The following is a 57,671-nucleotide window of genomic DNA, read 5'->3' on the forward strand; positions in this document are numbered from 1 at the left end:
TCCGGCCCGGCCCAGATCGTTGGGGCCGTGCTCCCCGTGCTGGCGGCCGGAGTGTGGCCCGTGATCGTGGTTCTGGAAGAGGACGCAGACCGGCGCACGGCACTGACAGCTCTGGAGCTGAGCGGGGTGGAGACGGTCTGTATCCTGCCCGGGACCGAGATGCAAGCCTCTGTTCAGGCCTGGCTGGGGCTTGCGGGTCCGGGTCCGGGGCTTGTTGTGCAGATCGAAGGGGGCATTCCGGCCTGTCAAGAGTGCAGCTGCGGGGAAGGGCACATGTTGCTCACTCTGCCCCGGCCCCGGCGGGCCGGAGTCTGGCGCTCCGGGCAGGAAATCGATCTGCAGGCCTTGGCCTTCGCCCATCCAGGGCTGGAGTTTTCCCTGTGGTCCGGGCAGACCTTGGATCTCCCCCCGGGGTGGGAGCAGGACAATGGTTCGTGGACCGAGTTTCTGGGCCGGTCATGGGATGCGGTCTGGGTCCCGAAAGCCCGGGTGCAGGAGGCCCTGGCCGAGTCCCGGCTGGCTTTCGGTCCAGGGCAGGAATCGCTGTGGATCTGGCCGTGGTTTCATTCCGGCCTGGCCGGATACACCAGGCTGGGGATGCGCGGTCCCTGCTGAGGAAGAACCAGCGGCGGAACAGCGTCCATCCCGGTCAACGGGCCGGAACGTGCGGGGACCGGTTCAAACATGCGAGGGATCTGTGAGCGGCAAGGACACCTACCTGAAGGCTATCCGCAATATAGGGATAATCGCCCATATCGACGCCGGCAAAACCACCTTGACCGAACGGATCCTCTATTACACCAAGAAGATCCACCGGCTGGGAGAGGTCCATGAGGGGACCGCCACCATGGATTACATGCCCGAGGAGCAGGAGCGGGGGATCACCATCACCTCAGCCAGCACCTCGTGCGAATGGAACAAGCATCAGGTCAACATCATCGACACCCCCGGCCATGTCGACTTTACCATTGAGGTGGAGCGATCCCTGCGGGTTCTGGATGGAGCGGTTGGGGTGTTTTGTGCTGTGGGCGGTGTGGAGCCCCAGAGCGAGACGGTCTGGCGGCAGTCGGAGCACTACAGGGTTCCCAAGATAGCCTTTGTGAACAAGCTGGACCGGGTCGGGGCAGATTTCGAGGCCGTGTTGCAGGACATGGAGGAGAAGCTGCACACAAAACCGCTGCCCCTGCAGTTTCCGGTGGGACAGGGGGCGGATTTTGCAGGCCTGGTCGATGTCCTGAACCAGAGGTACCTGCGTTTTGATCCCCAGAGCAAGGGTGCCCAGGTCATCCAGGACGAGGTTCCCGCCGAGCTGGTGGAAAAAACAGGCGTCTGGCGGGAACGGCTGGTGGAAACCCTGGCTGATGTGGATGAAGGGATAATGGAGAGCTATCTGGACGGGAGCATTCCCCGGGTCGATGAGCTCAAGGCGGCCGTTCGGCGAGCCACCCTAAAGCTGCAGCTGGTTCCGGTCCTGGCCGGATCGGCATTGAAAAACATGGGCGTCCAGCCGGTCATGGACGCGGTTATCGACTACCTTCCCGCCCCGACCCAGGTCCATCCGGCCGAGGGGATAGACCCGGGAACCCGGCAGCGCATTTCCTTTCCTGTCTCCCCGGATTCACCCCTGTCCGCCCTGGTGTTCAAGATCGTGCTCGAGGGTGGGCGGCCTCTGACCCTGATGCGCCTGTATTCGGGCCGGATCAAGGCCGGAGAGACGGTGTTCAATGCCACCCAGCAGGTCGAACAGCGGATCGCCAGGCTCTTCATCCTCCATGCCGGACACAAGACCCGCAAGGACGAGGTCAGGGCCGGAGAGATCGTGGCTGCGGCCGGGATGAAGGGAGCACGGACCGGAGACACCCTGTGCCGCAAAGACAATCAGCTGGTTCTGGAGCAGATCTCCCAGTACAAGCCGGTCATGTCCCTGGCCCTGGAGCCCCGGAACGCCGAGGAAGAGGAAAAGCTCCTGCAGGCCCTGGACAAGCTGCTCCTGGAAGATCCCACCTTGAGTCTGACCCGGGACGACGATACGGAGCAGATCATCCTGTCCGGGATGGGGGAACTGCACCTGGAGGTCCTCCTGGAGCGGCTCAAACGGGAATACAAGGTTGATCTGCGTTCCGGAAAGCCCCAGGTGGTGTACAGGGAGACCATAGCCGGGGAAGCCGCGGCTGACGACGTATTCCACCGGGAACTTGGAGATGCTGTGCATCACGGCCGGGTCCGGCTCCGGGTTGCGCCCAGGGAGCGGGACAAGGACAACCGGATCTACTGGGAGATGGACACCCAGGGATGGCCCCAAGCCTGGATCCAGGCCGTGTATCAGGCCGTGGAGGACGGCCTGCAAAGCGGGGTGATCAGGGGATATCCCGTCCAGGGGGTCAGCGTGGCCATAACCGGGATGGAGCGTATGCCGGACGTGTCCAGCCAGGTCGGATTTCACATGGCAGCCGGCGGAGCGTTGAAAAAGGCCCTCCAGGCTGCCCGTCCCCTGCTGATGGAGCCGATAATGCAGGTCGAGGTCCTGGTTCCAGAGGACTTTGTCGGGGATGTCGTGTCCCTGCTGGGGACCAAAGGGGCCAAGATCGACAATATGTACGACCGGGGAGGGGGCAAGGTGGTTCAGGCCTTGACCCCCCTGCGCCAGCTTTTTGGATTTGCCACGGATTTGCGTTCAGCGACCCAGGGACGGGGGAACTTCATGATGACGTTTGATCGCTTCGATGTTTTAAAGTAGGCTGGGCGCATACCTATCCACAATCTACAGGGTTGTCCATGATTCATACCTCGTTCGACCGTCTGGTGGTGGTCTCAAACCGCCTTCCCGTGGTCCTGAAGTGGGAGCATGAGCGGTGGACCGTCCGGGCCGGAGCCGGCGGCCTGGTCACTGCTCTGGCGCCGGTGCTCAGCCGGAACGGCGGGGTATGGATGGGGTGGCCGGGAACCTCGGAGCAGGCGGATGTGCACGCTCCGCTGGAGGAATTTTCCCAGAGCCAAGGCTACCTGCTCCATCCGGTTATTCTACAGACTGAGGATGTACGCGGGTACTACTATGGATTTTCCAACGAAGTCCTGTGGCCACTGCTCCATGGATTTCATACCCACTGCAATTTCAAGCTGGACTACTGGGAAAAGTATCAGAAGGTCAACAATCGATTCGCCCAGGAGATTCTGCAGGTAACCACAGAAGATGATTATGTTTGGGTCCACGACTATCATCTAATGTGTGTTGCCCGGGAGATCAACAAGGGACTGTCCCGTCGAAAATGTGGGTTCTTTCTGCACATTCCCTTTCCCGGGCCGGAGATATTCCTCAAGCTCCCCTGGCGGCGGTCCATCCTGGGCTCCCTGTTGGAGTTCGATCTTATAGGGTTTCAGACCTCTCAGGACATGATGAACTTTGTCCGGTGCCTGGAATGCCTGTGCTCCAATACCCGGGTGCATACGGAGCAGAATCTGGCCTGGATCGCATGCGGGGACAAGGAGGTCACGGCTGGTACCTTTCCCATCAGCATCGACTTTGACGAGTTCGCCGAGCTGGCGGCATCCAAGGAGGTCTCCAGCCGAACGGACAAGCTGCATATGCTCCACCCGGACCAGCAGGTCATTCTGGGGGTGGACCGGCTGGACTACACCAAGGGCATCCCCCAGCGCCTGGAGGCCATTCGGCAAGCTTTGATCCGCTTTCCGGACTTAAAAGGCAAGATCGCCCTGCTGCAGGTCCTGGTGCCCAGCAGGGAAGAGGTCCCGGAATACCAGGCCCTGAAAGAGGAGATCGAGCGTCTTGTGGGGGAGATAAACGGGCAGTTCACCGAGCCGGGCTGGATTCCGGTCCATTATCTGTACCGCAGCTTGCCCAGAGCTGATCTGGTCTCTTTCTATCTGGCCTCGGAAATGGCCTTGATAACCCCGTTGTGGGACGGCATGAACCTGGTGGCCAAGGAGTACTGCGTATGCAACTACCGGGAGGACGGAGTGCTGATTCTCAGCGAGTTCGCCGGGGCAGCTTCTCAACTTTACTCGGATGCAATTCTGGTCAATCCCTATGACGTGAATGCCGTGACCGAAGCCATCCGCCGGGCATTCTACATGCATCCTTCCGAGCGCCAGTCCAGGATGCGCCGTCTGCGGCAAACCATAAAGACCTACGATATCCACTTTTGGCTGGATTCATTTCTGCAGGCCGCCTTTGACAGCCGGCCCCAGGAAGTCCCCATGGCCGGGTTCTCGACCTTCCTGTCCAGCATTGACCGGTTGTGATCTGCAATGTTCGCCGGGACGCGCCGGCCGAAGGACTATGAGCCAGAGCGCTACGCAGGGACCAAGAAGGCAGGCCAAGAAAAGCCTGGGACAGAACTTTCTGATCGATCCCAATGTGGTCCGAAAGATCGTCGGCTGTCTGGATGTCCAGCCCTTAGAGGCCATTGTGGAGATCGGCCCCGGCCGCGGGGCCCTGACCGGGGTCCTGCTCGAGCAGGGAGCGCGGGTCATCGCGTTGGAAAAGGATTCCGGTCTCGCTGTAGAGCTTAAAACCCGCCATCCGGATGTACAGCTCGCCGTCGCCGATGCCTTGAAATGTGCCTGGAACCGGCTCCCACAGGCCGGAATAGGCAAGGTGATCGGCAATCTGCCCTACAATATCGCCTCCCCCCTGATCTGGGATCTGACCGCCCAGTTCCAGGCAGTGCCCGGCCGCATCGTGGTCATGCTCCAGAAGGAGGTGGCCCGGAGGTTGACCGCCTCCCCGGGGAGCAGGGTCTACGGCGCCCTGTCGGTCTGGGTCCAGACCTTTGTGCAGCCCAGGTTGGAGTTCATCCTCAGCCCTGAGGTGTTTCGGCCTCGGCCTCGGGTTGATTCAGCAGTGGTCTCCATGTCCTGCCGGTCCGAGCGGCCGACGGCAGATGAGGGGGCGGCCCTGGCCGGGCTGCTGCGCGTCTGTTTTCAAAAGCGCCGCAAGCAGCTCAAGACATCGTTGCGCGGCGTATGGTCCGGGCCGGTTCAGGAGTGGTTTGCAGCCCATGGGGTGGATCCCAGGACCAGGGCAGAGGCCTTGACCCCCGGGGAGTTCCTGTCCTTGGCCCAGGTCCTTCCTGCTGCGGCCTGGACCGGAGATGGGAAGGCAAGACATTGATTTGTCGCTTGTTTTTTGTGCTCCTGGGGGCGATCCCCGGAAACCCTTGACAAATGCGGATTTTTAGGTTTTGGTCTGGGAAAAGGCGGGACAGGCGGGTCGGCGCGGACCGAACAGCGGCGTGTTCCGGTCCAGGTCGGCATGCGGCGGCTGCCTGCCCTTGTGCTCGGCAGTGCCCTGTTGACAGTCTTGGAGAGCGCACGTACTCACAGATGGACACCAATGCAAAAGGAGGAAACGTATGACCAAAGCAGATCTGATCTCGAAAGTGGCCGAAAAATCAGAGTTGACTAAAGCAGACTCCGAAAGGGCCCTGAATGCCTGTCTCTCAGCCATTGAAGACATTCTGGTCCGGGAAGGGAAGCTGACCTTGACCGGTTTCGGCACTTTCCAGGTCGAGGAGCGCAAGGAGCGCAAGGGGCGCAATCCGCAGACCGGAGCCGAGATTACAATTCCCTCGGCCAAGGTGGTCAAGTTCCGGCCCGGCAAGCTGCTCAAGGACGCCATCCGCTAGGGTGTCCTGACTGTCTTTTCGGCGTGTTGAGGCCCTGGCAGCTCACCCGGTGATGCACCGGAATACGGGACGCGGATGGACCAAAGGATGTGCTGCAAGGTATTTGCCGCCGATCAGTCGGCGCGGACCGCTCCAGGCAATGGTTTCTTTGCAATGGTCCCACGCATTGAGGAAGTTCGGCCGGGCTCAAGGGCCTTCAAAGAGCGCAGGATGCGGCTTTACTGACCCGGGTCCGGGCGTAAATGGGCAGGGATCTGGTCCAGAACCGTCCGGGATGAGGGCCCTTTACATGCGGCACGATATGTCGGCTTGCATTTGTATTTTTTTTGGGATAGATTGCATGATTCTTTCTGTTGCTTTTGACGCAGAGATATCTTTTTGAAGAAGGAGGTGACGACGTTTGCCTGGCATCATCCTCAATGATAACGACAATTTTGACTATGCTTTGCGTAAGTTCAAAAAACAGTGCGAGAAGTCCGGAATCCTTTCCGAACTCAAGAAGCGGCAACACTATGAAAAGCCGAGCGTGCAGCGCAAAAAGAAAGAGGCTGCGGCTCGCAAGCGATTGATGAAGAAAATGCGCAAGGCCCGCATGGGGTCTTAGCCCCTTCTTTCCTCGATTGAGCGGTTTGGACTCCTTGTTGCGAGTGAAGCGAAGCAATTTGGGGATATTCAGAAGGGACTGCCGTGCAGCTTGCTGTACCTGCAATGACTGACGTTGTACCCAATTCCACTGAGAATCGCTCAAGCCAGGTCTTTGTATCCCAGGGCGGACTGCTTCAGTTCGCCCTGTTTTGTTCCCTGCGCGCCTAGACGATTTGTATTGATCGTTGCCACACCTTCGCCAACCAAATTGGCCAGACGTTTGATGCGTTCTTGCGGCTTTGTCCTCCAATCTTGATGCTGCACCTTGAGTGCATCCCAGCGCAGACCTCACCGCCGGACAGCAAGTGACCCGTTCGGTGGAGTTCGAGAACACGTGTATGGATTCGCGAACCCTTCGCCTGCTTGATTATTTTCAGCTCCTGGATCGATTTCAGCAATATGCCTGCTCCGAGCCCGGAGCCAGGGCCTGTGCCCGCATGTACCCGCTGGACGACGCGGACCGGCTTGCTGCGGAGTCAAAGCTGCTGGCCGAAGCCCTGGAAGCCGGGCCGGAACTGACCGGGGCCGTGACCTCCTTCCCAGAGCTGGGGGGTGTGTTCTCCGCACTGGAGCAGGAGACAGTCCTGGATGAAGACGGGTTGTGGGGCGTGCATGCCCTGTTGTGGGCCGCGGAACAGGCCCGCAGGGCATTTGGCCGTCTGAGCGAGGACCGATTTCCCATACTGCGGGCCCGGGCGGAGGCAGCAGCCTGGCCGGAACGGACCTGGACGGCCCTGAACCGCTGCCTTGATCCGGAAGGGGGGCTGCGGGACGAGAGCAGTCCGGATCTGCTCGCTGTTCGCCAGGAAGTGCGGCGCATTCACAACCAATGCACCAGAAAAATCACCGAGTACCTGCGTCGGGAAAAGATCGAGCCCTATCTCCAGGATGAGTATCTGACCATCTCCGCGGACCGGTATGTCTTGGCCATCCAAGCCAACTTCAAGGGCCGGATGCAGGGCATCATCCACGACTATTCCCAGACCGGGGAGACCTGCTACTTTGAGCCCATGCTCCTGGTGGAGCTGAACAATACCCTGCAGGAGCTCCGGCAGGAGGAACGGGAGGCGGTCCGCCAGGTCCTTGGCTCTCTGACCATGACGGTCGGCCGGGAGGTCCGGGCCATCCGGTCGGTTTTCGACTGGATGGTCCAGATGGATGGTCTGCGGGCCAAGGTCCTCTTGGCCCGGGATCTCAACGGCCGCTGCATCGAGCTGGGGGAGGAGCATCCCCTGTTTCTCAGTCAGGCCCGGCATCCGCTGCTGGTGCTGGACCATGAAGAGGTCCGGCCGGTGGATATTGAGCTCAAGCCGGAACAGCGCGGTTTGATCATCAGTGGAGGGAACTCCGGGGGCAAAACCGTCTGCCTGAAGACCCTGGGGCTGATCAGTCTGATGGCCATGGCCGCCCTGCCCCTGCCGGTCCAGGCCGGGAGCACCCTGCCCCTGTGGAGGCGGATCTTTGTCTTTATCGGAGACGAGCAGAATCTGCAGGAGCATCAGAGCACCTTTACCGCCCAGATCGACCATTTCCGGACCGAATGGCCGAAGATGGACGCCTCCAGCCTGATTCTGCTGGACGAGTTCGGAGCCGGGACAGATCCCAGCCAGGGCGCGGCCTTGGCCCAGGCGGTCATGGACGGTCTGCTGGACGCCTCGGCCTGGGTGGTTGCGGCCACGCATTTTCCGGCTCTGAAGGCATACGGCCTGACCAGGGACAATGTCCGGGCGGCAACGGTGCTGTTTGATCCCCAGACCAACATGCCGCTCTACACCCTGGGCTACGATCAGGTCGGAGGGTCCCGGGCCCTGGATGTGGCCCGGGAACGGGGCCTGCCCCAGGAGATACTCAGCCGGGCCGAAGAGTATCTCTTGCTGGACGGAAAGGATTCCGGCCAGCTCATGAGCCGGCTCAATGAGCTGGCCGTGGCCAGGGAACGGGAGCTGGAGGAGCTGAGGAAGGACAGACAGGCGCTGAAGAAGGAGCAGGAGCGGGTCAAGGCCAAGCTGGAAGACCAGACCGCCAAGCTGCTGGAGGAGGTTCAGAAGCATTCCCGGGAGGTCGTCGCTCAGTGGAAGGCCGGCAAAAGGCAGCGCAAGCAGGCCCTTAAAGAGCTGGCCGCGGACAAGAATCGATTGCGGGACCACCTGGCAAAGGCCCAGGGAAAAGGCCACACCTCTCAGGACCGGAGCCTGCAGATCGGCGATCATGTCTCCTACCCTGCCTGGGGCCGGAAAGGCGCGGTCACTGACAAGGATGCCAAAAAGAACCGGGCCAAGGTGGACCTGGGCGGCGTGACCGTATGGGTCCCGGAAAGCGAGCTTGTCTTTTTGCCCGGGGAAGGGGCACCGGCCCGGTCCACGGGAGGCTACACAGGAAGCAGCGGCCGGCCCAAGACCGGTGGACGGCTTGATCTGCGCGGCATGCGGGCTGAGGAGGCCGTGGCCTTCCTGCAGCAGCATATCGATCAGGCTGTTCTCAACGGCACCGCCGAGGTGGAGGTTATACACGGCCGGGGGACGGGGGTCCTGCGTCGGGCTGTGCACGAGGAACTGGCCCGAATGCCGGAGGTCGGAGAGTATTTCCTGGCCAATGAAGAGCAGGGGGGGGACGGGGTGACCATCGTCCGCCTGTAGGGGCACGATGGTTGAGTCCATGTGAGTGCCGGGCAATCCAGTGCAACGCCTTTCTAGCTTTGTGGATCTATGCAATGTCCAAGGTCCTGGACGCTTTCGCGGGAATGACGGAAAATAACCGAATTTTGGTTGTAGTGGTCTCCGTGCTCACTTTTTTATCCCGATCGCCAGACAGGGGCGCCCCATGTCTAAGGTACACCCGGAACAGATTCAGGCCATTAAGGACAGAATCGATTTTTTGGATCTGATCCAGCGCTACGTTACTCTGCGCCGAGCCGGAGACCGGTGGATGGGGGTCTGTCCCTTTCATCAGGAAAGCAAGCCGTCCATGAGCGTAAACCCGGAACGCGGCTTTTTCTACTGCTTTGGCTGCCATGCGTCCGGGGACGTGATAGATTTCTACTGCCGGATAAACGGTCTGGAGTTCATGGAAGGGGTGCAGGAGCTGGCCCGGGAAGCAGGAATTGAGCTCTCCCAAGAAAGTGACGCCCAGGCCGGCCTGCGCCGGCAGTGCCTGGAGATGCACGCCCTGGCTCAGGACATGTATCAGCGGGCCCTGGCCGGAGAACAGGGCCGGGCGGCCAGGGCCTATCTCCGCGAACGGGGTTTTGACCAAGAGATCGTACAGCGGTTCGGACTGGGATGGGCGCCGGACAGCTGGAATGCGCTGAAGAGCCATCTGATCAAAAATGGATTTACTCCGGAACAGGGCGTGCAGGGCGGGCTGCTCTCCAAGAACACCACGGGCAGGATATACGATCGGTTTCGATCCAGGGTCATGTTCCCCATCCAGAATCTGGGGGGCAGGACGGTGGCCTTTGGGGGCCGGATTGTAGGCCAGGGGGAGCCCAAGTATTTAAACAGCAGCGAGAGCCCGGTATTTACCAAGGGCGATTTCTTGTACGGCCTTGAGCAGGCCAGGCGGAGCATGACCCAGAGCAGACAGGCCCTGCTCACCGAAGGGTACGCCGATGTTCTGACCATGGTGCAGTTTGGTTTTCCCAATTCCTGCGGCGTGCTGGGAACCTCCCTGACCGCCTCCCAGGTCCGCCGCCTGGCCGGGCTGTGCAGCACAGTGGTTCTGCTCTTTGACGGAGACCGGGCCGGGCAGCAGGCCGCACTGCGCAGCTCGGAAATGATCCTGGCCGCCGGATTGCAAGTCCAGGTGGTCTGCCTGCCGGACGGTGAAGACGTGGACAGCCTGCTGCGCAGTCAGGGGAAAGATGCCCTGCACAAGCTGATGAACGAGGCCGACGAGGGTCTTGCTTTTTGCCTGCGCATGATTAGATCCAATGCAGCACCAAAGGATATCATGGACTGGGCTGTAGGGTTTCTAAAATCCCTGAACCAGGCGGCATGGCAAGCCTATTACCTGCCGCGGCTGGCCGAGGGGCTGCATCTCTCCGAGGCCGAGCTGCGCACAGCGGTTTCCAGCAAGCAGACTTCCGGGCGGTCCCGGCAGGGAAAGACGCCCCGGATCAGCTCCTCGGAGTCCGGACAGCGGGATCGCGAGCTTCTGGCTTTTGCCGTGCGTTGTCCGGAGTACATGCCCAAACTCAAGGCCCAGGGGTTGGCCGGGCTCCTGCGCACCTCCCGGGGGCGGGCGCTTTGGGACAAATTGTGCGCCCATGGCCATGACCGGGTGCTGCCTTTTCTGGATGAAGGGGAGAAGGCGTTTTTCGTGTCCTGCCAATTCCAGGACCACGATCCGGAAAGGGACCGCCAGGTGTGGGACGATATATCCAATTTGCTGCTCCGGGGCAGGGAGCAGAGCGCCAAGCAGAGGCTGAAGGCGGCCATTGCCCAGGCTCAGGCCAGAGGGGACGAGCAGGAAGTGGGCAGACTGCTCAGCGCGTACAGTCAATTTCTGAAGGGGGCGGAATGAGCACAGTCAAGGACATCCAACAGATCAAGACCCTGATTGCCAAAGGCAAGCAAAAAGGCTTCTTGACCTTTGAAGAGCTCAATGAGGCGTTGCCGGCCGAGGTCAGCGAGCCGGAGCAGATTGAAGAGATCATCACCATCTTTCAGCAGCTGGATATCGCCATTGTCGATGAGAACAACAACAAGAAAATCGAGGTCATGCCCAGGGAGCTGGGCCTGGAGCTGGAGAACCAGGGCAGCGGAGATGATGATGACGACGATTCCCAGGAGCTGTCCCGCAGCTCCGATCCGGTGCGCATGTACCTGCACGAGATGGGGCTGGTCCCCCTGCTGGACCGGGATGGGGAAGTGCACATCGCAAAGAAGATCGAGGCCGGGGAGATGGAAGTCCTGTATGCCCTGGTCGAGGTCCCGGTGGCCATTGAGTATTTGATCGGTGTGGGGGAAGAGCTGAAGAAGGGGAACGCCAAGCTCAAGGACATCGTCAAGACCATTGAAGAGGACGACCCCACTGAAGAGGAGATGAACCAGCGGCAGCGGGTCATCAACCTCCTGGAAGAGATCAGGCAGATATATAAGAAAAAGAAAGGGGTGTACACCAAGGTCTCGGAAACGGCCACGGTGAATAAGCGGGTGCGGGGGGTTCAGGACCGGGTCCTGGAGTATAAGCACGAGATCGTTGACCGGCTGGTGGCCATCAAGCTGGAAAAGAAGCTCATTGACGAGATCATCGAGAATATCGGCGACTATGTCCGGCAGATGAACAACTGCCAGCGGGACTACTCGGCCTATATCCTCTCCGTGGGCAAGAACCAGCAGGAGATCGAAGAGCTCTTTGGCCAGCTGGACCGCCGGGAGGTCAACCCCGTGGTACTGGCCGACGAGCTGGGCATGACCGTGGAAGAGGTCTTCTCCTTCAAGGAGATGCTGACCGGAAAGATGGAGATCCTGCAGCGCCTGGAAGAGAAGTGCTGTCACGACGTGCACGAGCTGGAGGACATCCTGTGGCGGATGGAGAACGGAAACCGCATGGCCCTGCGGGCCAAGCAGGAACTCATCCGGGCCAACCTGCGCCTGGTGGTCAGTATTGCCAAGAAATATACCAACCGCGGCCTGCAGTTTCTGGATCTCATTCAGGAAGGGAACATCGGGCTGATGAAGGCGGTGGACAAGTTCGAGTATCAGCGGGGATACAAGTTCTCCACCTATGCCACCTGGTGGATCAGGCAGGCCATCACCCGGGCCATTGCGGATCAGGCCCGGACCATCCGCATCCCGGTGCACATGATCGAGACCATCAACAAGCTGGTCCGCACCTCGCGCTATCTGGTTCAGGAGCTGGGTCGGGACCCGCTGCCGGAAGAGATCGCCGAGCGCATGGACTATCCCCTGGAAAAGGTGAAAAAGGTCCTGCGTATCGCCAAGGAGCCGATATCCCTGGAAACCCCGATCGGAGACGAGGAGGACTCCAGCCTGGGCGACTTCATCGAGGATAAGAGGGCGCTGGCCCCGGCAGACGAGGTGGTGCACACCAAGCTGGGGGATCAGATCCAGCAGCTGCTCTCAGAGCTCACCCCCAGGGAGGAGCAGGTCCTGCGCAAACGGTTCGGGATCGGAGAACGCTCGGACCATACTCTGGAAGAGGTGGGCAAGCTGTTCAATGTGACCCGGGAGCGCATCCGGCAGATTGAGGCCAAGGCCCTGCGCAAGCTCAAGCACCCCTCCAGGAGCCAGATCCTGCGTTCCTATTATGAAGGGTAAGTATTCATTAGCGGTGGCCTTGCAACTCTTCCACGTGCCGGGAGCAGGGTTGAACTCTGCTCCCTTTTTCGTTTCCAGTCTCAAGGCGCCTCTCTTTTCCTCCTCCAATGAGGTGTTGTTCCCTTGATGTGGCTGTGATATCTTCAAGCATTCGGAAATGTTCTTTGGGCCAGTCCATTCATGCCGACAGTCGGCGGGAGTTTGGTTCGTCATGTCAGGATATTGCTCCGGGCTGCTGCAGGCCATGGCCACCCCGGGCTGAAATCCAAAATACAAGGAAGACAGGATAATGAAGATTCTCATGCTCTATCCGGAGTATCCGGAGACGTTTTGGGGGTTCCAGCATGTATTAAGGTTCATCTCCAAAAAGGCCGCTTTCCCGCCTTTGGGGCTGCTCACTGTGGCCTCTCTCTTGCCTTCGGCGTGGGAAAAGCGCCTGGTGGATCTGAATACGGACCCGGTTCGGGAGGAGGACTGGGAGTGGGCGGATCTGGTCTTTATCAGCGCCATGCTCATCCAGAAGGAAGGAGTTGACGTCCTGATCCGGGAGGCCAAGGACAGAGGGAAAACAGTTGTTGCCGGAGGGCCGGCCTTCTTGGCCCAGCCGGAGAACTATCCGGATGTGGATCATTTCGTGCTGGACGAAGCAGAAATTACCCTGCCCTGGTTTGTCCGGGACATGCAACAGGGACAGGCCGGGCGGATGTATACCAGCAAGCAGCGGCCGGATTTGACCCAGGTGCCTGTGCCCATGTGGTTCCTGATCGATATCCACAAGTATGCGACTATGCCAGTGCAGTTTTCCCGGGGCTGCCCCTTTGACTGCGAATTCTGCGATATCTTCCTGCTCAACGGCCGGAAGTCCAGGACCAAGACCCCGGAGCAGATGGTTCAGGAGCTGCAGACCCTGTACGATGCCGGGTGGCGGAACAGCGTCTTCATCGTCGACGACAACTTCATAGGCAATAAACGCCGGGTCAAGGAGATGCTTCCGGCAGTTATCCAGTGGCAGAAGGAGCACAACTATCCCTTTACCCTGCTCACTGAAGCCAGCGTCAATCTGGCCCAGGACGAGGAGCTCATGAATCTGATGAGCTGGGCGAACTTCAACAAGGTCTTTCTCGGCCTGGAAACCCCCTGCCTGGAAAGCCTGCAGGAGTGCGGCAAAACCCAGAACACCACAATAGATCTGTCCGAAGCGGTGCGGATCATCCATCAGCACGGGATGCAGGTCATGGGCGGATTCATCGTCGGCTTTGACAGTGATACGGAATCCATTTTCGAGGCCCAGATCAGGTTTATTCAGCAGATCGGGGTGGTTACAGCCATGGTCGGCATCCTGGGGGCCATCCCTCAGACCAGGCTCTGGCACAGGCTGCGGGCCGAAGGACGCCTGCTGTCCGAGTCTACCGGGAACAACACGGACGGAAGCGTCAATTTTGTGCCCAAGATGGGGATCAATAACCTGTTGTCCGGCTATAGGCGGGTGGTGCGGACCATCTACTCCCCGCGGATGTACTACTCCAGGATCAATACCTTTCTGAAGACCTACCGGCCAACGGCCAAAGGGCACTACAGCCTGCGGGAGATCAAGGCGGCTCTGGCCAGCACCTGGCGGATCGGGCTGTTCTCCAAGGCCTGCATCTGGTACTGGCCGTTGATTGTGAAAACCGCCTTGACCAGGATCAAGGCCCTTCCCGCAGCCCTGGAGCTGGCCATCTACGGCTACCACTTCCAAAAGGTTGCCAAGCGGTGCCAAAAGGCAACAAAGCATCCGGAGTCAAAACAGGGCCACATCTCCGGTCCTACTGTCGACGCCTGCTGAACTTTTCCGGATCGGCCGATGCCTTTTCCTGCACCGGCCCGGGCGGGCCCCCAGGATCCTGAGCGCCCGCCCGGGCGTTCAATTCCAGGCGGGCTGGACAGATCCCGCATTCCAGCTGTCAGCCTCTGGTTTTTCTCACCGTGCACCCCGGTCCCGAGCACCTTCCTCTCCGCACTCTGCTTGCTGACACCTGCTCCCTGTCCTCTGTGCGGCTAGGAACGGACCAGGCGCCGGGCGGCCTCCCTGGCCTGAGCCATAATCTCTTCTTCGCCCTCTACCCGGCGGTCGCGCATCAGGATGCGGCCGTTGCAGATCACGGTGTTGACGCACTCTCCTCCCGCGGAATAGACCAGGTTGGATACCAGGCTGTGGTCCGGGGTCAGCTGGGGGCTGTCCAGGTCCACCAGCAGGCAGTCGGCCAGCCTGCCGGGAGCGATGTCTCCGGAGTTGAGGCCAAAGGCCGCGGCCCCGTTGCCCGTTGCTGCGGCAAAGGCCTGAGGGGCGGGAAACACAGTGGGATCCTGGGTGGAGCCCTTGGCCAGCAGGGAGGCGAACTTCATGGTCTCCAGCATGTCCAGGTTGTTGTTCGAGGAACACCCGTCCGTGCCCAGCGCAATGCGGACTCCCCGGTCCTGCAGGGCCCTGTAGGCAAATGTCCCTGATCCCAGCTTGAGGTTGGAGACCGGGTTGTGGACCACGGTGATCCTGTTTTCGGCCAGCAGGTCCATCTCGTCCTGGGAGAGCCAGATGGCGTGACAGGCGATGAGGTTGGGGCCGAGAAGACCCAGCTGGTCCAAGTAGCGGACCGGCCGGCAGCCGTGCTTGTGCTGGCAGTCCTCCACTTCCTTGGCTGTTTCGCTTACGTGAAGATGGATGAGCAGTCCGTGTTGGCGGGCGAAATCCCGCGCTCTGCACAGGGAGTCCCGGCTGACGGAGTAGATGGCATGGGGGCCGAGGGCAAAGGTGATCCGGGAGGGCAGGTCCCGGCTGAAGGCATGAAGCTCCAGGCATTCCTGCCATCGCCGGTCGGCTGTTTCCGGGTCGTTGAAGTCGATGAAGACCGAGGACAGGGCCGCCCGCAGGCCCATCTCTTCCACGGCCCGGGCAGTGGCCGGCAGGTGCCAGTACATATCGTTGAAAAACACGGTTCCGGACTTGATCATCTCCAGACAGGCCAGCTTGGTCCCGATATACACGTCCTGGGCCGTGATCTTGGCCTCCAGGGGCCAGATATGCCGGGTCAGCCAGGTATGCAGCTCCATATCGTCGGCATACCCCCTAAGCAGGGTCATGGCCGCGTGGGTGTGGGCGTTGAAAAACGGGGGGATTATGGCCTTGCCCCGGCCGTCGATGACCGTGTCGGTCTGTAGCGTCAGATCCGGGCCGATTTGGGTGAAGTATCCGCCCTCAATGGCCACATCCATTGTGCTGTCGCCAAGGCGGACATTGCGAAGAAGAATGCTGTCCATGCTCATGTGTCCAGTGCAGGAAGGGTGTTTGGTTCAAGCCCCTGGTCCGAGTCCATGGCCGAAAAAAGTGGCTCCTCGACACAAAAAGTGGAATTGCCTACATAAGAGTTTGCCGTCTCTTCTGTGTGCCGTGAGCGGCAGGCCCGCACATTAAGCGTGGCACACAAACATATACGGCAAACTGTAAAATTCCACAGGCTGCGTCAAAGAACCATAAAAATGTAAAGAAGCTGGCGGGAAAAGACAAGCACGGCTCAGTCGTTGCTGCTTCGCAGATTGAAGAAGGTGTCGTTTTCCAGATAGATCTGTTCCAGCCTTTCCTGGTACTGGGTAAATCCGGAGCCGGAACGGTTGGCCAGCTCCAGGGTGATGAACCGGATCAGGGTGTTGAAGATGGTCAAGTCCCCGAACAGGGGGATGTTCTTGGACGGGGTGACCAGGGAGAGGTCGGCAAAGGACAATAGGGGACACAGGGAGCTGTCGGCGATAACGATCAGGGTCTGGTTCAGGCGCTTGACCGTGCGGCCCAGACGGATGAGCTCGTTCGGATACCGGGTGGTGGAGAAGATGATGATCAGGCTCCCCTCCTGGGCGTTGGCCAGCCAATCCAGGCTGGTGGAATCGCTGCCCTTGAGGATGTTTACCCCGTGTCTGATCTTGGTCAGCACCCAGCCCAGAAAATAGGCCGGCATGTAAGAAAGACGGGAGCCGATGACGAAGATGTCCTGGCTTTGCTCTATGCGGTCGATGATCTGCTCCAGGACATCCAGGTCCACCTGCTTGTAAAAGTGCTGCAGGTTCTGCATCCCCTCTGCGACCACGGAATGCAGGCGACTGCCCATGTCGGTCTCCGGGACAGAGAGATGCATTCGTTCCAGCATCGGGGAGTCGGTGTCCAGTACATCCCGGAGCTCCTGCAGGAAGTCGTTATAGCCGGAAAATCCCAGGGTGCGGACAAAGCGGACCACAGTGGCCTCACTGACCCCGGTGGCCTGGGCCAACTCCTTGATGGTCATGAAGACCACTTTCTTGGGATGTTCCTGGATGTAGGCATTGAGGATCTTGCCCTTCCCGGTCAGCTGGGGATGGATGTCCTTGAGCCGTTTGAGCAGCTGTTCTGTGTGATGTGCCATGCGCTGTATCCTCGGCCGGTATGCAACCCTGGCGGCTGCCTTATGCAGAAGAGAAATATGTCTTGTCATTTTCGGTTCTTTAGGTCAACAGCCCCGGAGGGTCTTGCGTAGCGGCCTCAGGTGAGAAGACGTGCGGTGATGATCCAGGGCTGGGAGGGTCTGCCTGAAATATATGGTGTCATTGACAAGAAGCATTTCATTTTCTACAAGGAAGGGACCATGCCATAAGGCATCGGGCTGCAATCCATGCGAGGAGAATTCAAGGGAGGTTGATCATGAGTGAAATTTTGCAGGAACTTGCCGATGTTTTGATCCAGGGCCAGCTGAACAAGGTTCAGGATCTGACCCAAAAGGCCCTGGACCAGGGGATCGCCCCGGAAGAGGTCCTTCAAAACGGTCTGCTGGCCGGTATGGACGTGGTCGGCAAGCGGTTCAAGGACGGAGACATGTTTATTCCGGAAGTCCTGCGCAGCGCCAAGACCATGCACAAGGCCATGGAAATCCTGCGCCCGATTCTGGCCCAGTCCGAGGTCAAGAGCCAGGGGGTGTTCCTTCTGGCCACTGTGGAGGGCGATCTGCACGATATCGGCAAAAATCTAGTGGCCATGATGTTCGAAGGGGCGGGCTTCGAGGTCGTCAACCTGGGCATAGACCAGAAGGCACAGGCCATTGTGCAGGCGGTCAAGGACAAAAATCCGAGCGTTCTGGGACTATCCGCCCTGTTGACTACCACCATGCCCAAGATGGAGGAAACCATCCAGGCTTTACAGGAGGCCGGGCTCCGGGATCAGGTCAAGGTCATGGTCGGGGGAGCGCCGGTAACCCAAGAATACGCAGACAAGATCGGCGCAGACGGGTACGCCCCGAATGCGGCCAGCGCAGTGGACAAGGCCAAGGAGCTGCTTCAATAGGCCGGTGCCTTGAATCTTGACCCGGTATGGGATAGGAATGGACCCATTCATGAGTACGACCCAAACCATTCACATACGCGTTCACCCTGTGGGCACAACTGTCCAGGGGCAAAAAGGACTGACCGTGCGCCAGATCCTTGCCGAGCAGGGCATATACGTGGACAGTCCCTGCGACGGACAGGGAATCTGCGGGCAGTGCAAGATCCGGGTCCAGCCCAGCCGGGCGGCTCCGGAAACCCCGCATGCCAATATTTCCGCCCAGGAGGCCCAGGACGGCATCCGCCTGGCCTGCCAGTTGGTTCCCGACGATGATCTGCAGGTCTATCTTCCCCCGACATACAGGCTTGATGCCCGGAAGACATCGGATGAGGGTACAATCCTCCTGGGCAGGTCTCAAACCGACGGCCGGATTCAGCCGGCCGTGCAGGTGGAGGAGGACGATGGGCGGTACTGGCTGCGGCATGCGGAAGAAGCTGGCCGCAGACATCCCTTGTCCCAATGGGCTGCGGATATGGCTCCCAAGGGCCTGGCCCTTGATCTGGGGACAACAACCCTGGCTGCCTCTTTGATATGTCTGGAAACCGGCCGGGAGCTGGCTTCGGCGGGCAGGCTCAATCCCCAGGTGGACTACGGGCACGATGTTCTGACCCGTATTCAGAGGGCATCCTCTACCGAAGGGCTGGAGCTCTTGGCCTCCGCTGTCCAGACCGCCATCCGGGATCTGGTCCGGGAGATCTGCGAACAGGCGGGCGCCCAGCCCATGGAAATCCTGGACGCGGTCATCGGCGGAAACACGACCATGGTCCAGATCTGCGCCAGGGAAGACCCGAGTCCCCTGGGGCAGCTCCCGTTTACCGTGGGCCTGGCCAGCGGGTGCAGCCATCCGGCCTCCAGGTTCGGCCTGGGGATTCATCCCCAGGGCACAGCCTATGTCCCGCCCATTTTGCATGCATTCGTGGGATCGGACATCAGTGCCGGACTGGTGGCTGTTCAGGGCTTTTTCGGGGCCGGGGACAAAATCCTCTTTCTGGATGTGGGCACCAACGGCGAAATGGGAGTAAGCACCGGGCAGGTCCGCCTGCTGACCTCCACAGCCGCCGGACCGGCCTTTGAGGGCTCGGGACTGCGCAGCGGGATGCGGGCCGCTGCGGGGGCGATCCAGGAGGTTTCCTTCGACGGCAGGGATCTGGTGCTGCAGGCCATCGGAAACGGGCACGGCCCCCTGGGTATATGCGGCAGCGGGCTGCTGGACCTGGTGCATACCCTGCTGGGTATCGGCGTCCTTGACCCCAGCGGTCGTCTACGGACAAAGGAGGAGCTGACAGAGCCTTCCACAGAGGTGCTCTCCAGGCTCCAGAGCCTGGACGGCAAAGCGGCCGTGAGCCTGGCGGACGGGGTCTGGCTGACCCAGGGAGATGTTCGTCAGCTGCAGCTGGCCAAGGGGGCAATCCGTACCGGGATTGACTTTCTGCTGGACCAGGCCGGTTTGGAGAGCCGGGACCTGGATCGAGTGGTTGTCGGTGGCGGGTTCGGCAATGTCCTGCGCCCGGCCAGTCTGGAAGGTGTGGGCATGCTCCCGCCGGAAACCGCGGACAAGGTTGTTTTTGCCGGGAATACCAGCCAGCTGGGATGCGCCCGGCTTCTGGTGTCCACCCCTGTGCGCCGCAGGCTGGAGGAGGACATGGCCGGGGTGGAACATATTGGACTGGCCCAGGACGCCGGGTTCATGGATGCCTTTGTGGCCAACATGGAATTTCCGGAACCTGGAGCAAATACTGTGGACAGGGCCCTGATCGGCGGAGAGAGATAGCTGTTTTGAGCCCACATGCCTGCCAAGGCGCAGGCACGCTTGGGCGAACGAAGCATACAAACGATTTCGATACCGATACCGATAGCGATACCGACTAGGAGTGGTTACCCAATCGGATCCTGATAACTGATAACAGTTTTTCCTGCAAAATTGGAGCGAAATGTTCTTTCCATTTCGATTCCCTTTTTGAGAAACGGCAGCCAAGGAGGCAGCATGATCATCGTCGGCGAGCTGATTAATTCCAGCCGCAAGGCAATCAGTGAGGCAATCAAATCCCAGGATGTCCAGGCCATTCAACAGGTGGCCAAGGACCAGCGGGACGCCGGAGCAAACTATATAGACATCAATGCCGGGACATTCGTCGGACAGGAAAGCGAGTATGTGAACTGGATGGTCCAGAAGGTGCAGGAAGTAGTGGACGGGCCATGCTGCATCGACAGCCCCGATCCCCGGGCCATTGAAAACGCCCTGGCCGTGCACAAGGGAACGGCGATGATCAACTCCATTTCCCTGGAGAAAGAACGTTTCGACGCCCTGATGCCCATTGTCGCCTCCCATGAATGTCAGGTCATCGCCTTGTGCATGAGCGATGAGGGAATGCCGGAAACGGCCGAGGACCGGTTCGCCATTGCCCAGGATCTGGTGAACAGACTGGTCCAGAAAGGGGTCAAGGTGGAGAATATCTATGTCGATCCCCTGGTCCAGCCGGTATCCACCAACGACAGCTTCGGCCGGGAGTTTTTAAAGGCCATCGGCATGATCATGACCCAGATCCCGGGAGTGCACACCATCTGCGGGCTGTCCAATATTTCCTACGGCCTGCCCAAGCGGGTGCTGCTGAACAGGACCTTCATGTCCATGGCCATCGCCCAGGGGCTGGACGGGGCCATCGTCAATCCTCTGGACAGAAAGATGATGGCCGTCATCGCCGCATCCGAGGCCCTGATGGGGCGGGATGAGTTCTGCATGAACTACCTCAACGTGTACCGGGCCAAAGGCCTGGAGGATTAAAGGCACTCACGGATCTGACCCGAACCCGGAATACAGAAATACAAACAGGCATAAGCCGCCAGGTGGGAATATGGCCAAAAAGAAAGTGCTTGGACACCATATCAACCGGGAATGGTGCAAGGGGTGCGGGATTTGCGTCCATTTCTGCCCCAAGCAGGTCCTGGAGCTGGATGAGGAAGAAAAAGTTGTGGCCGCCCGGCCGGAAGACTGCATCGGATGCCACTTGTGCGAACGAAGATGTCCGGACCTGGCCATTGAGGTTCAAACCGAAGAGCAGGAAGCAGCATGACCGAGACGAACATTCGCTTCATTCAAGGCAACGAGGTCTGTGTGGAGGCGGCTCTGTACGCCGGGCTGGATTTTTTTGCCGGGTATCCCATCACTCCGTCCTCGGAGATCGCCGAGCACATGGCCTCCCGGCTGCCGGCCCTTGGAGGCAAATTCTTGCAGATGGAAGACGAAATTTCCTCCATTTGTGCCATCATCGGGGCCTCTCTGACCGGGCACAAGGTGATGACCGCCACCAGCGGTCCCGGCTTTTCCCTGATGCAGGAGGCCCTGGGCTTTGCGGTCATGGCCGAGATTCCCTGCGTCATTGCCGATATCCAGCGGGGAGGACCGTCCACCGGGCTGCCCACCCACGGCAGTCAGGGCGATATTTATCAGGCCAAGTGGGGGACGCACGGCGATCACGCCATCATCGCCCTGACCGCTTCCACGCATCAGGATCTGTTCCGGATGACGGTGGAGGGCTTTAACTTGGCCGAAACCTACCGAACGCCGGTCATTCTTCTGTTTGACGAGATGTCAGGGCATATGCGGGAGAAGGTGGAGCTGCCCAAGCCCGGCGAAGTGCAGGTGGTCCAGCGGCTGCGGACCGCCCTGCCCGAGGGGGTGGACTACCATCCCTATCTGCCCAGAGAAGACGGACGGTTGCCCATGTCCGATTTTGGCGGCAGACACCGATACAATGTCACCGGTTTGTACCATGACATGTGGGGATTTCCCACCAGCGACCCCAAGATTATCCACGGCCTTATCCACCATCTGGTGGACAAGATCGAGAACAGTGTGCATCAGATCACCCACTACAAGGAATACTTTCTGGAAGACGCCACCTGTGTTTTGGTCTCCTACGGCTCCACAGCCCGGTCCGCCCTGCATATCGTCAAGAACCGGCGCAACCGGGGCGAGAAGCTCGGCCTTCTGGAGCTGCAGACCTTGTGGCCCTTCCCGGCCCAGCTGGTCCGGGAGAAATGCGCCCAGGCCGTGTCCGTGGTTGTGGTGGAGATGAATATGGGCCAGGTGGTCCAGGAGGTGAAGAAGGCCGTGGACCGGCCGGAGCGGGTCTTTCTGGCCAACAGGGTGGACGGGGAGTTTATTACCCCCACGGATATCAAGAACATGCTCCGGCTGATCCAGGGAAGGGGGGTATAGCCCATGTCCTTTCGAAACTACATCCGGGAACGCTTTTTCCCACACATCTGGTGCCCGGGGTGCGGGCACGGCATTGTGCTGAACAATATGCTGCGGGCGGTGGAAGATCTGGGGCTGGCCAAGAACGAGCTGGTCATGGTCTCCGGAATCGGATGCTCCTCGCGCATCTCGGGGTATGTCGACTTTCATTCCCTGCACACCCTGCACGGCCGGGCCCTGGCCTTTGCCACAGGGGTGAAGATGAGCCAGCCCAACCTGAAGGTCATTGTTCCCATGGGGGACGGAGATGCCCTGGCCATCGGCGGCAATCACTTCATTCACGCCTGCCGCCGGAATATGGACATCACTGCGGTGATCATGAACAACCGCATCTACGGCATGACCGGAGGGCAGTTCTCTCCCCTGACCGGTACCGGACTGAAGGCGACCACCGCGCCCCTGCAGACCATCGACCAGTCTTTTGATATCGCGCACATGGCCACTGCCTCCGGTGCCAGCTACGTAGCCCGAACCACCAGCTACCACTTTCAGGAGATCACCAAGTATCTGAAGCAGGCCATCAGCCACAAGGGCTTTTCAGTCGTCGAGATCCTCTCCCCGTGCCCGACCCATTTCGGGCGGCGGAACAAGCTGGGCAGTGCGGTGAACATGCTGGAGTTCTTAAAAGACAATACCGCCCAGGTCGGATCCAAGGCCCTGGAGAACAACCCCGAGCTCATTGAACGGGGGGTGTTCGTGCACAAGGATACTCCGGAATACTGCTCGGAATACGAGCGCCTGATTCAAGCTGCGCACAAAGGATAGACCTATGGAACGATGTCGACTCGTTTTTTCCGGCTCCGGCGGACAGGGGCTGATCACTGCTGCCATCATCCTGGCCGAAGCCGCGGTGATCCATGAAGGGCTGAACGCAGTGCAGGCCCAGTCCTACGGGGCTGCGGCCCGGGGAGGGGTGACCCGCTCGGATATCATCATCGATGATACCGAGATCAACTTTCCAAAAGTGACTCAGCCCAACATCCTGGTCTGTCTGACCCAGGAAGCCTATGATCAGTCCTTTGGGATCATCCGTCCCGGAGGCCTCCTGCTCACGGACAGTGCCTTGGTTCAGACCAAGCGCAAGGCGGATGCCAGGCAGGTCAGCCTTCCCTTATACCGCTCGGTACAGGAGCGCATTGGAAAGACCATTGTCTTAAACATCTGCATGCTGGGGGCCCTGCAGGCCTTGACCGGTATCGTCCGGCTGGAGTCCCTGCTCGAGGTGATCAAGGCCCGGGTTCCGGCCCAGTTCGTGGATCTGAACAAACAAGCCCTGGACCTGGGGGGCGAGTTGGCCCGCGCCCAGGACTGATCAGCATCCTCTTCCCCTGCCCCAGAAACGGGGCCTTTTCTTTGTCCATCCTAAAAACCCGTGCAGGACGTCAACCTCCTGCACGGGCTTTTTTTGTTCTTGAACCTGCCGCGTGGATTTTACAAACCCACATGCTTGCCAAAGCACAGGCACGCTTGCGCTAACGAAGCATACAAACGATACCGATACCGATACCGACTGGAAGTGGCTACCCAATCGGATCCTGATAACGCTGAGGATCCCTGGCGCGAAGAATGAGCGGCCAGTGCATCCGTTTGTTGTGATTTTCTTTCTTCGGGTTCGGAATCGCTATCGGGATCGGGATCCATAAACTAACCCACATGCCTGCCAAGGCGCAGGCACAACGAAGCATGAAAATAATACATCCTGTAAAAACAGGATGTTAGAGCATTATTTTCATGCAAATGAGAGCAAAAATCTGGATCAAAACGCCTTTGCTCAGCCCTGGGATGAAATATTTTCTGAAAACATTTCATTCCTGCCTTGATCCGATGCGGGACGAGCTGGGCTGTGAGCAGGGCGGGGCTGACCCTTTTCGGGATAGGCTCAGATTCGAAGTTCTTTTTGTGCCGGTGTCTTGTCTGGTTCTTTGGATGGTGCGAGGCCGAAAAAATTCCTCCGGGCGGTTTCTCTTCAGCCGGTACAGGATTTTGCAGCGGTGACCCGGGGCAGCGAAAAAAACGGAGTATATGAAATATTATTTTCATTTTGACATTATTTGCTTCAAAGGGTAGAAAATAAAAAATGTTGTAAACAGTCACAGTTCAGGAGTGCCTATGGGTATACACAGCGTTTCCGGCGGCTGCTATCAGCCTTTGAGTGCAGAGCAGATGCACACTGTGCATGAAGCCAGCCTTCGTCTTCTGGAAGAAGTCGGGGTCGGGTTCGAGCCCGGCCTGGACCAGGCGGTGGATGTCCTGGTCCAGGCCGGGGCCACGGTGGATAAGGAGAAACGAAAGGTCTACCTCCCCCGGAAGGTGGTGGAGGAAAACGTGGCCAAGGCACCCAGCCGGGTTGTGCTCTCCAGCCGGAACGGAGAGTATGATCTGGATCTGAGTGAGCACGCCGTTCACCTGGGAACCGGAGGGGCTGCGGTCCGGATCCTGGACAGGGAGACCGGACAGGCCAGATCGACAACCCTGAGTGATCTGTACAACCTGGGCCGGCTGGTGGATCAGCTGGAGAATATAAGCTTTTTTCTCCGTCCGTGCATACCCACGGATATCCCGGACACCGCCTACGATGTCAACGTCTTCTACACCTGCTTCAAGGCCACGGCCAAGCATGTCATGGCCGGGGTGAACAACGAGCAGGAGCTGCACAAGGTTCTGGACCTGGCCGCCCTTCTGGCCGGCGGATTGCAGGGGGTGCAGAAGAAGCCGTTCTTCTCCATCATCACCTCGTTCATCATCAGCCCCCTCAAGCTCAGCACCCAGCCGGTCCGGATCATGCTGGAGTGCGTCAAGAACAATATCCCGGTCGCTTTGTCCGGCGCTCCAATGGCCGGCTCCACCTCTCCCCTGACCATGGCCGGGACCCTGGCCCAGTGCCATGCGGAGCAGATGGCCGGGATTGCCTTGTGTCAGCTGACCAATCCCGGGGCGCCTGTGCTGTACGGGGGCATCCCCGGCCGGGCCGATCTGAAGAGCATGAACTACTGCGGCGGAGCGGTGGAGTGCGGGATGATGAATGCGGCCATCCATCAGCTCGCGCATCATATTCAGGTCCCGAACTACAACTCCTCCGGGCTCTCGGATTCCAAGCTCCCGGACGCCCAGGCCGGATGGGAAAAAGGGATGACCACTCTGCTCGCGGCCATGGGCGGCTCCAACTACGTCCACCATGCAGCCGGCATGCTGGAATCCATGCTTGGCCTGGCTTATGAGCAGTTTGTCCTGGACGACGAGATCATCGGCATGGCCCGGAGGGTTCTGCAGGGCATTTGCGTCGATCCCGAGCATCTGGCCAGTGAGGTGATCAAGGAAGTGGACGTCGGCGGGGAGTTCATCACCGCGGATCACACCTTTGAGCACATGTATGACGAATACTACATGGGCAACGGGATCACCGACCGCAGCGACCGGGCGACCTGGGCCCAGGCCGGGGGGCTGGACGCCTGGAAGCGGGCCGGCAAGATGGTCGACTCGATCCTGGACCGGGCGGAAAAAAGCTACATCCCGGAGGATGTGGACGCCGCCATCCGGGAGAAATATTCCATCCTCCTGTAACAGAGGATGCTGGCGGCCAGGGTCGGCGCCCCCGCAATCTGCGGGGCTGATTCGGCCAGCGGGTGAACGCACGAGATCGGTTGCCGGATTGTTCGAGGATGACGCGGAGAGGACCGGCAGGGACAGGGGCCTTCCTTTGTCCCGGGTGCGGATGAAGAGCGTCTCCGGCCGGGAGACTCTCCGCCACCGGCTCTGCCGGCGCTTCAAGCTTTCCAAAGCAGCAAAACGCCCATCAATCAAGTGGAGATATTCCATGTTTGGCACCAAAAAGCCCCTCTGGGGACCACAGCCGGAGCAGAAGAAGCATTACGACGCAGTGCTCATCGGCGGCGGACTGCACAATCTGGCTACAGCCTATTATCTGGCCAAAGAGCACGGGATGACCAATGTGGCCGTGGTGGAAAAGCGGTTTATCGGATTCGGCGGGGCGGGCAGAAACACGGCCATTGTCCGGGCCAATCAGCGAACCCAGGAAAACGTGCCCCTGTACAAGGATGCCCTGGACCTCTGGCCCCAGCTGACCAAGGAACTGGATTTCAACCTGATGTTCAACAACTGCGGGAACGTGAACCTGATGCACAGCGAGGCGGCCATGAAGGCGGCCAGGATGAATGTGTCCACCGCCCAGTTCCTGGGGGTGGAGAGCCACGTCCTGGACGCCAAGCAGACCAAGGAGCTGGTCCCGGCCTTGAACCTTTCCCAGGACATCACCCACCCCATCCATGGCTCAATGTATCATCCACCCGGGGGAATCGTCCGCCACGATGCCGTGGTCTGGGGGCTGGCCAAGGGGGCGGCCAAGCTGGGCGTGGATATCCTGCAGCAGACCGAGGCCCAAGGGATATCCACCAGACAGGGCAAGGTAACCGGAGTGGATACATCCAGAGGACACATCTCCACTCCAAAGGTCATGGTCTCGGCCGGAGGGTATTCAGCCGGGATCATATCGCATCTGCTGGGGCTGAAGCTGCCCATCAGCGTGCTGACCATCCAGGCCATGGTCACCCAGCCCTTAAAACCACTGCTCAACCATGTGGTCTCTTCCGGGGCCTATCACGTCTACTGCAATCAGACCCTGAAAGGCGAGATCGCCACTGGTGCGCACATGGACCCCTGGCCCAACTACACCACCCAGGTCACGGCCAGATACATCAAGCATCAGGCCGAGGCCCTGACCGAGTTTCTGCCCTGTCTGCGGGGAGTGAAGTTCATGCGGGCCTGGGGCGGCCTGGCGGATATGACCCCGGACATGGCCCCGATCATGGACGGCAACGATCCCCTGGACGGATTTTTCATGAACTGCGGATGGGGGTACTTCGGGTTCAAGTCCTCGACCGCGACCGGCCGGTACATGGCCGAGTACATGGCCACCGGCGAATGCCCGCAGCGCTTGCGGCCGTTTACCTTCCGCCGCTACGAACAGCACAAGCTGATGGGCGAGACCGCGGCGCTGGTCAACTATACTCCGGACAATTAATACGGTGGCCGGTGGTCAGCTCCGCCTCTGGCGGAAGTTTGTCCCCCGTCATTACACCCGACACCTGACACCAGAAAACAGAGGTGTTTTCATGGCTTTGATGATCACTTGCCCGGTTTGCGGCAGACGAAATGGATACGAGTTCCGCTACGGCGGAGAGGACAAGGGGGCCTACCCCTGGGGACAGGATATGGATCCCAGGCAGTGGGCGGAATATGTACACATGAACTCCTGTACGGCCGGGGTTCAGAAAGAATGGTGGTACCACCGGGACGGCTGCGGGAGCTGGTTCACCATCTTCCGGGATACGGTGGCCAATGTAGAGGTGGAAAATCCGGAGGAGAGAACATGAAACGGCTGACCAACATGCCCACGCTGCGGGTTAATCCTCAGGGAACGATCCCCTTTGTGTACAAGAAGGAGACCTTTTTCGGCCTGGAGGGCGACAGCCTGGCCACCGCCCTGTTTGCCAACGGGGTCCGGGTCTACGGCCGCAGCCTGAAATACCACCGTCCCCGGGGGCTGTACAGCCTGGATGGGGAATGCAGCAACACCATGATGGAGGTAAACGGGATCCCCAATGTGCGGACCGAGACCACCCAGCTCACCGACCGGCAGAGGGTCAGGGAGCAAAACGTCAAGGGGTCGGCGCAACGGGACCTGATGGGGATCATGGATCGTTTTGACTGGTGCATGCCGGCCGGGTTCTACTATAAGACCATGCACAAGCCGGCCAAAATATGGCCCCTGGCCATGAAGGTGGTTCGCCGCGCGGCCGGGCTGGGACGGCTGGATCCGGATCTTGAGGTTGGGGGAACCTATGACGAGCTCTACCCCGGGGCCGATGTCTGCGTCGTGGGCGGAGGACCGTCCGGGATGTGTGCAGCATTGGAGGCTGCGGACCAGGGATTGCGGGTGATCATCCTCGAGGCCAGGCCCTGGCTGGGCGGCTTTTTCGACTACCGGTCCGCGGTCTCGGCCCAGGGCCAGCCCCTGTACCAACGGGGCAGGGATTTGACGGCACAGGTCAGAGAGCGGGCCAATATCCGGGTTTTTACCCGGACCTCCATGGTCGGGGCCTACACAGACAACCTGATCACCGCTTTCCAGCAGGGTGGGCCCAAAGACGGCTTTGAGCAGCGCTACATCGAGATCCGGGCTCAAAGCCTGGTTGTAGCCACCGGCTGCCGGGAACGGCCCCTGCTGTTTGAGAACAATGAGCGGCCCGGAGTGATGCAGGTCGGCTGCGCCCATCGGCTGGCCAAGACCTACGGCCTTCTGCCCGGAACCCAGGCCGTGTTTTCCGTGGGGCACGATCTGGGACTGGAAGCGGCTTTGGATCTTCACGATCTGGGGCTTGGAATCCAGGCTGTGGCCGACTGCAGAGAAGAGGGCCAGGACCCGGATCTTGTGCAGGGCCTCAGAGAACGAAACATCCCCTTTTACCCCGGGTGGGTGGCCCAGGAGGCACTGGGCCGGCCCACAGTGAACGGGGCACGGATCAGCAGCATCGAAGGCACTGTCACCCGGGAGGTGGCCTGCGATGTCCTGGTCGCCTCCGCAGGGCTGACCCCGGTGACTGATCCCTTGAGCCTGATCCAGTCCAGGTTCGAGTTTGATCAGCAGACCGGGTATTTTCTGCCTGTTGCCTACCCGGCCGGAGTATTTCCCGCCGGCCGGCTGTGGGGCCTGGACCACGCAGGAAGCATCGAGGCCTCCGGACGGCTGGCCGGTCTGCAGGCTGCATCATTTTGCGGCCGGGACTGCGGGCAGGAACTGGAAGCCGCCGGGCAGGCCATGGACGCACTGCCCGGTCCTGGTTCCGGGTCCAAGCTGGTCATTGCTCCGGTTTCCGGACGCAAAAGCTTTGTCTGTTTCGACGAGGATGTGAGCGTAAAGAACATCAAACAGGCCCTGGCCCAGGGCTTTGACGTCCCGGAGCTGATCAAGCGCTTCAGCTCCGCAGGCACCGGCCCCGGACAGGGGGGCATTCCGGGGCACAACCTTCCCCTTCTGGTGGCCAAGCACAAGGCAGAACCGTTTTCCAGCGTGCGCCCGACCACGGTCCGTCCGCCCCTTTGCCCGGTCCCGCTGGTCACTTATGCCGGGAGCACCCATGAGATGACCAAGCGGACCCCGATTCACGACATCCAGGTCCGGGAAGGGGGTGTCTTTCGCCGGGCCGGGGTCTGGAAGCGGGCCAGATACTTCTCCCCGGACCTGGACGTAGGCCCGGAGGTGGCCAATGTGCGCACCAACGTCGGCATGCTGGATGCCTCCACCCTGGGCAACTTCCGGATCCACGGCCCGGATGCGGAAAAGGCCCTGCAGCGGGTGTATGTGGGAGACATGTCCAGGATCCGGCCGGGGCGGATCAAGTACTCAGCCATGTGCAACCACGACGGGTGCGTGATCGATGACGGGGTGGTCTGGCAGGTGGGCGAGAACGACTATATGTTCACCACCTCCAGCGGCCGGGCCGGAGCCACAGTGGAGTGGATCCGGTACCATACCCGCTACGAGGACTGGGATTTTCATCTGGTCAATCTGACAGACGGGATCGGGGTGATCAATCTGGCCGGACCCAAGGCCAGGGAAGTGCTGGAGAAGGTGACCGAGGCCGACGTCTCCAACCAGGCCTTCTCCTTTGCCCAGTGGATGGACTTTGATCTGCGGATCGGCGTTCCGGTCCGGGCCATGCGCCTGGGGTTTGTGGGTGAGCTGTCCTATGAGCTGCATGTGCCGTCCTCGTACATGGCCGCGGCCTGGGAGGAGCTGAGCCGGGCCGGTCGGGATCTGGGCATCAATCCCTACGGGGTGGAGGCCCAGAACATCCTGCGCATGGAGAAGGGCCACGTTATTTTGGGCCAGGAGTCCGAACAGAGGACCAATCTTTTGGACCTGGGCCTGGGCTTTTTGTGGGCCAGAAACAAGGATATCGCGGCTGTGGGCGAGGATGCCCTGCGCCAGGCGGAGAGCGATCCCAGCCGGCTGAAGCTGGTCGGGATCCAGATGGAGAAAGCCGATCATGTGCCCGGAGACGGGTGCGTGATCGTGGACGACCGGGTCATCGGGTACATCGGGACCATTCGGCACAGTGCGACCATGGGTTCGGTCATCGGCATGGCCCTGGTCCAAGGCCCCTATTCCCGGGAAGGGACCAGGCTGGCCGTGTATGAAAACGAATGCCAGGGGGAGCTGCAGTACGCGACTGTGACCGCAATGCCCTTTTATGATCCCCAAGGGAAGCGGATGCGGATGTAGCGGCGAGTACAAAAGCAGGTAATGCACTTGCGAGATGTCAGTCGCGCCATGGCATGATCAGAAGTCAGAGATCAGTAAGAAACAGAACTACAAGCATCTTTCATATCTTTTGACCGCGGAACACGCGGAATACACGGGAGGAAGGAGAATGGCCCTTTGAAAAACATCCCGTTTTCTGCATCTTCCGTGTAGTTCGCGAATTACAAAGGAAAGCCACTATGTCCCACGCATACAGAACCTCTCCGGTCCACTTCGATGCCTTGCCGGTGCAAAGCCACGAACAGGAAGGCTGGACTGTGGTCACGGAGTACGCGGATGAACAGGACGGTCCCTGGCTTGTCGACCTCTCCCATCTGCCCAGGTGGGATGTCCAGGATCGGGACCTGAGCAGGTTTCGCCCCTGCGGACTGGAGATTCCGGAAACCCCCGGCCAGTGTCGGCTGGGGGAGAATGCCCTCATCAACCGAATGAATCGGACCCAGGCCGCTGTCTGGCATCTGGGGCCGGGTGGAGAGGACATGCCCGAGGACCGTGCGTATACCGACATCCGGGAAAACACCCTCTGCCTGGCCCTTGTGGGGCCGCAGTCCCTGGCGGTCTCGGAAAAGGTGTCTAGCTTGGATCTGGCTGACCCGAAGCGGACCTCTCCCTGTCTGATCCAGGGGCCCTTGGCCCACGTGCCCTGCCAGATAGCCCTCCTGGGCCTGGATCCGGAACGGGAAGGCTTTGCGTTCACCTGTTCCCGGGGCTATGCCCGGGATGTGGTCCGTACCCTGCTGGAAGCAGGGGAGGAGTTTGGCCTGCGTCCGGCCGGGGAGAAGCGGTTGCTCTCATTTCTCAGGTCATGAGAGGGCTGGTGGATCCGGTCGCCTTTATCCATGACCTGGACTGGGATGCCTTGCCTACCCGGATCCAGGCCCAGGCCAGGCGCTGCCTGCTGGATACCGTGGGTGTGGCCTTCAGCGGGAGCCAGACAGAGCTGTCCAGGATAATCTATGCTCATGTCCGGGAGGCGTACGCAGGGCAGGGGAGCAGGCTCTGGCTGAACGGAACGGAGGTGTCCAAGCCCGGGGCGGCCCTGGCTCACGGGATGACCGTCGACGCCCTGGATATGCACGACGGACATCCGGTGACCAAAGGACATGCCGGTGCGGCCGTGGTTCCAGCCCTGTTTGCCGCGCTCTCGCCCAGGGGGGAGACCGGGGTGAGCGGCCGGGAGCTTCTCACTGCCCTGGCAGTGGGGTATGAAGTCGCCCTGCGGGCCGGTATCGCCCTGCACGCCACCTCCCCGGACTACCACAGCTCCGGGGCCTGGAACGCCCTGGGCTGTGCTGCGGCCTGCTCCCGGCTTTGGGGACTAAATTGTGATCAGACCAGGCACGCCCTGGGGATTGCCGAGTACCACGGCCCCAGATCACAGATGATGCGCTGCATCGATCATCCGACCATGCTCAAGGACGGGTCCGGATGGAGGGCCATGACCGGGGTCAGCGCGGCCATGCTGGCCAGATCTGGATTCACCGGGGCTCCGGCCCTGACTGTGGACGGGGATGCGGTCCGTGAGATCTGGTCCACCTTGGGGAATGCCTGGGAGATGGACAATCTGTACTTCAAGCCCCATGCCATCTGTCGCTGGGCCCAGCCGGCAGTCGAAGGACTGCTTCAGGTGCAGGCAAAACATTGTATTTCGCCTCAAAATATGTTCAGGATAGATGTGCGCACCTTTCATCACGGAGTCTGCCTTTCTGGGAGGACGCCGGAGAATACGGAGCAGGCCCAGTACAGCCTTGAGTACCCCCTGGCTGCAGCCGCGTATGCCGGCAGGCTGGGGCCCAGTGAGCTGTGCGCCGAAGTGCTGGGGGAGGAACGGGTATGTGCCCTGGCTGCGCGAATACACGTGGTGGAAGATCCTGAGATGAGTGCCCGCTTTCCGCAGGAGCGCCGGGCCAGGGTGCAGGTGACCACGAGTGACGGCCACCTATTCGACTCCGGGCTGGTGCAGGCCAGATGGGACGCGGAAGATCCCCCCAGTGACCAGGAGCTGGGGGAAAAGTTCCGTTCTGTGGTTCACGGGGTTGTCCCCGGGCGGCGGGCCGCAGAGCTCGAACGGCTTGTGGGACGGTGTGCAGAGCTTGACGAGGTGAACGCGCTGTTGCGGATTCTGACAGCGGAAGAAGGTCACTGAAGTTTGGCCAGGGCTGAACACCCGCACGCCCGGAGCCGATGAATCGATTCAAGGCTGATGGCCTGGATGCTGTACAGGCAAGACACTGCGGCTGTCCACGCAGATCGCCTGGATACTTTGAGGGTAAAAACATGTAGATGCATGTATATGTGCTTGACGAAGCACATGGTGTAACCTACAGTTACTGTGGAAATGACAGGCAGATTCCGAGCTCTGAAGGGGAGAAGGAGGTCCAGAGCAAATGATAACCTATGAGAATGTGACCAAGATATTTGGATCCGGGCCTGATGCAGTCACTGCTTTGCGAGATGTGTCCTTTGAGATAGAAAAAGGGAATCTGGTCATTTTCTTAGGTCCCTCGGGATGCGGAAAAACGACCCTCTTGCGGATGACCAACCGGCTGCTGGCCATTACCCGGGGAAAAATCACAGTTGACGGACAGGACATCATGAGCGTGGACCAGGTCAAGCTCCGACGAACCATGGGCTACGCCATTCAGCAGATCGGTCTGTTTCCAAACAAGACCATCGCGGACAATATCGCCACCGTGCCCAAGCTTCTGGGCTGGAAAAAGCAGGACATCCAGGAGCGGGTGGACGAGCTTTTGAGCATGGTCCAGCTGGAGCCGGCGGCCTTTCGAAACCGCTATCCCGCCGAGCTCTCAGGGGGGCAGCAGCAGCGGATCGGGGTAGCCAGGTGCCTGGCCGCGAATCCGGACATCCTGCTCATGGACGAGCCCTTTGGAGCCATTGATCCCATCAACCGGGAGGAGATTCAGAACGAGTTCCTCCGCCTGCAGCGCAAGCTGAAAAAGACCATTGCCTTTGTCACCCACGATATCCATGAAGCGATCAAAATGGGGGACAAGATTGCCATCTTTTCCGAGGGCCGATTGGAGCAGTACAATAATCCGGAAACCATCCTGGCTCAGCCCAAGAATCAGTATATTGCCGATTTTGTGGGCGCTGACCGGGCCCTGAAGATAATGGGCCTGATCCATGTGCACGAGGTCATGGACCGCAGCCCGGACAATGTGGTCCAGGGAGACACAACAGCCCAAGAGGCTCTGCAGTTTTTGGAAGAGCACGATTTCCGCCACCTGGTGGTCCTGAGAAAGGGCAAGGCCATCGGGTATGTGCACAGGCGGCATCTGCGGGAGGAGCATTCGCCGGTCAAGGAGCTGGCGGTGCCCTATCCGGTCCGGGTGGACCAGGACATGGCCTTAAAAGACGTCATGTCCTTCATGCTCATGCACGACATGCGGGTTCTGGCGGTTATGGACGAGGAAGGCAATTTTGCCGGCACAATCGCCTACGATCATATCCAGAAGCGGATATTGGAAATGTATTCCGGGGAAGAGACGGAATCAGGCAGGCAAAACCCTAGCTGAGGCGGTGTCCAGATGATGGTATGGGACTATATAGTCAACAATACCCCTAAGTGTATTGAGTTGACCCTGGAGCACATATTCATTGTCGGCATGGCCTGTTCCCTGGCCATTGTGATCGGGGTGCCCATCGGGATCGCCATTACCCGGAACAAGAGTCTGGCCAGCAAGGTACTGAACACGGCCAATATCTTCATGACCACCCCGTCAATAGCCCTGTTCGGGATCATGATCCCCTTACTGGCTCCGTTCGGTTACGGCCTGGGCAAGCTTCCAGCCATCATTGCCCTTGTTCTGTACAGCCAGCTGCCGATCATCCGGAACACGTATGTGGCTATTCAGAATGTCCCCCCGGAGATCGTGGATGCCGGGCGGGGGCTGGGGATGACCAGCTGGCAGAGGCTGCGGGAGATAGAGATCCCCCTGGCCGTCCCGGTGATCATCGCTGGACTGCGCACGGCCGCGGTTATGAGCATCGGGATCGCGGCCATTGCCGCATATATCGGAGCAGGAGGGCTGGGGGTGCTCATCCAGCAGGGCATCGGCCGCTCCTATGAACCGATGATTCTGACTGGAGCCGTCCTGGTTTCTGTCCTGGCCGTCTTCGTGGACGGGTTCATGGCCGGACTGGAGCATATGGTGACCCCCCAAGGAATCAAAGTGGGCAGGAGGTTGCGGCATGGCTAGCATTCTGACCCGGGTGTATCGTCTCATTTTGGTCCTTTTGCTGTTGACAGCCGGAGTGCTCCTGGATCGGACCGGGATGCTTGAATACATGGCCGATCCGTACGAGTTTGCCTATGTACTGGCCTTGGCCCGTCAGCATGTGGTCATGGTGGCGGTGGCCATGCTCCTGGCCACCCTGCTCGGAGTCGGGGTGGGCATTATCTTCACCCGGGCCAGGATGAAGAAATACGCCGGCATCGTCATGTACATCGTCGGCCTGGGGCAGACCATTCCCTCCCTGGCTGTTCTGGCCATTGTCATGAGCTTCATGGGCATTGGGTTCGAGCCGGCTGTTTTCGCTTTGTTCGTCTACTCGGTTCTGCCCATTGCCAGGAACACCCTGGCCGGGATCAATTCCGTGCCCAACTGGCTCTTGGACGCGGCCAGGGGCATGGGCATGAACAACCGTCAGATCCTGTGGCACGTGGAACTGCCCAACGCCATGCAGGTCATGCTCACCGGGTTTCGGGTCTCTCTGGTTATCTGTATCGGAACGGCGGCCCTGGCCTTTCTGATCGGGGCCGGCGGGCTCGGGGAGCAGATCTTTATGGGCATTGACCTGATGCGCACGGATAAGCTCCTGGCCGGAGCCATACCCACCATCCTCCTGGCCCTGCTGGCGGATTATCTGTGCGAGTTCCTGGGGCTTGTGCTTATTTCCAGGGGCCTGCGGCTGGAGCAGGCTTGATGGTGCTCACACTGCATATTGTGTTCATTATCACATAAACCGAAGAGGAGGTGTGCTATGTCCATGCATAAACTGCTGGTAACAAGTCTTGGAGTCCTGCTTGGGCTCTGCCTGCTGGTTCCCGGCCAGGCCCTGGCCAAAAAGGAGATTGCAGTCGGAGGCAAGAACTTTACCGAACAGTACATCCTGGCCAATTTTGCCAAGGTCCTGCTGGAGGAAAACGGATTCGACGTAACCATGAAGACCGGGGTGGGCTCCACGGTCTGCCGTCAGTCCCTGGAGCACGGACAGATCGATATGTACTTCGAGTACACCGGAACCGGCTACACCGTCTTCTTGAAGCAGGACGACAAGGAAATCATGAGTGATAAGCAAAAGGTGTACGAGTATGTTCGAAAAGCGGATGCCGAGAATGGACTGATCTGGCTGGAGCCTTTGCAGTTCAACAACACCTACACCCTGCTCATGCGCAAGGACCAGGCCCAAGAGCTGGGGATATCTTCCATCAGCGATCTGGCCCAGTATATGAATGAAAATCCGGATGAACTGACCATCGGGGTCAATTCCGAGTTTTGGGCCCGTCCGGACGGCTTCAAGCCCCTGATGCGGCTCTATGACTTCCGGGTCCCCTACGGCAAGGTGCGCAAGATGGACTCCGGACTGGTCTACCAGGCCCTGCGGGACGGAAACGTGGATGTCTCCATGGGCTTTGCCACTGACGGACGGATCGCGGCCTTTGGTTTTATCACCCTGGCGGACGACAAAAGCTACTTTCCAACCTATAATCCGTGCCCGGTGGTCCGTGAGGATGCCCTGGAAAAGTACCCTGAGCTGAAAGAGATCTTCCAGCCTCTGTCCGAGAAGCTGACCACCGAGGAAATGCAGAAGCTGAACGCCAAGGTGGATCTGGAAAACAAGGATGAAGAAAAGACCGCCCGGGATTGGCTGAAGGCCAACGGCCTGATCTAGTTCATGCGGTTGCTGCGGATGCAGTTTCATGCCCAAAAGCCGGAGTTCTCTCCGGCTTTTGCTTTGTCTTTTAGCAGACCGAAGATATGGATAACCAATGTGCGGCATAGTCGTTTACTGGGGGCAGGCGGAGAATCCGCTGACCCGAATTCTCACCGGGATGTGGTCCATTATTTACCGAGCCCCGGACAGCACCGGGGTAGGCGTGTTCGGGGACGAGCTGGAGCCAGTGCGGACCAGGAAGGCCGTGGGCTCAGTCATTGAGCTGGTTCAGAGCCTGAACCGCCGGCCGCTGACCGTGCGCACCGGTGCGGAGCTGATCTCCTGCTTCGTCTCCCCGGATTCTGGACCCGAGGGGGTCCGTGAAGGGCAGCGCCGCCTTGTGCACTTCGAGGGATTGCCGCTGGAGGCATGCACCCGGATACATAACGGGGATGTCTCTCCCCCCGCCTGGTCCGAGCTGCAGGATGAGCAGGAAGGCCGACGGCTGGATCCGGGCATGCCGGGTGCTCCAGGGGCGGAAAGCGGATTTCGGATCACATCTGCCCAGGACCTGCGGCAAATGATTCAGACCTGCATAGTGGACCTTGATCTCCCCCCGCTGGTGGTCAAGTCCATTCTGGCCCATACCCTGGGCGAGACCCTGGAGCAGATGTCCGCAGAAGGGGCCTTGCCTCTGGCCGTGTCCAGCGTCCTTGAGGACTGGGAACGTCTGTTCGAGGGACTGGTCGAGCAGGGCCGCCCGTTGCGCCCTCTGCGGGAAGAGCAGGGGATTTCCGGCCGTCCGGCCTATGCCCGCCGCTATCTCTGGCAGGCCCTGGTCAGGACCAGGTTGTACATTCCCGCCGACTATGACCGGGACGGGGTCCGGCATCTGTTTCGCCTCCTGGACTCTTTGGTCCTGAGCCGTGTGGCCCACAGCGGCCGGATGAGCGAGGGGATACAGGATATCTTTGTCCAGCTCCAAACCGGGAAGAAGCTTCCCGGACTGCACTGGCAGAGCCTGTACCGAGCTGAACGGGCCCTCAATGTCTACGGCCTGGCTGCCGCAGCCGCGTATATCCATGTTCAGCAGGAGGAGGCCTCCAAGTTCGGCCGGGTGGCGCCGCCCTGGGCCGGCAGCTCTCCGGGGCAGACCCATCCCCGGCTTTTGCAGGCCGTCAGTCAGCCTGTCCTGGCCCACGGGCGATGGGCCATTCAATCCCAGGTCACCCTGAGCAATACGCATCCTTTTCTGGATCAGGAGGGGATGCGCTGTGCCTGCGTCAACGGACAGTTCAGCACTGAGGTCGAGTCCCGGGTCCGGCAGTTTCTGACCCGGGTGGCCGGAATTCATCTGCGCAGCGAGAACTCGACGGAATACTTCGCCCAGCTCTGGGGGCTGTACGCCAAGGTCCTCTCCCGGGAGCAGTCCAGATACGATGCCGTCCGCCAGCAGGTCTTGCTGGGGCTGGACGACCTGGCCGTGGGCAGCCAGGCCATTGATCATCAGGTCTACAAACGTCTGCAGGGAGCCAGTGCCGAGGAGATCGAGGAGCTGGCCTTTGTCCAGGCCATGCGGGTCATGATCCAGGACGGCGGGCAGGTGGCCGTGGCCGGAATCAGCCTTGTTGCCCCCAGTCGGGTCTTTGCCGCCAGCCACAACCGTCCGGTGTTTGTGGTCCAGCGGCCGGAGACCGACGAGTTCATGCTGGTCTCGGATGTGAATGCCGCTCTGGGCCTCTTTCCCCAGAGCATGATCCAGGAAGAAGCCGGAAAGCTGCAGCGGCTGATGGAGGATCAGTCTCAGGCTTCCCTGGTCATGGCGCCAAAGGGCAATGCGAAGACCGAATCCCAAAAGAGGCAGGAGGCCGTGCTGGACCGATTTCAGGTCCAGGTCGTGCCCCTGGAGGGCGAGGAGCTCCTGGCCCGGATCACCAGCCGCTGGCATGGGGAGCAGTGCAGGCGGGAAGTGAGCATTGCCGATCTGGACGGCCGGGAGCAGGGGGAGATCGAACCCTTCACCACCCGCTTGTCCCCGATCCAGATCAAGCGCAACCTGAACCAGACCTTTTATCAGACCCATGTGCAGGAGATCCCGGACCGGCTGCGGGAGATACTCGGCGCCTATCTCCCCCCGGATGGGCATCCGGATTTGGCCGGTTTGCCGGTCCGGATGCGCCTGCTCAGGCGACGGTTCGGGCAGGGACTGACCTCTTTGCGCCGCATTTTCCTTGTCGGCATGGGCACCTCCTATCATGTGGCGGCCATGGCCAAGAGCCTGATTCAGGAGCTGGTCCCGGATCTGCCGGTGGTGGTCCAAAGCCCGGTGGAAATCGAAAGCGTGGCCAAGAGCATCAATCCGGACCGGGACCTGGTCCTCATGCTCAGCTGGTCCGGAACAACCTCGGATATGGTGCAATTGGCCAAGGACCTGCACAGCAACCACATAGCCGCGGTGGGAATCACGGAGAAGCCATTCGCCGATCTGGGCCTGGTCCTGCGCAAAAGCGGCGGCGTTGTTCCGGCCATGAGCGGGGAGGAGGTGACTGTCAGCGGGGTGAAGAGCATGCTCTGCATGCTCATGTGCACGGAGCTCTTGGCTCTGGCCCTGCTCAGCGAGCTGGGCTACGGGCGCAAGGCCGCGGCTGTGGGACGGCGGCTGCATGACCTGCCCCGGGTGCTGGCCGATATGCTGGAGGATGAGTCCTACCGGCACTGGAGCAAGCAGCAGTGCAAGGCCTTTGCCCAGAGCCTGTGCCACCTGGTCGTGGATGCCCAGCACTCGGTGGGGGCTGGAACAGAAATAGCCCTGAAGCTGGAGGAGAGCAGCTGGACGTCCATGGGCAAGACCTTTGACTTCCGGGATGTCGAACCGCACATCTTCGACAGGTGGAATGCGGACAACCTGGTTGTGGTCAATGCCACCAACCGGGCCAGGCTGCAGGAGTCCATCGCCTGCATGCGGACCCTGACCGCCCGGGATGTGCCTTTTGTGTGCACAACCTTTGAGCACGAGGATCTGGACACGATCCGCGGGTTGTGCGGGTCGCGGGTACTGACTCTGCCCAAGGTCGACGATCTGGTCCAGCCCTTTGTGGATCTGTTTTTCTATCTTCAGTTCGGCTTGGATTACGGTCTGGCCCATGGACGCCAGCCCGGGGATTTCCCCCGGAACAGGGCCAAGTCGGTGACTGCCAGCCGCAGCCGGCCTCAGGCCATTCCCGGGCCGTCCAAGGAAGCGGCTGCTCTGCACAGGGTGAACGAGGCCTGGCTGTCCTCTGGTCTGCAGACGCGGACAGAAAACAGGGACGAGCCATCACTCTGGGAACAGCAGCAGGCCCAGCAATGGGAAGGGAGGATTTACCGGGACCTGCGCACCCTGTCCGGGATTTTGGCCCGGAAGGACGCTTTGAGCCGGCTCATGGTCAGGCCGGGGCAGGCGGTGCGGGATCTGGCCGAGATGCTCTGGGAGCAGCTGGCAGTGGATGGAGAGATGGTCTTTCTGCCCCTGGACAAGGCGGCTGAGGCCACAGCCAGGACTGTGGCCAAGCAATGGTCCGCGCTGCTGGCCTGTCCTATCCGGGTGGACTCGCCAGGAGCCAGCCTGCGGGCCCCGGGGGAAGACGCCCTTATCGTCTTTCTGGCCTCTCAGGTGCCGGAAGACTACGTCCTGGAAGGATTTCTGCCCGACGTATCCTCCAACTGCCTGTGGATCGGGCCGCAGCTGCAGGAACGGTTCGCCCGGGCCTTTGACCGGGTGTCCGGGTACGCGCCGCTTCAGGCCCAGGAGCTGTATTGCCGCCAGGATGTCCTGTACGCCGCCCTGTCCTTGTTCTTCATCTCCATCTGGGAGCAGAAGGCCCCGGACAAGGCCCGCATCCTGCGCCGGCACTTCGGCCTGGCCGGGATGATGGTCGATGCGGTCCAAAACGATGCCGGTCTGCACGCTGATCTGGTCCGGGCGGTGGCGGACAATCGGGACTACCTGACCGCTTTGTTCATCGGTCCGGCCACCGGGAACGGGCTGGCCTGGGTGCAGCGATTCGACCAGCACGGCGGCAAGCTCGTGGAGTGGTATCCCTTCGGGGCCAGCTCGCACGGCCCCTTGGTCACGGTGGACAACAGGGTGGGCGAGAAGTTCGTCGCACTGGGGCCTCGGGAGGAGCTGCTGGCCGCGTATGGGGAGGGCCAGGTGCGGGCCTGGGAAGAAGCCTATTGTGGGGGCCGGTCCATACAGCAGGTTTGGGCGGATGCCGGACCGGAGCTGCAATCGGCGCCGGTCTCCCCGTTTTTTGCCCAGGGGCAGTGGTTTTTGCCCCAGCTCAAGCCGGGCTACGACTGCCGGCAGGACAATCTGATCTTCATCGACGCCTGTTCTGAGCGGACCTTTGGCCAGGCCTTGGACGAGCTGGCCACTTTCGGATGCCGGTTCGCCCGGATGACGCTCATTTCCCAGGCCGCCTTCACCCGGCAGGGCAAGCTCTCCAGCTTTATTCCCCATCCGATCAGCCATCTGCTGCTTCTGCCCGACCTGGGGGCTCCGATTTCAGACTATCTCCTGCCCTTTGCCCATACCTTGTTGAGCACGGCCATGGCCGCTCAGAGTTTGGAACAATTGACCTGATCACTATCAACAGTATAGAATTATACATCAATGACTTTTGAAATAGTGAGTCATATACATCAGGTTGAGCTTATTGCCCAGGGTGCTGGGATTAAGGAGATAAGGAGGCTGCAAAGGACGTACGGGCGGGGCAATTGGAAGAAAAAGAAGGGCATTGCATATATCCGCCATTCATCAGGTAATATAAGGTTAGCTGAGCTTCATTGGTATGAAGCTCACGGCATTGGAAAGAAGGAAATTAAGCGCAAAAGATATTTGGAATAAAAGATGAGTACATCAATGAAAACATTCTCTAGATTTGTAGTCTGTATCAATAATTCAGATTATCCTTCTTCCTTGGAGTTACACAAAATTTATCCTGTTCTTGAGGATCAAAACCTCGAAGTAGAAGATATTCGGATTATTGATGAGAGCGGAGAGGATTATATATATCCTTCTTCATATTTTGTTGACATCCAAGTTCCTGATCTAGTTAAAAAATCTATGGCAGAGACAGCATAATTTAATCCACAACCACTGTCCGGCTTTTGTCCCGAAAGCGAACCCGCCATTTGTTCCCCCAGGCCGGGAGCTCCCGCCGCGTGGGCGGAGTCTTGCGCACTCCCCCGGTCTTGATCAGCAAAATCTCCTGCTTTTCCGGATAATAGGAGACTTCTACACTCATGTTCTCCAGGGTCAGGCCGCGGGGATAGCTGCGCTCAAAACGTTCCCGCTCCCAATCCGGAATTCCCGCAAAAGACAGATCATCCGGCTCTAAGAGGGAGAGGTCCGCACTCTCTTGCAGGCCGATTTCCTGGAGCTTGTCAGTCAGCCACTGGTCGGCATCCACGTATTCCCCCGGGCAAAAGCCCACATGCACAGCCAGGTTCCAGGCCCGGACCTCTCGGGTAATCCACTCCCCGGCCGGGTGCAGGATGCTGCCCTCCAGGATCAGCCGGCTCACGGCCAGGCAAAGCTCGTGGCCCTGAGGTTCGCGCCGTTCGATGCGCACTGTGCGTCCGGCCACGCTCCAGGTCTGCTCCAGCCAGATGTTGTCCCCGTCCCATACTGGAACAGGTGACGAGGGGGTGCCGACCCGGACTTGGGAAATAAGCTGGGTATCCACAGGAGCGAGACAGGTCCCCACATTGAGAGTCTGGCTCGTGCCCTTGCCCGGAACGCTGTGCAGATCAAAGACCAGGGCAGCGGCCTCTTTCTTGGGCATCCGGGACTGGCTTGCGATCTGGATCTCCAAATGGTCGTTGCCCATGGCTTGAGGGCGCTTCACCCGGCGCATGAACAGCAGCTCCGGCGCCGCCCGCATAACCGCTGTAAGAAAATGCTTTCTGGGCAGCCCTTGCGCGCCGCTGCGGGGCGGCAGTCTGCACAGATCCCGCAGCTGATCGGCAATCGCCCGGGCTTCCCGCAGAGGTCCGGAGAGGACCTTGAGCCGGGCTGGAGGGGTGCTGCGCAGGCAACGGATCAGGGTCAAGGCATCGCATTCCTCAGGGGCGAAGCGTTTCAGGGTTTCCTGTTCCCGGTCCGGAGGCAGCCCGGGTAGAATCCGGCCCTGAGCCGAAAGGGCGGCGGCCAGGTCAACCATCATGGCCTGGGTGGCCGGATCGGGCATGGCCATGATCAGATGGGCCAGAAGGGGGTCCACCGGCAGGCGGATAAAGGCCCGGCCGTGATCGGTGATCCGGCCTGATGCATCCACGGCCTGCATGGCCAAAAGACGGGATCGGGCCTGATCCAGGGCGGATTGGGGCAGAGGCTCGGGGAACTCCAGATCCTCGATTATGTGTCCGCAGGCTGCGGCCGTGAGCACCAAATCGGTTATGTCTTCGCGCAGGACTTCCGGCGGGGTGGAGGGCTCCAGCTTGGCCTGCCTGCCCCACAGCCGGAGGCACTGTCCCGGTCCGAGACGCCCGGCCCGCCCGGCGCGCTGGTCTGCCGAGGCCTGGGAGATGACCGACAGGCCGAGCACGGTGCGTCCGTTGCGCCGGAAAGTTCGCCGTTCCAGGCCGGAATCGATCACCGCCCGGACCGAGGGCAGGGTCAGGGAGGTCTCGGCTACGTTGGTGGCCAGGATGATCCGCTGCTTCTCAGACGGGGTGAGCACCGCGTCCTGGATGGCACTGTCAGTGGATGCGTGCAGACCAATGACCCGGTCCGGGGGCAGGCGTTTGTCCAAAAGGGCCTTGGCTGCCTGGATCTCTCCCCGCCCGGGGAGAAAGACCAATACGTCTCCTTCCGGGGTCTGGTCCAGAACCCGGTTCACAGCCTTGGCCACCCGTTGATCCAGGTGTTTGCTCCGGGGAAGAGCGGTGTTTTCAGCATAATCGGTGCGCACCGGGTAGGAGGGATCCTCGGCCGCAAGGCTTGTCCCCTGCACGTACCCGGCCAGCTCCGGACCGGCAAAGGTGGCCGAGGTCAGAACCACCCGCCTGGCATCGGCCCGGAGCAGGGCCAGGAGAAGATCCATATCCCAGCGCCGTTCGTGGAACTCGTCCAGGATGACGGTGGCGAACCCGGACAGCTTTGTATCCGCGTACCAGCGCAGGGCAATGCCCGGGGTAACGAAGATCAGCTCTGACTCGGGGCTGTATGTGGTCTCAAAACGGGTGGCGAACCCGATTTCCTGTCCCAGGCTGACTCCATGTGTGCAGGCCAGATAACGGGCCAGGGACCGGCAGACCATGCGCCTGGGTTCCACCACCAGAACTCTGCCTATCTCCCGGGCCCAGACCGGCAGGCGGGTGGATTTTCCGGTCCCGGTGGGGGCCTGGACCACCACCGGGCCTTGGGCCAGGGCGGAGAGGAACTGGGGCTTTAACGATTCAAAACTGCTGGTTTTTTCGGTGTGTGTTCTGGGTAACATGGGGCCGAGGGTAAAGGGCAGGGAAATATATCCGCCCGTTGCTTACTCCTTTGCGTACTCCAGCTCGAAATCGATCATTTCCTTGGCCTTGCCCAGGGCGGAATCTTTGTCTTCCCCGCCCAAGGGCACGTTCTTAATCTCCCGTCCCTGGGGATCAGAGATGGTGAAGGCGTAGTTCGAACACTTGTCCTGGTGTTCTTTGAGCTCAATGGTGTAGCCTTTGTAGGTAGTCTGTTCGCTCATGTCTGCCTCCCGAGACCTGACTCTATTTTTTGGTTCGTGGACGTAGCCTGTGGATTTTTGGAGTTTGCCATCTCTTCTGTGTGCTAACTTTCGGCCCGGTATTTTCTAAGTCCCGCCAAAGAGGGATCCTTGCCCCCTGTCTCCCGTATTCTGCCCACCGTCCACTGCCTACTGCCCACCGTCTACTGTCTACTGTCTCCCGCCTCCTGGCCAATAATCCGGGCAAAATCCTCTTCGCTCAAAACGGCAATCCCCTTGCTCCTGGCTTTGTCCAGCTTGGATCCGGCCCCGGGTCCGGCGACGATGTAATCCGTGTTTCCGGTTACTGATCCGGTCACCCGGCCGCCCAGGCCCTCCACGATCTCCCTGGCCTGGTCCCGGGTCCAGTTCTGCAGGGTGCCGGTAAAGACGAAGGTCCGGCCCTGGAGGGACTTTGTCTGTACTGTAGCAGCATGCAAAGGATTGTCCAGGGAAATCCCGGCCTCCAGCAAGTCGTGGACAACCTTCCGGTTCCCGGGGTTGGAAAAAAAGGCCCGAACACTTCTGGCCACTTCAGGACCGATCTCGTGGACGGCCTGCAGGGTCTGCTCCGATGCCCGGCTCAGAGCGTCCAGGTCCGGAAACCGGGCGGCCAGGACCTGCGCCAGGTGCTCGCCCACATGGGGAATGCCCAGGGCGTAAACAAACCGTTCCAGGGCGGTGCTCTTGCTGTCCTCGATCTCTCGGAGGAGATTGTCCGCTGATTTGGACCCAAACCCCTCCAGCTGGACAAGGTCCTCCCTGCGCAGGCGGTAGAGGTCGGGGATGTGCCGGACCAGGCCGGTATTCAGGAGCTGATCGATGCGCCGGCCGGCCAGCCCCTCGATATCCATGGCCCGCCTGGAGGCGAAGTGGACCATGCGCTCCCGGATCTGGGCCGGGCAGTCGATGTTCGTGCAGTGGCTCTGCTTCCGGTCCCGGCTGGTAACCACAGGTCCGCCGCACACTGGACAGGTCTCGGGCATGACAAAGGGCTGCTCCTGGCCGCTTCTCTTGTCTGGGAAGGGCTTGATCACCTGAGGGATAACGTCCCCGGCCCGCTCCACCAAGACCCAGTCCTTGATCCGGACATCCTTGGACTCGATCTGATGCAGGTTGTGCAGTGAGGCCCGTTTGACCTCCACCCCCCCGATGGTCACGGGCTGAAGATGGGCCACCGGGGTCAGGGCCCCGGTCCGCCCAACCTGGACTGTAATGTCCGTGATCCTGGTCGTGCCTTGTCTGGCCGGGAACTTCAGGGCCAGGGCCCATCTGGGGTCCCGCTGCCGAAATCCAAGGGCCTGCTGGGCCTGGCGGTCATTGACCTTGATCACCACCCCATCGATCTCAAAGGGCAGATCGTCGCGGGTTTCGGACAGCCGGCGGAAGAACTCCAAGGCCGGCTCAATCCCGGAGCATTTTTCCTGCCACCTGGTGTTGGTCTTTAGGCCCCACTTGGGCAGGGCGGCCAGCATCTCCCACTGCTGCGTAAACTCCCGTCCCCTGCACTCGGCGACTTCGTAGACAAACAGATGCAAAGGTCGGCTGGCGGTTATCTTCGGGTCCAGCTGGCGGACAGAGCCGGCGGCGGCGTTTCTGGGATTGGCGAAGACGTTGTCCCCGGATTCTTCCCGCCGCTGATTCAAGGCATTGAACTCGTCCTTGCGCATGTAAATCTCGCCCCGGACCACCAGGCGCTCCGGAACCGGCTCTTTGTCCAGGGACAAAAGCTGCAGGGGGATCTCCCGGATGGTCTTCACATTGGCCAGGATATCCTCACCGGTGTATCCATCCCCCCGGGTGGAGGCAAAGACAAGGGCCCCGTTCTCGTAGATGAGCTCCACGGCCAAGCCGTCGTACTTGGGCTCGGCCACATAGGTCATCAGGCCGAGGCTCAGCTCCTGCCGGCAGGTGGCGTCGAAGTCCCGGGCCTCCTGCTGGGTGTATACCGCCCGCAGGCTGAGCATAGGCACCGGATGCCGGACCAGTCCCATGCTCTGTCTGGGGGCACCCCCGACCTGCTGGGTGGGGGAGGTTGGGGACTGGAGGGCTGGAAACTTCTCCTCCAGGACCTCCAGGATATTGAAAAGCCGGTCGTATTCAGGATCAGCGATGATCGGATCGTCCAGGACGTAATAGCGGTAGGCGTGATAGCGCAGGGCCTCCCGCAGATCGGCCACTGCTTCTTTGGCCTGGTCGCTATCTGTGATCCGGTCCGGTGTGATATCGAATGCCTGCTCGGACATGTCTGCTCCCTCAAGTATAGCTGCATCCACAGGGAAAAGAGGCATGCTCCTGCCGATGTATCTATGTCCAGGCAATGGGCTTTGGCTCTTGTCCCTCACCGGTGGTGCGGAAAAAGGAACTTCCGCTATGGGCGTATGCGCGGAGTATACGCAAGGTGGGCGGCGATGACAAAGAGTTCTTACAAGCCCACATGCGTGCCAAGGCGCAGGCACAACGAAGTGGGCCGACGGGTCAATTTTGGGTGATCATGCGCTTGCTTCCTTCCCGGCGCATGTCGCAAAATCACACATAGCGTATTGACAAAAAAGATCTGATTTTCTATTCTGGCTACAATTTCCTAAAATTATTTGCAAAGGATGGCTCAAAAGCCGTTCATCCAGTGCCTTTGTCTCGTTTTCCGGAAAATACGGCCCGGCCAGGGGCGGTATGCAGGAGAAATGCACCAGATGCATGCCCAAAAGGCTCCCCGGAGATTGCAGAAGCTTCGGAAAAAGGATTCAACAGCGGCCAGGATGCCGTTCAGGATGGAGTCCTCCATCCACCATATAAGGATGTACGCATGTTTTCTTCGGCAGGCAGGTGGAGATGACCGACGATCATGAATATGTGTCCCTGGTTGAGGTGGGTCCCAGGGACGGGCTGCAGTTTGAAGACAAGGTGCTGTGCACGCAGGATAAGCTTGATTTCATCGCCTGCGTACGCCGCTCAGGGCTGCGCCGCATCCAGGTCGTCTCCTTTGTTCATCCCCGACGGGTACCGCAGATGGCCGATGCGGAGCAGCTCGTCCACTCCCTGTCCCCTTCCCCGGAAGTCGAGTATTCGGCCCTGGTCTTAAATCGAACCGGCCTAGACCGGGCCTTGAGTACCCCGATCACGTGTGTGGAGATCTCCGTCTCCGCCAGCAGCACCCATTCACGCAGAAATACAGGCATGAACAGGCAGGAGGCCCTGGCTCAGGCCACGGATATGACAGTCCGGGCCCGGGCTGCTGGGCTGGCTGTTCGGGCCAGCCTGCAGTGCGCCTTCGGCTGTGTGTATGAAGGGAGTATCGATCCGCGGGTGGTGTCTGAGATGGCCCAGGCCCTGATGGATGCGGGAGCGCAGAGCCTGGCCTTGGCCGATACCACAGGCATGGGACATCCCGAATCTGTGCGGACAGTGATTGCAGAAGTAAACAAAGGCATTCCATCGGCTCAAATGGCCCTGCACCTGCACGATACCCTGGGCTTTGGACTGGTCAATCTTGTTGCCGGCCTGGACTGTGGAGTGCGCTGCTTCGACGTATCCTGCGGCGGTCTGGGCGGATGCCCCTTTGTTCCAGGAGCGGCCGGGAATATAGCCACTGAAGACACTGTCTATCTTCTGCATGCCCTGGGGTACACAACCGGTGTGGACTGGACCGGGGCGGCAGCCTGTACACAGAAGCTGGAGGAGGTGTTGGGACGCCGGTTGCCGGCCAAGCTGCGGCCGGGACAGAAAGGAGTTCTCTGAAATTGCTGAACGCGGCCGCAGATAAATGAAATTTTACGCAGCATAACCGCATTTCTAATTATTTTTTATGCAGCTCGAATAGCAAACCAAAGGAGGGGGTATGGACTTTGAGTTGAACAAAGAGCAGCAGATGATCCGCAAGGAAGTGCGCAAGTTTGCAAAGAGCGAGATATCACCCCTGGCCCAGGAGCTGGATGAAAACGAGGAATTTTCCCCGGAGCTGACCCGCAAGATGGGCGAAATTGGTCTTTTCGGCATGTTTGTCTCCGAAGAGTATGAGGGACAGGGCATGGACTACCTGTCCTACATCATAGCTGTAGAGGAGCTGGCCCGGGTGGACGGATCCCAGGCGGCCACAGTCGCGGCCGGCAATTCTCTGGGGGTAGGACCTCTGTACTATTTCGGCACGGAAGAACAGAAAAAGCGCTATCTGCCTCGGCTGTGCTCTGGAGAAGGCCTGTGGGGCTTCGGCCTGACCGAACCCACTGCCGGATCAGACGCAGGCGGGAGCAAGACCACAGCGGTCCAGGACGGGGATGAATGGGTGATCAACGGGTCCAAGATCTTTATTACCAACGCGGCCACGGACATGACCCTGGGGGTGACGGTGCAGGCTGTGACCGGGACCAGGCCGAGCGGCAAGCCGGAGTATACATGCTTCATCGTTGAGCGGGACACTCCAGGGTTCAAGGCTGTTCCCATGCATAAAAAGATGATGTGGCGGTCCTCGAACACCGCTGAGCTGTACTTCGACAACGTGCGTGTGCCCCGGGAAAACATGCTGGGCAGCAAAGGCGACGGCTTTCATCAGATGCTTCAGACCCTGGACGGCGGCCGGCTGTCCATCGGGGCCATGGGATTGGGGGGAGCCCAGGGTGCCTATGACGCGGCACTGAAGTATGCGCAGGAGCGGGAGCAGTTCGGACAGCCCATCGGCAAGTTTCAGGCTGTGGCCTTCAAGCTGGCCGATTGCGCCACAGAGATAGAGTGTGCCCGGAACCTGCTGTACAAGGCATGCTGGCTGCGCAACAGGGACAAGCCCTTTGCCAAGGAAGCGGCTATGGCCAAGCTGTACTGCTCCGAGCTCATGGGCCGGGTGGTCAATCATGCGGTCCAGACTCACGGCGGGTACGGATTGATGAAGGACTATGATGTGGAACGCTTCTACCGGGACCAAAAGCTTTTGGATATCGGGGAGGGGACATCCGAGATCCAGCGCCTGGTCATTTCCAGATACATTGGATGCTAAGAGCACTGCGAGCACATCGAACCTGAGCACAGCCATTGAGGAGGGGTTTTCTATGGCCGCACAGATTGAGATCGGAAAGACGAGAATTGGAGACGTGGTTGAAGCCAATGCCCGGGAGCTCCCGGAACATACAGCCCTGGCCTATTACGAGTTCGGATTTAAAAAGACCTTTCCCGAGTTTCGGGATGTCTGCAATCAGGTGGCCAAGGGGCTCATGGCCCTTGGGGTGGGCAAAGGCGATCACATCGCCTTTTGGTCCCACAATCTTCCGGAGTGGGTCTATACGCAGTTCGGAAGCCCCAAGATGGGGGCAGTCATGGTCACGGTGAACACCAACTTTCGATCCTTTGAGCTGGAATATCTGCTCAACCAGTCGGACTCCAACACCCTGATCCTGACCGGCGGGGTGCGGGAGCCGGATGAATACATCAAGGTGATCTACGATGTTTGCCCTGAGCTCAATGACTGCAAACCCGGCCAGCTGAACTCGGAAAAACTCCCCTATCTGAAAAACGTGGTCTATCTGGGAGAGGAAAGGTTTCCGGGCATGTTCACCTGGAACGACATGCTGGAGATGGGCAAAACGATCAGCGATCAGGAACTGCAGGCCAGGGAGGAGAGCCTGGATGCCGAGGATGTGATCATGATGCAGTACACCTCGGGAACGACGGGCTATCCCAAAGGGGTCATGCTCACGCACAGCAATCTTTTGGGCAACGCCCAAAGCATGGCCGAGACCATGGCCCTGACCCCGGAGGATACCCTGTGTATCCCGGTTCCTTTTTTCCACTGCTTCGGCTGCGTGATCGGAACCATGTGCTGCTTGGTATCCGGCGCTACCATGGCCCCGGTGACCCAGTTCAAGGCGGACAGGGTGCTGGAGGCTGTGGATGCCCTCAAGTGTACTGCCGTCCACGGTGTGCCGACCATGTTTATCGCCGAGCTGGAGGAGATGGACAACAAGCGCTACGACACCTCTCATTTGCGAACCGGGGTTATGGCCGGTTCCACCTGCCCTATTGAGGTCATGCGCGGCGTCATCGACAAGATGGGGGCCAAGGAGTTGACCATCGTCTATGGGCAGACTGAGAGCTCGCCGGGAATCACCCAGACCAGGCGGGACGACTCCATGGAAGTGCGGACGGAAACCGTGGGCCGGGCCCTGCCCAATGTGGAGGTCAAGATCGTGGACCCCATATCCAGACGGGAGCTCCCGGTGGGTGAGACAGGAGAGTTGGCCAGCCGCGGCTATCATATCATGAAGGGCTACTATAAGATGCCGGACAAGACCCGGGAGGCTGTGGACAAAGACGGATGGCTGCATACCGGGGATCTGGCGGTCATGGACGAGCAGGGCAACTGCCGGATTGTGGGCCGGCTCAAGGACATGATCATCAGGGGCGGAGAGAACATATATCCTCGGGAGATAGAGGAATTTTTGTATACCCATCCCAAGGTCAAGGACGCCCAGGTGGTGGGGGTGGAGAGTTCAAAGTATGGTGAGGAGGTCGTGGCGTTTGTCCAGCTCAAGGCCGGCATGTCGGCGACAGAGGAGGAGATGAAGGAGTTCTGCAAAGGACAGATTTCCTATCACAAGATTCCCCGGGCTTTCATTTTTGTGCAGGAGTATCCGGCCACTGCCAGCGGCAAGATCCAAAAGTACAAGCTGCGGGAAAAAGCTGCCGAGGTCTTGGACGATCTGTAGGCGGAATCAAGATCCAGGGAACAAAGCCATGACCGGCCTCGGCGGGACGTGCCGAAACAGCTGCTTACTAACCCACATGCCTGCCAAGGCGCAGGCACGCTTGGGCTAACCAAGCATACAAACGATTTCGATACCGATACCGATTGAGAGTGGTTACCCAATCAGATCCTGATAACAATTAACGAATAACTATAACAGTTTTTCATGCAAATAATGCGTATAGCGCCAATCAAGACTCAACTGCAAAAAGTCGAAGACTGGGGTTAAACGCACAAATTAAAATTTAAAACTATTTGATTTCATTTAAAACTTTCAACTTAAAACTTAACACTGCCTGCAAAAACATATTTTTTGCAGGCGCATCAATAAGGGGTGAAGACGAGGTGAATATGGCTGAAGACATGCTTGCAGTTCAGGAGCAGGAAGGGGTCATGACTGTGACCCTGAATCGGCCTAAGGCCATGAATGCCCTGAATTTCGATCTTTTGCGGGCCCTGGATGCCCGAATTCGGGATATCAGGTTCCGCACCGACGTTCGGGTAGTGATCATTGCCGGGGCCGGAGAGAAGGCCTTTTGCGCCGGGGCCGATCTCAAGGAGCGGGCAGGCATGACCCATGCTCAGGTCAAGGAGTACATTTACACCATCCGCAATCTGTTCACTGAGATCGAAAACTTGAACAAGCCGGTGATTGCAGCGGTAAACGGGGTGGCCCTGGGCGGAGGAACCGAGCTTGCTCTGGCCTGCGATATCCGGATCGCAGCCGATACGGCCAGCATGGGCCTGACCGAGACCAGGCTGGCCATTATTCCCGGGGCCGGGGGAACGCAGCGCCTGCCCCGTCTCATTGGCCGGGCCAAGGCCAAGGAGCTCATCTTTACCGGCCGCCGGGTCGATGCCCGGGAAGCCCTGGACCTGGGACTGGTCAATCAGGTCTGTCCCCCAAACGGCCTCATGTCCTGCTGTAACAAAATGGCCGAAGAGATCCTGGAGGCCGGTCCGATTGCCCTTGAGCAGGCCAAGTACGCCATAAACAAGGGCCTGGAGACGGACATCACTACCGGATTGTCTATTGAGTCCAATGCCTATTGGATTACCATCCCTACTCAGGATCGCCTGGAAGGTCTGGCTGCGTTTCGGGAGAAACGGAAACCGGTGTACAAAGGACAATAAGCATGGATAAAAAAATGGATTCGCGGACGGAAAATCGCAAGACCTGGGAAGAGGAAGAGAGAAAGCTCGACCAGCGGGTCCAGGAAGCGGTCATGCCCGGCGGGGACAAGGCCGTTTCGCGCCTGGCCAAGCACGGCAAGCGTCCTGTACGCGAACTGATCAGCTACCTCATCGATCCCGGGACCACGTTCTATGAACTCAGCCGGATAGCTGGATTCGGGATGAACTATCCCGGAGTCGAGGATGTCCCCTGCGCCGGGCTGGTTGCCGGGATCGGGAAGATCCACGGGAACTGGACCATGATTGTGGCCAACGACAGCCGGGTCAAGGCCGGGACCTACTTCCCCATCACCCTGAAGAAGCATATGCGGGCCCAGTTCATTGCCGATCAGTGCGGCTTGAACTGTGTGTACATTGCTGACTCAGGCGGGGCGTTTTTGCCCATGCAGGCGGATGTATTCCCAGACGATCAGCACTTCGGCTCCATGTTCTACAACATGGCCCGCATGTCGGCCAAGGGCCTGAAGCAGATAACCCTGAGCACCGGCGGGAACACCGCCGGAGGGGCGTATATCGTGTTCATGGCCTGTCAGGCGGTGATGATCGACAACATGGCCTACTCCTTTCTGGGCGGCCCTCCGCTGGTCAAGGCGGCTACCGGGGAGGAGATCACCGCCGAGGAGCTGGGCGGGGCGAGGATCCACACCCAGCGCTCCGGAGGGGCGGATTACCTGTGCGCCACCCAGGACGAGGCAGTGGCCAAGGTCCGGGAAATGCTGGCCTGGGAAAAGCCACAGACCGTGCACCATCACCGCTATCCGGAAAAGCCGCCCAGGGTCCCCAGCGAGAAGCTGTATGAGCTGATCCCCAAGCATGTTCAGCAGGGGATCCAGATCCGGCCCATTCTGGAAGCAATCGCCGACGACAGCGAGTTTGCGGAGTACAAGAAGGAGTACGCCAGGGGCCAGGGGGATAATATCGTCACCGGAAAGATGCGGATCAAGGGACTGCCGGTCGGAGTGGTGGCCTCCAACGGGGTGGGGATCATCTTTGTCGAGGCGGCCCGCAAGGCGGCGGAATGGATCGTGCGCTGCAGCCAGGACAAGACCCCGCTGCTGTTCATTCAGAACGCGCCCGGGTACATGGTGGGCTCAGATGCGGAGCATACCGGGATCGGAAAGTACGGGGCGGACATGGTCAGGGCCGTGTCCTGCGCCCAGGTTCCCCGGGTGCAGCTGGTCATCGGTCCGGATCACGGAGCGGCCAACTACGGCATGTGCGGCCGGGCCTACCGCCCGCATTTCCTTTTTGCTACCATGCGGGCCAGAACGTCGGTTATGAGCGGCCGGAGCGCGGCCAGCGTCCTGCTGTCCATTGAAAAACGAAAACGCAAAGACCAGGGCAAGGAAATGGGGCCGGAGGAGGCCGAGAAGTTTCAGCAGGACATGATCGAAAAATACGACGGGGAAGCCCACCCCTTCTATTGCGGGGCCCGAATACTCAATGACCGGGTCCTCAAGTTCTCCGAGATCCGGGATTGGCTGGGCATGGCCTTTGAGGTCAGCCTGCTCAAGGAGATCGGGGAGCCGAACTTTGGGAACTTTCGCTTTTAGGAACAGTCCGCGCAAAGACCAAAAAGGAGCACAGTGCATGACGGAATACAACTTGTGGAACATCTTCCCGCGTATGCCCAAGAAAGTGACCATTGGGGATATTACGATCCGGGACGGATTTCAGCATGAGGAAAAGTTCATCTCCACAGCTGCCAAAAAGTACTATCTGGATGAGCTCATATTCGCTGGATGCCGAAATATTGAGGTCACCAACCTGGGGAATCCCTTTATTATGCCCCAGTTCCAGGATGCGGAAGAGCTCTTGACCCATCTGCGCAGCGATCGGTTCAAGAAGCGCTGTGAACGCAAAGGGGTGAACTATGATGACATCTGCCTTACCTGCATCACTATCCGCGAGGGGGCGGTGGATCGGGCCATTGAACTGAAAGAGAAAGGGATTGGCCCGGACCGGCTGTTGATGATGGTTTCCACTGAAGAGGAGCACCACTTCGCCAATTCCGGGACCACGCTGCCGGAGTACTGGAGGGAGGCCGAACGTTGCATCAAGAAGTGCAACGATGCCGGAATGAAGATGTGCGGCACAGTGAGTACTATCTGGGGCAGTCCTATCGGCGGGGCGACCGAGCTCAAGGATGCGGTGGAGTTCACCAAGCGCTGGCTGGAGATCGGGGCCCACGATGTGGAGCATGCGGACCACGACGGAAGTGCTTCGGCTCCAGAGGTCTATCGCTATTTCTCCATGATCCTGGACCAGATTCCAAACATGGACCTGCATATCGCCCATTTCCACGAGACCAAGCGCATGGCCTCGGCCTCGATCCTGGCCTGCCTGCAGGCCGGGATAACTCACTTTGAGGCCACGTTGGGCGGCTTAGGCGGACAGCCGGCCAACTTTCTGGATGATTGTCCGGTCAAAGGGACCGGGGAGTACTACTACAAAGATCCCCGATACGTCGGTCTAATGTGTCTGGAGGACCTTTTGGTGCAGATTGACGAGATGGGCATTGAGCACGGCTACGATGTGGATCGGGTCCTCAAGCTCGGACAGCAAATGGAGAAGACAATCGGCCGGAGGCTGCGTTCGGAGGCTGTGATCAACGGCCCGACGGAAAAGGACGGCCATCCCCAGTTTGCCCGCCCGGGATTGCGGCAGCGCAAGGAGAAGCAAGGGGAGGCCCCGGGGCAGAAGGTGCCCGAAAGCTGGGGGGAAACGGCCGTGCTCCCAGATCATCTGCATCCGTAGCATCAATCCTCTGATGACCTGTGAACCCACATGCCTGCAAAAGCGCGGGCATGCTTGGGCTAACGAAGCATGCAAAACGATTTCGATACCGATACCGACTGGGAGTGGTTACCCAATCGGATCCTGATAACTATTAACCATTAACTCATGACAGTTTTCCATACGAAATATGCATATAAGGAGGTGGGTATGGAACCCACACGGGAAAATACACCCCATATCAATGTTGATTATTTTGAGGATTTGACCGGCGAGATCAGTCCGGAGAAGGGCGGTTCAGTGCAGGAGATTGGCCCCAGGATCAAGGCCCTGCGGGAAGAGAAGCAGCTCAGTCTGCAGGAGCTGGCCGAGGCAACAGGCTTTGATTCCTCCTACCTGCAGGAAATTGAAACGGGCAAGGTCCAACCGCAGCTGGGGACCATCATTAAGCTGTCCAAGGCCTTGGACGCGGCTTTCAGCCGCCTGATAAGCGGTCCCGGGGATAAGCCCTACGCAGTGACCCGGAAGAGCGACCGACAGCCGGTATCCAGAACCACCACATCCAAGGGGAACAAGCAGCTCTACTCCTATCTGAGCCTGGATGCCGATGTCCAGGGCCGGAACATGGAGGCCCTGATCGTCAAGCTGGAGGAAAATCCGGAGGAGGAGACCTCCCAGCATCAGGGGGAGGAGTTCATATTCGTTCTGGACGGACAGGTCGCGGTCAAGCTGGGGGAGGACAGGTTTGAGCTGGAGCCGGGGGACAGCGTCTACTATCTGTCCACAGTGCCTCATCTGGTGGCCGCGAAGCAGGGGCAGGCCACGATCCTGGCCGTTCTGCACGAGGGCTAGCCAACGGCCCCCGTTCTCCCGGCTTGTCGTGGGCATGCAAACCCACATGCCTGCCAAGGCGCAGTCACGCTTGGGCTAATGAAGCATACAAACGATTTCGATACCGATACCGATACCGACTGGGAGTGGCTATCCAAACGGATCCTGATAACTATTAACGAATAACAGTTTTTCGTACAAATGGGAGCGAACTGTAAACAACATTTCGCTCCCATTTGTAATTTTTCGTATCAGTCCCAGCACGAGGCTCATCGCCAACTGTGAGCTCAATGGCTGGTCATCGCCTCACTGGACAAGGCCCCCTGAACTTTGGCACGGGGTCTGACCGATTACCTGGTTCTTCGACGTAGCTTGTGGATTTTTGGAGTTTGCCACCTCTTATGTAGGCAATTCCACTTTCTGTGTCAAAGAGCCGATTACCTGCTCTCTGCCCCCCTGGTCCTCCCCTCTTTACCAGATGGGAGCCAAGAGATCTTCAAAGGTCAGATGCCGTTCCGGATTGTTCCAGATGTCGGTGAGCAGGGCTCCCGGCTTGCGGACGCCCCGCTGGGAGAGATGGGCGCAGGCCTCCAGGAGGTAGGTGCTGATCTCTGATCTGGGCAGGCGGTACTTGATCCCGTCGACCACGATGTCCACCTCCCCGCCTTGAGGAAGACAGAACAGACCGTGGTGGTGCAGTCTGGCGTCAATGAAGACGTTCCATATCTGGAGAAAACACTCTTCCTGGGAGCGGCTCAGGGCGAGTCGCCGGTCCTGATTGTACCGGAAGTCGGGGTTCAAGCGGTCCGCGATATGCCCGAACTCGTGGTACAGGATGTATTCGTCCCGCTTTGTGGGCCGGATGATGGGGTGGATGGTCAAGGTGACGTTTCCGGACCGGTGATCCATCTCGATCCGGATCCCGCGCTGGTCCTTCTCCTGGACATACAAAAGCGGGATCTCAGAGGCAATGTCCGGGTTCAGCGGGTGCCGCTTGGCCACCCAGTGCAGCAGATCGGGGTCGACCAGATTCTGATAGTCCACGATTTTCATGAGGCCATGATAGAAAGACCGGCCGGGTTTTGCAAACCGACCTGCCACACCCCCTGACCCCACGTTACCCATATCGCGTCAAGCGGAAAATGGGTAATTCAGAGCTGCAATTCGGCCTGCTGCAGTTCGCAAGGTGAGGGGCTGACTGGTCGGGCGGGAAAAGTAAGCTCAGAAAGTCTGAAAAGGCTTGCACGAGCCAGAAGTAAAGGCAGGCAAAGTGATGATCATTCATCGGCACGTGATTGTCCAACCTCTGAGGCCCTTACCACGTCATAGCCTTCCTGGGCGAGAACATCGGCTACATGTTTCTGAATCATCTGATCAAGAAGCAGCCGGATTGCTTTAGACATGGGCTTCCCGTATCTCTGTGTGATCAAGACTTTCCCGGGCAAAATCCAAGGCGGCCTTAATGTCCTCCCGCTCCAGTTCGGGATAATCCTCAAGGAGATCATCCCAGGATATGCCTTCCGCGATTTGCTCCAAAACAATGGAAACCGGTATGCGGGTTCCTTTGATCACCGGTTTTCCGTTACAGACCTTGGGGTTCCATTCAATTCTGAATTGTCTGGTCACGATCGTACTCTCCTTTGGCGGTTTGTGGCTGCTGAACCATAATCAACCAAGGAAATAGCTTATAGACAAGAATAGCCAGGGACAAGTCTTTTGACAATATTGATTATATGCACATTCTCTGTCATCTCATTGACCGGTAGCCCAGCTTCAGATATGGCAAACGGAGGGTAAGTAATACTGTGTATCCCTCTCTCTCGTTCGACAGTCATTAAGTTCCTGAGTAGCTTGAGTATTACGTCGGTGCTTACAGCATCTAGCCTATCTTGCCGATATCATTTCTATATCCTCAAACTCTCTTAGCCCAGAAACCAAGACATGATCGACCAATCTCGCATACAAAATCTCATCCAATCCGGCGAAGGCT

Annotated in this window: 43 protein-coding genes and 1 pseudogene (2 of these 44 running past the window's edge); 37 read left to right on the forward strand and 7 right to left on the reverse strand. The window is 59.5% G+C overall.

The features are described 5' to 3' along the window. The 10 genes and pseudogenes from N902_RS20320 to N902_RS16180 form a co-directional block, all read left to right on the forward strand. Window positions 1-615: the 3' portion of a hypothetical protein gene (locus N902_RS20320; protein WP_027369775.1), read on the forward strand. The gene continues 249 nt to the left of window position 1, outside the view; 615 of the gene's 864 nt are visible here — the last part of the coding sequence; its start codon lies beyond the left edge, outside the window; it ends in the stop codon at window positions 613-615. 82 nt (window positions 616-697) lie between these two features. Beyond that, on the forward strand, window positions 698-2,737 hold the full coding sequence (fusA, locus tag N902_RS0103290) for an elongation factor G (RefSeq protein WP_027369776.1): 2,040 nt from the start codon (window positions 698-700) through the stop codon (window positions 2,735-2,737). Window positions 2,738-2,775: 38 nt separating this feature from the next. Then, complete coding sequence (locus N902_RS16170; protein ID WP_034621419.1) at window positions 2,776-4,260, forward strand: alpha,alpha-trehalose-phosphate synthase (UDP-forming); 1,485 nt, start codon at window positions 2,776-2,778, stop codon at window positions 4,258-4,260. A 37-nt stretch (window positions 4,261-4,297) separates the two neighbouring features. Next, on the forward strand, window positions 4,298-5,131 hold the full coding sequence (gene rsmA, locus N902_RS0103300; protein ID WP_027369777.1) for a 16S rRNA (adenine(1518)-N(6)/adenine(1519)-N(6))-dimethyltransferase RsmA: 834 nt from the start codon (window positions 4,298-4,300) through the stop codon (window positions 5,129-5,131). Between the two features lie 238 nt (window positions 5,132-5,369). Beyond that, window positions 5,370-5,645, forward strand: a pseudogene (locus N902_RS0103305) (HU family DNA-binding protein); the annotation flags it as partial. A 400-nt stretch (window positions 5,646-6,045) separates the two neighbouring features. After that, complete coding sequence (gene rpsU, locus N902_RS0103310) at window positions 6,046-6,249, forward strand: 30S ribosomal protein S21 (protein ID WP_027369779.1); 204 nt, start codon at window positions 6,046-6,048, stop codon at window positions 6,247-6,249. Window positions 6,250-6,628: 379 nt separating this feature from the next. Further along, window positions 6,629-8,926, forward strand: a complete 2,298-nt coding sequence (locus tag N902_RS0103315; RefSeq protein ID WP_027369780.1) for an endonuclease MutS2 — start codon at window positions 6,629-6,631, stop codon at window positions 8,924-8,926. A gap of 184 nt (window positions 8,927-9,110) precedes the next feature. Next, a complete protein-coding gene (gene dnaG, locus N902_RS16175) occupies window positions 9,111-10,811 on the forward strand; it encodes a DNA primase (protein WP_034621420.1) in 1,701 nt (566 codons plus the stop codon). Then, window positions 10,808-12,571 carry an RNA polymerase sigma factor RpoD gene (gene rpoD, locus N902_RS0103325; RefSeq protein WP_027369781.1) on the forward strand — a complete coding sequence of 588 codons (1,764 nt, stop codon included), beginning with the start codon at window positions 10,808-10,810 and terminating at the stop codon, window positions 12,569-12,571. Before dnaG ends, rpoD begins: the two co-directional genes overlap by 4 nt. Window positions 12,572-12,860: 289 nt before the next feature. Next, the gene (locus tag N902_RS16180; RefSeq protein WP_051564209.1) at window positions 12,861-14,396 is read left to right on the forward strand and encodes a B12-binding domain-containing radical SAM protein; all 1,536 of its coding nucleotides are present in this window, start codon (window positions 12,861-12,863) and stop codon (window positions 14,394-14,396) included. Between the two features lie 212 nt (window positions 14,397-14,608). Here the strand turns inward: N902_RS16180 and N902_RS0103335 are convergent, their stop codons facing one another. Then, window positions 14,609-15,865, reverse strand: a complete 1,257-nt coding sequence (locus tag N902_RS0103335; RefSeq protein ID WP_027369782.1) for an amidohydrolase — start codon at window positions 15,863-15,865, stop codon at window positions 14,609-14,611. A gap of 254 nt (window positions 15,866-16,119) precedes the next feature. After that, window positions 16,120-16,998 (reverse strand): MurR/RpiR family transcriptional regulator, encoded by an 879-nt coding sequence (locus tag N902_RS0103340; RefSeq protein ID WP_051564211.1) that lies wholly within the window; start codon window positions 16,996-16,998, stop codon window positions 16,120-16,122. A 275-nt stretch (window positions 16,999-17,273) separates the two neighbouring features. Between N902_RS0103340 and N902_RS0103350 the strand changes: the two genes are divergently transcribed. From N902_RS0103350 to N902_RS16195, 19 genes are all read left to right on the forward strand, one after another. Continuing rightward, window positions 17,274-17,909 (forward strand): corrinoid protein, encoded by a 636-nt coding sequence (locus N902_RS0103350; RefSeq protein ID WP_027369784.1) that lies wholly within the window; start codon window positions 17,274-17,276, stop codon window positions 17,907-17,909. Between the two features lie 49 nt (window positions 17,910-17,958). After that, complete coding sequence (locus tag N902_RS16185) at window positions 17,959-19,719, forward strand: ASKHA domain-containing protein (protein ID WP_161635148.1); 1,761 nt, start codon at window positions 17,959-17,961, stop codon at window positions 19,717-19,719. A 213-nt stretch (window positions 19,720-19,932) separates the two neighbouring features. Further along, window positions 19,933-20,730, forward strand: a complete 798-nt coding sequence (locus tag N902_RS0103370; protein ID WP_027369785.1) for a methyltetrahydrofolate cobalamin methyltransferase — start codon at window positions 19,933-19,935, stop codon at window positions 20,728-20,730. Between the two features lie 70 nt (window positions 20,731-20,800). Next, window positions 20,801-21,019 carry a 4Fe-4S dicluster domain-containing protein gene (locus N902_RS0103375; protein ID WP_027369786.1) on the forward strand — a complete coding sequence of 73 codons (219 nt, stop codon included), beginning with the start codon at window positions 20,801-20,803 and terminating at the stop codon, window positions 21,017-21,019. Next, window positions 21,016-22,167, forward strand: a complete 1,152-nt coding sequence (locus N902_RS0103380; protein WP_027369787.1) for a 2-oxoacid:acceptor oxidoreductase subunit alpha — start codon at window positions 21,016-21,018, stop codon at window positions 22,165-22,167. The genes N902_RS0103375 and N902_RS0103380 overlap by 4 nt, the downstream gene beginning before the upstream one ends. A gap of 3 nt (window positions 22,168-22,170) precedes the next feature. Next, the gene (locus tag N902_RS0103385; RefSeq protein ID WP_027369788.1) at window positions 22,171-22,971 is read left to right on the forward strand and encodes a 2-oxoacid:ferredoxin oxidoreductase subunit beta; all 801 of its coding nucleotides are present in this window, start codon (window positions 22,171-22,173) and stop codon (window positions 22,969-22,971) included. 4 nt (window positions 22,972-22,975) lie between these two features. Beyond that, entirely contained in the window at window positions 22,976-23,518 is a 543-nt protein-coding gene (locus N902_RS0103390; RefSeq protein WP_027369789.1) for a 2-oxoacid:acceptor oxidoreductase family protein, read from the forward strand. Between the two features lie 797 nt (window positions 23,519-24,315). Further along, window positions 24,316-25,767: a trimethylamine methyltransferase family protein gene (locus tag N902_RS0103400; protein ID WP_027369791.1), complete on the forward strand. Its 1,452-nt coding sequence runs from the start codon at window positions 24,316-24,318 to the stop codon at window positions 25,765-25,767. A gap of 253 nt (window positions 25,768-26,020) precedes the next feature. Beyond that, window positions 26,021-27,244: an FAD-dependent oxidoreductase gene (locus N902_RS0103405; protein WP_027369792.1), complete on the forward strand. Its 1,224-nt coding sequence runs from the start codon at window positions 26,021-26,023 to the stop codon at window positions 27,242-27,244. A 91-nt stretch (window positions 27,245-27,335) separates the two neighbouring features. Then, on the forward strand, window positions 27,336-27,596 hold the full coding sequence (locus N902_RS0103410; protein WP_027369793.1) for a sarcosine oxidase subunit delta: 261 nt from the start codon (window positions 27,336-27,338) through the stop codon (window positions 27,594-27,596). Beyond that, entirely contained in the window at window positions 27,593-30,508 is a 2,916-nt protein-coding gene (locus N902_RS0103415) for a 2Fe-2S iron-sulfur cluster-binding protein (protein ID WP_027369794.1), read from the forward strand. The genes N902_RS0103410 and N902_RS0103415 overlap by 4 nt, the downstream gene beginning before the upstream one ends. Window positions 30,509-30,726: 218 nt before the next feature. Next, a complete protein-coding gene (locus N902_RS0103425) occupies window positions 30,727-31,356 on the forward strand; it encodes an aminomethyltransferase family protein (protein ID WP_027369795.1) in 630 nt (209 codons plus the stop codon). A gap of 8 nt (window positions 31,357-31,364) precedes the next feature. Further along, window positions 31,365-32,693, forward strand: a complete 1,329-nt coding sequence (locus N902_RS16190; protein WP_161635149.1) for an MmgE/PrpD family protein — start codon at window positions 31,365-31,367, stop codon at window positions 32,691-32,693. 241 nt (window positions 32,694-32,934) lie between these two features. Continuing rightward, a complete protein-coding gene (locus N902_RS0103435) occupies window positions 32,935-34,083 on the forward strand; it encodes an ABC transporter ATP-binding protein (protein WP_027369796.1) in 1,149 nt (382 codons plus the stop codon). 12 nt (window positions 34,084-34,095) lie between these two features. Next, entirely contained in the window at window positions 34,096-34,767 is a 672-nt protein-coding gene (locus N902_RS0103440; protein WP_027369797.1) for an ABC transporter permease, read from the forward strand. Next, window positions 34,760-35,494: an ABC transporter permease gene (locus N902_RS0103445; RefSeq protein WP_027369798.1), complete on the forward strand. Its 735-nt coding sequence runs from the start codon at window positions 34,760-34,762 to the stop codon at window positions 35,492-35,494. Before N902_RS0103440 ends, N902_RS0103445 begins: the two co-directional genes overlap by 8 nt. A 57-nt stretch (window positions 35,495-35,551) precedes the next feature. After that, window positions 35,552-36,463 (forward strand): glycine betaine ABC transporter substrate-binding protein, encoded by a 912-nt coding sequence (locus tag N902_RS0103450; RefSeq protein WP_208596255.1) that lies wholly within the window; start codon window positions 35,552-35,554, stop codon window positions 36,461-36,463. Window positions 36,464-36,560: 97 nt separating this feature from the next. Further along, window positions 36,561-41,069 (forward strand): SIS domain-containing protein, encoded by a 4,509-nt coding sequence (locus N902_RS0103455; RefSeq protein ID WP_027369800.1) that lies wholly within the window; start codon window positions 36,561-36,563, stop codon window positions 41,067-41,069. A gap of 279 nt (window positions 41,070-41,348) precedes the next feature. After that, the gene (locus tag N902_RS16195; RefSeq protein ID WP_034621489.1) at window positions 41,349-41,570 is read left to right on the forward strand and encodes a hypothetical protein; all 222 of its coding nucleotides are present in this window, start codon (window positions 41,349-41,351) and stop codon (window positions 41,568-41,570) included. Window position 41,571: 1 nt separating this feature from the next. Here N902_RS16195 and N902_RS16200 read toward each other — a convergent pair whose 3' ends face one another. From N902_RS16200 to ligA, 3 genes are all read right to left on the reverse strand, one after another. Then, window positions 41,572-43,929 carry a helicase-related protein gene (locus tag N902_RS16200; protein WP_051564215.1) on the reverse strand — a complete coding sequence of 786 codons (2,358 nt, stop codon included), beginning with the start codon at window positions 43,927-43,929 and terminating at the stop codon, window positions 41,572-41,574. Window positions 43,930-43,971: 42 nt separating this feature from the next. Further along, window positions 43,972-44,172 carry a hypothetical protein gene (locus tag N902_RS0103470; RefSeq protein ID WP_027369802.1) on the reverse strand — a complete coding sequence of 67 codons (201 nt, stop codon included), beginning with the start codon at window positions 44,170-44,172 and terminating at the stop codon, window positions 43,972-43,974. Between the two features lie 182 nt (window positions 44,173-44,354). Then, window positions 44,355-46,436 carry an NAD-dependent DNA ligase LigA gene (gene ligA, locus N902_RS0103475; RefSeq protein ID WP_051564217.1) on the reverse strand — a complete coding sequence of 694 codons (2,082 nt, stop codon included), beginning with the start codon at window positions 46,434-46,436 and terminating at the stop codon, window positions 44,355-44,357. Between the two features lie 586 nt (window positions 46,437-47,022). On the opposite strand from ligA, the gene N902_RS16205 reads away from it, so the two are divergent. From N902_RS16205 to N902_RS0103515, 7 genes are all read left to right on the forward strand, one after another. After that, entirely contained in the window at window positions 47,023-47,928 is a 906-nt protein-coding gene (locus N902_RS16205; protein WP_034621424.1) for a hydroxymethylglutaryl-CoA lyase, read from the forward strand. 100 nt (window positions 47,929-48,028) lie between these two features. Then, window positions 48,029-49,177: an acyl-CoA dehydrogenase family protein gene (locus N902_RS0103490; RefSeq protein WP_027369804.1), complete on the forward strand. Its 1,149-nt coding sequence runs from the start codon at window positions 48,029-48,031 to the stop codon at window positions 49,175-49,177. A 52-nt stretch (window positions 49,178-49,229) separates the two neighbouring features. Next, entirely contained in the window at window positions 49,230-50,882 is a 1,653-nt protein-coding gene (locus tag N902_RS0103495; RefSeq protein WP_034621426.1) for an AMP-binding protein, read from the forward strand. Window positions 50,883-51,271: 389 nt separating this feature from the next. Beyond that, window positions 51,272-52,054 (forward strand): enoyl-CoA hydratase, encoded by a 783-nt coding sequence (locus tag N902_RS0103500; RefSeq protein ID WP_027369806.1) that lies wholly within the window; start codon window positions 51,272-51,274, stop codon window positions 52,052-52,054. A 2-nt stretch (window positions 52,055-52,056) separates the two neighbouring features. Beyond that, window positions 52,057-53,667 carry an acyl-CoA carboxylase subunit beta gene (locus N902_RS0103505; protein WP_027369807.1) on the forward strand — a complete coding sequence of 537 codons (1,611 nt, stop codon included), beginning with the start codon at window positions 52,057-52,059 and terminating at the stop codon, window positions 53,665-53,667. Between the two features lie 37 nt (window positions 53,668-53,704). Next, window positions 53,705-54,871 carry a beta/alpha barrel domain-containing protein gene (locus N902_RS16210; protein WP_034621428.1) on the forward strand — a complete coding sequence of 389 codons (1,167 nt, stop codon included), beginning with the start codon at window positions 53,705-53,707 and terminating at the stop codon, window positions 54,869-54,871. 189 nt (window positions 54,872-55,060) lie between these two features. Continuing rightward, complete coding sequence (locus N902_RS0103515; protein ID WP_027369808.1) at window positions 55,061-55,702, forward strand: helix-turn-helix domain-containing protein; 642 nt, start codon at window positions 55,061-55,063, stop codon at window positions 55,700-55,702. Window positions 55,703-56,152: 450 nt separating this feature from the next. Here N902_RS0103515 and N902_RS0103520 read toward each other — a convergent pair whose 3' ends face one another. Together N902_RS0103520 and N902_RS0103525 are read right to left on the reverse strand one after the other, a co-directional pair. Continuing rightward, the gene (locus N902_RS0103520; protein ID WP_034621430.1) at window positions 56,153-56,734 is read right to left on the reverse strand and encodes a hypothetical protein; all 582 of its coding nucleotides are present in this window, start codon (window positions 56,732-56,734) and stop codon (window positions 56,153-56,155) included. Window positions 56,735-57,076: 342 nt separating this feature from the next. Continuing rightward, complete coding sequence (locus tag N902_RS0103525; RefSeq protein WP_051564219.1) at window positions 57,077-57,307, reverse strand: DUF433 domain-containing protein; 231 nt, start codon at window positions 57,305-57,307, stop codon at window positions 57,077-57,079. A gap of 315 nt (window positions 57,308-57,622) precedes the next feature. On the opposite strand from N902_RS0103525, the gene N902_RS16215 reads away from it, so the two are divergent. Continuing rightward, on the forward strand, window positions 57,623-57,671 hold the start of the coding sequence (locus N902_RS16215) for an AlbA family DNA-binding domain-containing protein (protein ID WP_034621433.1). It continues 1,442 nt past the right edge of the window; 49 of the gene's 1,491 nt are visible here — the first part of the coding sequence; its start codon is at window positions 57,623-57,625; its stop codon lies off the right edge, out of view.

Origin of the sequence: Desulfovermiculus halophilus DSM 18834, from assembly GCF_000620765.1 — a bacterium.
Taxonomy (GTDB): domain Bacteria; phylum Desulfobacterota; class Desulfovibrionia; order Desulfovibrionales; family Desulfothermaceae; genus Desulfovermiculus; species Desulfovermiculus halophilus.

Bases quoted from the DNA above. Each gene is read 5' to 3' on its own strand.
- N902_RS16170 (WP_034621419.1), top strand. From the start codon at position 2,776: ATGATTCATACCTCGTTCGACCGTCTGGTGGTGGTCTCAAACCGCCTT.
- rsmA (WP_027369777.1), top strand. From the start codon at position 4,298: ATGAGCCAGAGCGCTACGCAGGGACCAAGAAGGCAGGCCAAGAAAAGC.
- N902_RS0103315 (WP_027369780.1), top strand. From the start codon at position 6,629: ATGGATTCGCGAACCCTTCGCCTGCTTGATTATTTTCAGCTCCTGGAT.
- dnaG (WP_034621420.1), top strand. From the start codon at position 9,111: ATGTCTAAGGTACACCCGGAACAGATTCAGGCCATTAAGGACAGAATC.
- rpoD (WP_027369781.1), top strand. From the start codon at position 10,808: ATGAGCACAGTCAAGGACATCCAACAGATCAAGACCCTGATTGCCAAA.
- N902_RS16180 (WP_051564209.1), top strand. From the start codon at position 12,861: ATGAAGATTCTCATGCTCTATCCGGAGTATCCGGAGACGTTTTGGGGG.
- N902_RS0103335 (WP_027369782.1), bottom strand. From the start codon at position 15,865: ATGGACAGCATTCTTCTTCGCAATGTCCGCCTTGGCGACAGCACAATG.
- N902_RS0103340 (WP_051564211.1), bottom strand. From the start codon at position 16,998: ATGGCACATCACACAGAACAGCTGCTCAAACGGCTCAAGGACATCCAT.
- N902_RS0103350 (WP_027369784.1), top strand. From the start codon at position 17,274: ATGAGTGAAATTTTGCAGGAACTTGCCGATGTTTTGATCCAGGGCCAG.
- N902_RS16185 (WP_161635148.1), top strand. From the start codon at position 17,959: ATGAGTACGACCCAAACCATTCACATACGCGTTCACCCTGTGGGCACA.
- N902_RS0103370 (WP_027369785.1), top strand. From the start codon at position 19,933: ATGATCATCGTCGGCGAGCTGATTAATTCCAGCCGCAAGGCAATCAGT.
- N902_RS0103375 (WP_027369786.1), top strand. From the start codon at position 20,801: ATGGCCAAAAAGAAAGTGCTTGGACACCATATCAACCGGGAATGGTGC.
- N902_RS0103380 (WP_027369787.1), top strand. From the start codon at position 21,016: ATGACCGAGACGAACATTCGCTTCATTCAAGGCAACGAGGTCTGTGTG.
- N902_RS0103385 (WP_027369788.1), top strand. From the start codon at position 22,171: ATGTCCTTTCGAAACTACATCCGGGAACGCTTTTTCCCACACATCTGG.
- N902_RS0103390 (WP_027369789.1), top strand. From the start codon at position 22,976: ATGGAACGATGTCGACTCGTTTTTTCCGGCTCCGGCGGACAGGGGCTG.
- N902_RS0103400 (WP_027369791.1), top strand. From the start codon at position 24,316: ATGGGTATACACAGCGTTTCCGGCGGCTGCTATCAGCCTTTGAGTGCA.
- N902_RS0103405 (WP_027369792.1), top strand. From the start codon at position 26,021: ATGTTTGGCACCAAAAAGCCCCTCTGGGGACCACAGCCGGAGCAGAAG.
- N902_RS0103410 (WP_027369793.1), top strand. From the start codon at position 27,336: ATGGCTTTGATGATCACTTGCCCGGTTTGCGGCAGACGAAATGGATAC.
- N902_RS0103415 (WP_027369794.1), top strand. From the start codon at position 27,593: ATGAAACGGCTGACCAACATGCCCACGCTGCGGGTTAATCCTCAGGGA.
- N902_RS0103425 (WP_027369795.1), top strand. From the start codon at position 30,727: ATGTCCCACGCATACAGAACCTCTCCGGTCCACTTCGATGCCTTGCCG.
- N902_RS0103435 (WP_027369796.1), top strand. From the start codon at position 32,935: ATGATAACCTATGAGAATGTGACCAAGATATTTGGATCCGGGCCTGAT.
- N902_RS0103440 (WP_027369797.1), top strand. From the start codon at position 34,096: ATGATGGTATGGGACTATATAGTCAACAATACCCCTAAGTGTATTGAG.
- N902_RS0103445 (WP_027369798.1), top strand. From the start codon at position 34,760: ATGGCTAGCATTCTGACCCGGGTGTATCGTCTCATTTTGGTCCTTTTG.
- N902_RS0103450 (WP_208596255.1), top strand. From the start codon at position 35,552: ATGTCCATGCATAAACTGCTGGTAACAAGTCTTGGAGTCCTGCTTGGG.
- N902_RS0103455 (WP_027369800.1), top strand. From the start codon at position 36,561: ATGTGCGGCATAGTCGTTTACTGGGGGCAGGCGGAGAATCCGCTGACC.
- N902_RS16195 (WP_034621489.1), top strand. From the start codon at position 41,349: ATGAAAACATTCTCTAGATTTGTAGTCTGTATCAATAATTCAGATTAT.
- N902_RS16200 (WP_051564215.1), bottom strand. From the start codon at position 43,929: ATGTTACCCAGAACACACACCGAAAAAACCAGCAGTTTTGAATCGTTA.
- N902_RS0103470 (WP_027369802.1), bottom strand. From the start codon at position 44,172: ATGAGCGAACAGACTACCTACAAAGGCTACACCATTGAGCTCAAAGAA.
- ligA (WP_051564217.1), bottom strand. From the start codon at position 46,436: ATGTCCGAGCAGGCATTCGATATCACACCGGACCGGATCACAGATAGC.
- N902_RS16205 (WP_034621424.1), top strand. From the start codon at position 47,023: ATGACCGACGATCATGAATATGTGTCCCTGGTTGAGGTGGGTCCCAGG.
- N902_RS0103490 (WP_027369804.1), top strand. From the start codon at position 48,029: ATGGACTTTGAGTTGAACAAAGAGCAGCAGATGATCCGCAAGGAAGTG.
- N902_RS0103495 (WP_034621426.1), top strand. From the start codon at position 49,230: ATGGCCGCACAGATTGAGATCGGAAAGACGAGAATTGGAGACGTGGTT.
- N902_RS0103500 (WP_027369806.1), top strand. From the start codon at position 51,272: ATGGCTGAAGACATGCTTGCAGTTCAGGAGCAGGAAGGGGTCATGACT.
- N902_RS0103505 (WP_027369807.1), top strand. From the start codon at position 52,057: ATGGATAAAAAAATGGATTCGCGGACGGAAAATCGCAAGACCTGGGAA.
- N902_RS16210 (WP_034621428.1), top strand. From the start codon at position 53,705: ATGACGGAATACAACTTGTGGAACATCTTCCCGCGTATGCCCAAGAAA.
- N902_RS0103515 (WP_027369808.1), top strand. From the start codon at position 55,061: ATGGAACCCACACGGGAAAATACACCCCATATCAATGTTGATTATTTT.
- N902_RS0103520 (WP_034621430.1), bottom strand. From the start codon at position 56,734: ATGAAAATCGTGGACTATCAGAATCTGGTCGACCCCGATCTGCTGCAC.